The organism is Nitrospirillum guaranorum (assembly GCF_034653275.1).
Taxonomy (GTDB): Bacteria; Pseudomonadota; Alphaproteobacteria; order Azospirillales; family Azospirillaceae; genus Nitrospirillum.
In genome coordinates this window covers 393220-449849 of the sequence record NZ_JAYEES010000004.1, presented here as the reverse complement: position 1 = coordinate 449849, position 56630 = coordinate 393220, and the positions used below count along the sequence as shown (strand labels likewise).

General features: G+C 69.4%; 53 protein-coding genes (2 of these 53 only partly in view). 31 read left to right on the top strand and 22 right to left on the bottom strand.

Annotated elements, in window-relative coordinates; genetic code table 11:
• Window positions 1–328 carry the 3' end of a glycosyltransferase family 25 protein gene (locus UAJ10_RS23835; RefSeq protein ID WP_322917745.1) on the top strand. The gene continues 446 nt to the left of window position 1, outside the view, so 328 of the gene's 774 nt are visible here — the last part of the coding sequence; the start codon falls outside the window, past its left edge; its stop codon occupies window positions 326–328.
• 51 nt (window positions 329–379) lie between these two features.
• Here the strand turns inward: UAJ10_RS23835 and UAJ10_RS23830 are convergent, their stop codons facing one another.
• The 3 genes from UAJ10_RS23830 to UAJ10_RS23820 form a co-directional block, all read right to left on the bottom strand.
• Entirely contained in the window at window positions 380–1828 is a 1449-nt protein-coding gene (locus tag UAJ10_RS23830; protein ID WP_322917744.1) for a PleD family two-component system response regulator, read from the bottom strand.
• Between the two features lie 63 nt (window positions 1829–1891).
• A complete protein-coding gene (locus UAJ10_RS23825; RefSeq protein WP_040845322.1) occupies window positions 1892–2275 on the bottom strand; it encodes a response regulator in 384 nt (127 codons plus the stop codon).
• Window positions 2276–2552: 277 nt separating this feature from the next.
• Window positions 2553–4496 carry an FUSC family protein gene (locus UAJ10_RS23820; RefSeq protein ID WP_322917743.1) on the bottom strand — a complete coding sequence of 648 codons (1944 nt, stop codon included), beginning with the start codon at window positions 4494–4496 and terminating at the stop codon, window positions 2553–2555.
• 149 nt (window positions 4497–4645) lie between these two features.
• Between UAJ10_RS23820 and UAJ10_RS23815 the strand changes: the two genes are divergently transcribed.
• Together UAJ10_RS23815 and UAJ10_RS23810 are read left to right on the top strand one after the other, a co-directional pair.
• Window positions 4646–5554, top strand: a complete 909-nt coding sequence (locus UAJ10_RS23815) for a LysR family transcriptional regulator (RefSeq protein WP_322917742.1) — start codon at window positions 4646–4648, stop codon at window positions 5552–5554.
• 9 nt (window positions 5555–5563) lie between these two features.
• Window positions 5564–6460 carry a LysR family transcriptional regulator gene (locus tag UAJ10_RS23810; RefSeq protein ID WP_322917741.1) on the top strand — a complete coding sequence of 299 codons (897 nt, stop codon included), beginning with the start codon at window positions 5564–5566 and terminating at the stop codon, window positions 6458–6460.
• Here UAJ10_RS23810 and UAJ10_RS23805 read toward each other — a convergent pair.
• The 4 genes from UAJ10_RS23805 to UAJ10_RS23790 form a co-directional block, all read right to left on the bottom strand.
• The gene (locus UAJ10_RS23805) at window positions 6457–7890 is read right to left on the bottom strand and encodes an efflux transporter outer membrane subunit (protein WP_322917740.1); all 1434 of its coding nucleotides are present in this window, start codon (window positions 7888–7890) and stop codon (window positions 6457–6459) included. The two genes, UAJ10_RS23810 and UAJ10_RS23805, sit on opposite strands and share 4 nt — an antisense overlap.
• Before the next feature lie 3 nt (window positions 7891–7893).
• The gene (locus tag UAJ10_RS23800; protein WP_322917739.1) at window positions 7894–8814 is read right to left on the bottom strand and encodes an HlyD family secretion protein; all 921 of its coding nucleotides are present in this window, start codon (window positions 8812–8814) and stop codon (window positions 7894–7896) included.
• A gap of 11 nt (window positions 8815–8825) precedes the next feature.
• Window positions 8826–9014 (bottom strand): DUF1656 domain-containing protein, encoded by a 189-nt coding sequence (locus UAJ10_RS23795; RefSeq protein ID WP_322917737.1) that lies wholly within the window; start codon window positions 9012–9014, stop codon window positions 8826–8828.
• 223 nt (window positions 9015–9237) lie between these two features.
• Window positions 9238–9594: a hypothetical protein gene (locus UAJ10_RS23790; protein ID WP_322917736.1), complete on the bottom strand. Its 357-nt coding sequence runs from the start codon at window positions 9592–9594 to the stop codon at window positions 9238–9240.
• Window positions 9595–9911: 317 nt separating this feature from the next.
• Between UAJ10_RS23790 and UAJ10_RS23785 the strand changes: the two genes are divergently transcribed.
• Complete coding sequence (locus UAJ10_RS23785; protein WP_322917735.1) at window positions 9912–11429, top strand: acetyl-CoA hydrolase/transferase family protein; 1518 nt, start codon at window positions 9912–9914, stop codon at window positions 11427–11429.
• 16 nt (window positions 11430–11445) lie between these two features.
• On the opposite strand, the gene UAJ10_RS23780 is transcribed toward UAJ10_RS23785, so the two are convergent.
• A complete protein-coding gene (locus UAJ10_RS23780; RefSeq protein WP_322917734.1) occupies window positions 11446–13005 on the bottom strand; it encodes a tryptophan halogenase family protein in 1560 nt (519 codons plus the stop codon).
• 21 nt (window positions 13006–13026) lie between these two features.
• The gene (locus UAJ10_RS23775; RefSeq protein WP_322917733.1) at window positions 13027–14394 is read right to left on the bottom strand and encodes a cation:proton antiporter; all 1368 of its coding nucleotides are present in this window, start codon (window positions 14392–14394) and stop codon (window positions 13027–13029) included.
• Window positions 14395–14526: 132 nt separating this feature from the next.
• Between UAJ10_RS23775 and UAJ10_RS23770 the strand changes: the two genes are divergently transcribed.
• Window positions 14527–14748: a type II toxin-antitoxin system Phd/YefM family antitoxin gene (locus UAJ10_RS23770; protein ID WP_145750342.1), complete on the top strand. Its 222-nt coding sequence runs from the start codon at window positions 14527–14529 to the stop codon at window positions 14746–14748.
• Window positions 14748–15239, top strand: a complete 492-nt coding sequence (locus UAJ10_RS23765) for a type II toxin-antitoxin system VapC family toxin (protein ID WP_322917732.1) — start codon at window positions 14748–14750, stop codon at window positions 15237–15239. Before UAJ10_RS23770 ends, UAJ10_RS23765 begins: the two co-directional genes overlap by 1 nt.
• A gap of 36 nt (window positions 15240–15275) precedes the next feature.
• Here UAJ10_RS23765 and UAJ10_RS23760 read toward each other — a convergent pair whose 3' ends face one another.
• Window positions 15276–16196, bottom strand: coding sequence for a cell envelope integrity EipB family protein (locus tag UAJ10_RS23760; RefSeq protein ID WP_322917731.1), 921 nt, complete (start codon window positions 16194–16196; stop codon window positions 15276–15278).
• A 365-nt stretch (window positions 16197–16561) separates the two neighbouring features.
• Here UAJ10_RS23760 and UAJ10_RS23755 point away from each other — a divergent pair, with 365 nt between their 5' ends.
• Entirely contained in the window at window positions 16562–17239 is a 678-nt protein-coding gene (locus UAJ10_RS23755; RefSeq protein ID WP_322917730.1) for a GGDEF domain-containing protein, read from the top strand.
• A 22-nt stretch (window positions 17240–17261) separates the two neighbouring features.
• On the opposite strand, the gene UAJ10_RS23750 is transcribed toward UAJ10_RS23755, so the two are convergent.
• Together UAJ10_RS23750 and UAJ10_RS23745 are read right to left on the bottom strand one after the other, a co-directional pair.
• Window positions 17262–17759 carry a DUF1579 family protein gene (locus tag UAJ10_RS23750; protein WP_322917728.1) on the bottom strand — a complete coding sequence of 166 codons (498 nt, stop codon included), beginning with the start codon at window positions 17757–17759 and terminating at the stop codon, window positions 17262–17264.
• A 10-nt stretch (window positions 17760–17769) separates the two neighbouring features.
• Window positions 17770–20742, bottom strand: a complete 2973-nt coding sequence (locus UAJ10_RS23745) for a M16 family metallopeptidase (protein WP_322917727.1) — start codon at window positions 20740–20742, stop codon at window positions 17770–17772.
• Window positions 20743–21020: 278 nt separating this feature from the next.
• Between UAJ10_RS23745 and UAJ10_RS23740 the strand changes: the two genes are divergently transcribed.
• The 4 genes from UAJ10_RS23740 (at window position 21021) to UAJ10_RS23725 (ending at window position 25586) form a co-directional block, all read left to right on the top strand.
• Entirely contained in the window at window positions 21021–23264 is a 2244-nt protein-coding gene (locus UAJ10_RS23740; RefSeq protein WP_322917726.1) for a TonB-dependent siderophore receptor, read from the top strand.
• A gap of 194 nt (window positions 23265–23458) precedes the next feature.
• Window positions 23459–24595: a serine hydrolase domain-containing protein gene (locus UAJ10_RS23735; RefSeq protein ID WP_322917725.1), complete on the top strand. Its 1137-nt coding sequence runs from the start codon at window positions 23459–23461 to the stop codon at window positions 24593–24595.
• Window positions 24596–24726: 131 nt separating this feature from the next.
• Window positions 24727–25413, top strand: coding sequence for a sulfotransferase family 2 domain-containing protein (locus tag UAJ10_RS23730; protein WP_322917724.1), 687 nt, complete (start codon window positions 24727–24729; stop codon window positions 25411–25413).
• A complete protein-coding gene (locus UAJ10_RS23725; protein ID WP_322917723.1) occupies window positions 25410–25586 on the top strand; it encodes a PIN domain-containing protein in 177 nt (58 codons plus the stop codon). The genes UAJ10_RS23730 and UAJ10_RS23725 overlap by 4 nt, the downstream gene beginning before the upstream one ends.
• Before the next feature lie 75 nt (window positions 25587–25661).
• Here the strand turns inward: UAJ10_RS23725 and aspS are convergent, their stop codons facing one another.
• Window positions 25662–27482 carry an aspartate--tRNA ligase gene (aspS, locus tag UAJ10_RS23720; protein ID WP_322917722.1) on the bottom strand — a complete coding sequence of 607 codons (1821 nt, stop codon included), beginning with the start codon at window positions 27480–27482 and terminating at the stop codon, window positions 25662–25664.
• A 209-nt stretch (window positions 27483–27691) separates the two neighbouring features.
• Between aspS and rnd the strand changes: the two genes are divergently transcribed.
• Window positions 27692–28843 (top strand): ribonuclease D, encoded by a 1152-nt coding sequence (gene rnd / locus UAJ10_RS23715; RefSeq protein ID WP_322917721.1) that lies wholly within the window; start codon window positions 27692–27694, stop codon window positions 28841–28843.
• Between the two features lie 80 nt (window positions 28844–28923).
• Here rnd and UAJ10_RS23710 read toward each other — a convergent pair whose 3' ends face one another.
• The 3 genes from UAJ10_RS23710 to secD form a co-directional block, all read right to left on the bottom strand.
• On the bottom strand, window positions 28924–29766 hold the full coding sequence (locus tag UAJ10_RS23710) for an EF-hand domain-containing protein (protein WP_322917720.1): 843 nt from the start codon (window positions 29764–29766) through the stop codon (window positions 28924–28926).
• A gap of 245 nt (window positions 29767–30011) precedes the next feature.
• Window positions 30012–31013 carry an EF-hand domain-containing protein gene (locus UAJ10_RS23705; RefSeq protein WP_322917719.1) on the bottom strand — a complete coding sequence of 334 codons (1002 nt, stop codon included), beginning with the start codon at window positions 31011–31013 and terminating at the stop codon, window positions 30012–30014.
• A gap of 357 nt (window positions 31014–31370) precedes the next feature.
• On the bottom strand, window positions 31371–33896 hold the full coding sequence (gene secD, locus UAJ10_RS23700) for a protein translocase subunit SecD (RefSeq protein ID WP_322917717.1): 2526 nt from the start codon (window positions 33894–33896) through the stop codon (window positions 31371–31373).
• A gap of 238 nt (window positions 33897–34134) precedes the next feature.
• Between secD and UAJ10_RS23695 the strand changes: the two genes are divergently transcribed.
• Entirely contained in the window at window positions 34135–34431 is a 297-nt protein-coding gene (locus UAJ10_RS23695) for a type II toxin-antitoxin system HigB family toxin (RefSeq protein ID WP_322917715.1), read from the top strand.
• Between the two features lie 2 nt (window positions 34432–34433).
• Window positions 34434–34817 (top strand): helix-turn-helix domain-containing protein, encoded by a 384-nt coding sequence (locus UAJ10_RS23690; RefSeq protein ID WP_322917714.1) that lies wholly within the window; start codon window positions 34434–34436, stop codon window positions 34815–34817.
• Window positions 34818–34887: 70 nt separating this feature from the next.
• On the opposite strand, the gene UAJ10_RS23685 is transcribed toward UAJ10_RS23690, so the two are convergent.
• Both UAJ10_RS23685 and UAJ10_RS23680 read right to left on the bottom strand, forming a co-directional pair.
• The gene (locus tag UAJ10_RS23685; RefSeq protein ID WP_322917713.1) at window positions 34888–36510 is read right to left on the bottom strand and encodes a RimK family protein; all 1623 of its coding nucleotides are present in this window, start codon (window positions 36508–36510) and stop codon (window positions 34888–34890) included.
• Window positions 36511–36523: 13 nt separating this feature from the next.
• Entirely contained in the window at window positions 36524–36748 is a 225-nt protein-coding gene (locus UAJ10_RS23680) for a hypothetical protein (RefSeq protein ID WP_322917712.1), read from the bottom strand.
• Window positions 36749–36907: 159 nt separating this feature from the next.
• On the opposite strand from UAJ10_RS23680, the gene UAJ10_RS23675 reads away from it, so the two are divergent.
• Complete coding sequence (locus UAJ10_RS23675; protein ID WP_322917711.1) at window positions 36908–37411, top strand: GNAT family N-acetyltransferase; 504 nt, start codon at window positions 36908–36910, stop codon at window positions 37409–37411.
• Here the strand turns inward: UAJ10_RS23675 and UAJ10_RS23670 are convergent.
• The 3 genes from UAJ10_RS23670 to UAJ10_RS23660 all read right to left on the bottom strand — a co-directional run bounded on the left by UAJ10_RS23670 (window position 37408) and on the right by UAJ10_RS23660 (window position 40912).
• The gene (locus UAJ10_RS23670; RefSeq protein WP_322917710.1) at window positions 37408–38283 is read right to left on the bottom strand and encodes an alpha/beta hydrolase; all 876 of its coding nucleotides are present in this window, start codon (window positions 38281–38283) and stop codon (window positions 37408–37410) included. The two genes, UAJ10_RS23675 and UAJ10_RS23670, sit on opposite strands and share 4 nt — an antisense overlap.
• A gap of 17 nt (window positions 38284–38300) precedes the next feature.
• Window positions 38301–40136, bottom strand: a complete 1836-nt coding sequence (locus UAJ10_RS23665) for an ABC transporter ATP-binding protein (protein ID WP_322917709.1) — start codon at window positions 40134–40136, stop codon at window positions 38301–38303.
• Window positions 40137–40273: 137 nt separating this feature from the next.
• On the bottom strand, window positions 40274–40912 hold the full coding sequence (locus UAJ10_RS23660) for a fumarylacetoacetate hydrolase family protein (protein WP_322917708.1): 639 nt from the start codon (window positions 40910–40912) through the stop codon (window positions 40274–40276).
• A 285-nt stretch (window positions 40913–41197) separates the two neighbouring features.
• Here UAJ10_RS23660 and UAJ10_RS29955 point away from each other — a divergent pair, with 285 nt between their 5' ends.
• From UAJ10_RS29955 to UAJ10_RS23645, 4 genes are all read left to right on the top strand, one after another.
• Complete coding sequence (locus UAJ10_RS29955) at window positions 41198–41506, top strand: patatin-like phospholipase family protein (RefSeq protein WP_416235400.1); 309 nt, start codon at window positions 41198–41200, stop codon at window positions 41504–41506.
• Complete coding sequence (locus tag UAJ10_RS23655) at window positions 41404–42213, top strand: patatin-like phospholipase family protein (protein WP_416235417.1); 810 nt, start codon at window positions 41404–41406, stop codon at window positions 42211–42213. The genes UAJ10_RS29955 and UAJ10_RS23655 overlap by 103 nt, the downstream gene beginning before the upstream one ends.
• A 296-nt stretch (window positions 42214–42509) precedes the next feature.
• Window positions 42510–42719 (top strand): cold-shock protein, encoded by a 210-nt coding sequence (locus UAJ10_RS23650; protein WP_040849967.1) that lies wholly within the window; start codon window positions 42510–42512, stop codon window positions 42717–42719.
• Window positions 42720–42914: 195 nt separating this feature from the next.
• The gene (locus UAJ10_RS23645; RefSeq protein WP_322917707.1) at window positions 42915–43505 is read left to right on the top strand and encodes a MarR family winged helix-turn-helix transcriptional regulator; all 591 of its coding nucleotides are present in this window, start codon (window positions 42915–42917) and stop codon (window positions 43503–43505) included.
• Window positions 43506–43515: 10 nt separating this feature from the next.
• Here the strand turns inward: UAJ10_RS23645 and UAJ10_RS23640 are convergent, their stop codons facing one another.
• Window positions 43516–45207: a hypothetical protein gene (locus tag UAJ10_RS23640; RefSeq protein ID WP_322917706.1), complete on the bottom strand. Its 1692-nt coding sequence runs from the start codon at window positions 45205–45207 to the stop codon at window positions 43516–43518.
• A 455-nt stretch (window positions 45208–45662) separates the two neighbouring features.
• Between UAJ10_RS23640 and UAJ10_RS23635 the strand changes: the two genes are divergently transcribed.
• The 12 genes from UAJ10_RS23635 to UAJ10_RS23580 form a co-directional block, all read left to right on the top strand.
• Window positions 45663–46328 (top strand): flagellar hook assembly protein FlgD, encoded by a 666-nt coding sequence (locus UAJ10_RS23635; RefSeq protein ID WP_322917705.1) that lies wholly within the window; start codon window positions 45663–45665, stop codon window positions 46326–46328.
• Between the two features lie 61 nt (window positions 46329–46389).
• Window positions 46390–47661 (top strand): flagellar hook protein FlgE, encoded by a 1272-nt coding sequence (gene flgE / locus UAJ10_RS23630; protein ID WP_322917704.1) that lies wholly within the window; start codon window positions 46390–46392, stop codon window positions 47659–47661.
• A 12-nt stretch (window positions 47662–47673) separates the two neighbouring features.
• Window positions 47674–48033: a hypothetical protein gene (locus tag UAJ10_RS23625; RefSeq protein ID WP_322917703.1), complete on the top strand. Its 360-nt coding sequence runs from the start codon at window positions 47674–47676 to the stop codon at window positions 48031–48033.
• Window positions 48030–48557, top strand: coding sequence for a hypothetical protein (locus UAJ10_RS23620; RefSeq protein WP_322917702.1), 528 nt, complete (start codon window positions 48030–48032; stop codon window positions 48555–48557). Before UAJ10_RS23625 ends, UAJ10_RS23620 begins: the two co-directional genes overlap by 4 nt.
• Window positions 48558–48570: 13 nt before the next feature.
• Entirely contained in the window at window positions 48571–50307 is a 1737-nt protein-coding gene (gene flgK, locus UAJ10_RS23615; RefSeq protein ID WP_322917701.1) for a flagellar hook-associated protein FlgK, read from the top strand.
• 13 nt (window positions 50308–50320) lie between these two features.
• Window positions 50321–51241, top strand: a complete 921-nt coding sequence (locus UAJ10_RS23610) for a flagellin (protein WP_322917700.1) — start codon at window positions 50321–50323, stop codon at window positions 51239–51241.
• A gap of 141 nt (window positions 51242–51382) precedes the next feature.
• Window positions 51383–52210, top strand: a complete 828-nt coding sequence (locus UAJ10_RS23605) for a flagellin (protein ID WP_322917699.1) — start codon at window positions 51383–51385, stop codon at window positions 52208–52210.
• Between the two features lie 74 nt (window positions 52211–52284).
• Window positions 52285–54000 carry a flagellar filament capping protein FliD gene (fliD, locus tag UAJ10_RS23600; protein WP_322917698.1) on the top strand — a complete coding sequence of 572 codons (1716 nt, stop codon included), beginning with the start codon at window positions 52285–52287 and terminating at the stop codon, window positions 53998–54000.
• A gap of 82 nt (window positions 54001–54082) precedes the next feature.
• Window positions 54083–54463 carry a flagellar export chaperone FliS gene (locus UAJ10_RS23595; protein ID WP_322917697.1) on the top strand — a complete coding sequence of 127 codons (381 nt, stop codon included), beginning with the start codon at window positions 54083–54085 and terminating at the stop codon, window positions 54461–54463.
• Window positions 54464–54679: 216 nt separating this feature from the next.
• Window positions 54680–55375 carry a sigma-70 family RNA polymerase sigma factor gene (locus tag UAJ10_RS23590; protein WP_322917696.1) on the top strand — a complete coding sequence of 232 codons (696 nt, stop codon included), beginning with the start codon at window positions 54680–54682 and terminating at the stop codon, window positions 55373–55375.
• Window positions 55365–55775 carry a hypothetical protein gene (locus UAJ10_RS23585; RefSeq protein WP_322917695.1) on the top strand — a complete coding sequence of 137 codons (411 nt, stop codon included), beginning with the start codon at window positions 55365–55367 and terminating at the stop codon, window positions 55773–55775. The genes UAJ10_RS23590 and UAJ10_RS23585 overlap by 11 nt, the downstream gene beginning before the upstream one ends.
• 377 nt (window positions 55776–56152) lie before the next feature.
• On the top strand, window positions 56153–56630 hold the start of the coding sequence (locus UAJ10_RS23580) for a Xaa-Pro dipeptidase (protein ID WP_322917694.1). Its footprint extends 845 nt past the window's final position; the window shows 478 of its 1323 coding nt (coding positions 1–478); the start codon lies at window positions 56153–56155; its stop codon lies off the right edge, out of view.

The following is a 56630-nucleotide window of genomic DNA, read 5'->3' as shown; positions in this document are numbered from 1 at the left end:
GACCCTGCGCGATGGCGAGCTGGTGCGCTTGGGCACCCACGTCCTGGGCTTCGGCGCCTATCTCATCCGCCTGGAGGGGGCCCGGCGCATGCTGGACTACGGCCGGCGCATCTTCATGCCGGTGGACCAGACCATGGACCGCTATTGGGACAACGGCATCGCCCCCTACCTGGTGCGTCCCATCCCCGTGCGCCAGCGCACCGACATGGACTCACGCATCGGCGCCCGGCCCGCCGGCCGGCATGAGGGCCAGCCCCTGGCCATCCAGCTGGCCCGCCGCTGGCAGCGCCTGTCGGACAGCGTGCGCAAGCGCCTGTACCGGGGCTGATCCGACCTCGACACCGCAATAACAACCGCTAAAGCCCAAGGCCGGCGGGAACTAACGAGGAAGGGACAGGTCCGGCGCGTCCACGTGGCTCAGCGGCGCCGCGTCCAGGCTGCTGTCCGTCACGACGCGGTTGCGGCCGGAGCGTTTGGCCTCATAGAGGGCCATGTCGGCCCGGCGCAGCAGGCTGTCACCCGTCTCCATGCGCCCGTCCGGCCCTTGGGCACCGGCGGCCACGGCCACGCCGACGGAGATGGTGACCGTGATCTGCCCGCCGTCGGTGGTGACGTTGAACGGCGTCTCGCCGATGCGGCGGCGCAGGCGCTCGGCCACCAGCACGCCGGCGGCCAGGTCCGTGTCGGGCATGACGACGACGAATTCCTCACCGCCCAGCCGGGCCACCAGGTCGAAGTTGCGCAGATTGCGGCTGGCGCGCAGCGCCACTTCCTTCAGCACCTCGTCCCCCACGCCGTGGCCGTAGGTGTCGTTCACCACCTTGAAGTGGTCGATGTCGAACAGCAGGGCCGCCACCGGTTTGTGGTTGTCACCGCCGCGGTCCAGCAGGCGCGGCAGGTGCGCGCTCAGGTACCGGCGGTTGAACAGGCCGGTCAGGCTGTCGGTCAGGGCCAGCGACAGGCTTTGCTCGTAATTGGCGCGCAGCCGGTCCTGGTAGCGCTTGCGCCGGATCTGGGTCCGCGCGCGGGCCATCAGCTCATTCCGGTCGATGGGCTTGATCAGGTAATCGTTGGCGCCCAGCTCCAGACCCTTGGCCACGCGGTCGATGTCGGTCTCGTCCGCCACCAGCAGCACGGGCACCTGGCGCGTCTTCTCCTGCGAGCGCAGCTGGGAGCAGAGGCGCAAGCCATCCTCGCGCATCAGCGTCAGGCTGATGACGATGAAGTCGAAGTCGCCGGCCAACGCCTGCTCCAGCCCGGCGGCGCAGGTGTCGGCGGCCACCACGCGGCCCCGGTCGCGGCCCAGCGTCTCGGTGATCTTGTCCAGGTCGATGGAGCTGTCCTCCACCACCAGGACGTTGGCGCCCTCCGCCGACTGGTTGTGCATGCTGTCGGTGGAGACCAGCATGCCCAGCTGGCCCGAGGTGCTCTCGCGCAGGCGCCATTCGTCCATCATCATCTTGAGACGGACGAGGGAACGCACGCGGGCGAACAGCGCCACGTCGTTCACCGGCTTGGTCAGGAAATCGTCGGCGCCGGCCTCCAGCCCGCGCACGCGGTCGGCGATGTCGGACAGGGCCGTCACCATGACGACGGGGATGTGCATGATGGCGGGGTCGCTGCGGATGCGCTCACACACCTCGAAGCCATCCATGCCGGGCATCATGACGTCCAGCAGGACGATGTCGGGCGCCTGCGCCTTGATCTTCTCCAGCGCCTCGGGCCCACCGCTGGCGGTGATGACGTCGAAGTACTCGCGCGTCAGCTTCGCCGCAAGCAGCTTGACGTTGGGCAGGACATCATCAACGACCAGGACGCGAGCCGACATGACACCACTTATTCCGGCCGGGTCGGGTAAGACGCGGCTTATTCCAAGGTACTACTGCGCACCCTAATCCAGAAAGCGCCGAACTGTCCGGATGAAAGTGGCAACCGAGATGGGTTTGGCGATGTAGTCGTCACAACCGCCTTCCCGGATACGCTCCTCGTCACCCTTCATGGCGAAGGCCGTGACGGCGATGACGGGGATCGACCCAAGCTCTTGATCCTCCTTCAACCAGCGCGTCACGTCCAGACCGGAAAGCTCCGGAAGCTGTATGTCCATAAGTATAAGATCCGGACGGTGTGTCCGCGCCAGTTCCACGGCCATGCCGCCATCGCGGGTCTGCACCGTGCGATAGCCGTGCGCCTCCAGCAGGTCGTTGAAGAGCTTCATGTTCAGCTCGTTGTCCTCGACGATGAGGACACATTTTTTTGCGGCGGCAACCGTGGCCATGAGGCGGTCCGTGGCGATGTGGCGGCTACACTAAGGGACAAGCCGGGCGGGTACAACCGTCATCCGGCGCACTCGCGGGTTACGCTCCCGCTGTTCGATGTCGCGTCGCCATGGCGGCGCCATTCCCCTGTTCTAAGCGTTGTGGGTACCCCCGTGGCGCCCCTGCCTCTCCAACAGGTAATCCAGAAATTTGGTTAAACCAGGGAGAATCGGCAGCGCTGTCATTCACAGCGCCGGCGGATCCGTGAATCCGCCGTCCGGGCGCCCAACCTGGGCCTTAGCCGGCCAGCTGCCGGCACCAGGCGGCCAGGTCCAGCAGGCCGTGGCGCCGGGGGCCGGCCGCGTCGGCGGCCGCGACCTCCAGCCGCCGCCCGGCGCGCCGGGCGAACGAGGCCAGGCGCGCCGGTTCCTCGACCAACCGCCCCAGCGCCCGCATGATCGCGTCGACCCGACGGCGATCCTGGGGCGGCAGCGCGGGCAGCAGGGCCCGCATGGCGATCAGGCCGCGGCCCACGTCCATGCGGGCGCGGGCCGTGGCCAGGGCACGGTCGTCCCCCCGCCCACCCCACGCCGCCAGCCGCGCCAGCCGGTGATGGTGGCGGTATTCCCAGGCCGCGACGTCCGGCGTGGGCGCCGCGCCGCCGGCCAAGGCCCGCACGCTGGCGGTGAAGCTGCCCAGCAGGCGCCGTACCTCCCCCCGCCCGTCCACCGGCAGGATCAGACGGTAGGTCAGCAGTATCCACAGGGCGGCCAGCACGATGGCGGCGAAGGTGTTGAGGAAGCCCTGGAGGTCGTAGGTCATGGGGTTGGTGGGCGCGACCAGGGTCAGGAACAGCAGGGGCATGAAGGCGCCGAAGTCACCGCGCCCCGGCCGCTGGGACAACAGGGCGGCCACCAGGATGACCGGCGCCAGCACCAGGGACAGGCCCCAGAACTCCGGCAAGGCCGGCAGCGCCAGGAAGGTGACGGGCAGGGCCAGCAGTCCGGCCCAGAGGGCGGCGCGGAAAACCTGCACGCTGACCTGTTCGGGGTTGGCGCGGCTGGCCAGCAGGGCGCCGAAGGCGCTGGTCCAGCTGACCATGATGGTGCCGGCCGGCCATTCGGTGGCGATCCAGAAGCCCGCCGCCAGGCCGACGGAGATCAGGGTGCGCAGGGCGGCGATGACGGCGCTGCCCAGGGGGCCGTCCGCCGGCTCCGGCAGGGTGAAGGACAGGCGCCGCGCGGGATCGCGCGCCACCGCCACCTGCACCATGAGGTCCAGCACCTCCCCCAGCAGGTGCGCCGCCGCGATGGACGCCGGATCGCCCGCCCGGCGGGCCAGGCGCAAGGCGGCGCGCAAGCGGCGGCGGGCAGCGGCAGCGGCCAGGCGGAAGGCCGGCCCATCCCCCGCGCCCAGCGGCGTCAGGCAGGCCAGCAGCGGCCCGGCGGCCGGCAGCACGGCCAATGCCCGGCGGGCGGCGTCCACCCGGGCCAGCAGCCCGAACAGGGCGGCGGCCGCGATCCGGGCGCCATCGGCCTGGCGGCGGAAGGCGACCGATTCCACAGCGGCGTAGGTCGCCAAATCATCCAGGCCCTGCAGCTCCGCCAACAGATCCCGGTGCGGGCCGGGCGCGCCAAGGCCGGTCAGGTCCCGGGTCAGGTCGTGGATCAGCGCGCCGGTCACGGCGGCGGTGACCCGGCCCACCCGGCTGTCCAGCCGCTGGGCCGCCGTCACCGGCCAGAGGATGCCCGACACCGTCATCTTGGCCAGCATCCCCACGACGATGGCGGCGACGCGGGCGGCCGCGATGTCGAAGGTGCGCAAGGGGTCGTCCACCGCCCCCAGCGCCACCAGGGCCAGGGTGTATCCCGCCAGCACGGCGGCGTACGACCGGAAGCGGCGCAGGCGGGTGGCCAGCGCCACGCAGCCCGCCAGCCACAGGCTGTAGAGCAGCAGGAAGGCTTCCGGTGACTGGCCGAAGCCCGCCATCAGGGCCAGCGCCGCCGCCGCCCCCACCAGCGTGCCGGCAATGCGCCACACGCTTTTGGCGATGACGGCGCCGCTCATGGGATGGCTGACGATCAGCACCGTCACCGCCGCCGTCTGCGGACTTTCCAGCTGCAGGGCATAGGCGAGATAGAGGGCCAGCAGGGCCGCCACCGCCGTGCGCACGGCATGGCCCAGCGCCCCCCGGCTGGGAACCAGGGTGGTGACATACCGGATGGGGAAGGTGAGCGGCACGGGTGGAAACGCCAAAGGTCGGGTGCCGGCCGTCCCATGAGTGGAACGCCGGCCAGTTCATCGATTTGGATGATGCTCCCGGCCCCTGCCCACGGTCCAATATATGGCTGGATGATTTTCGATATCCAGAACCGACAGGACGCGCCGCCTTGGACATCCGCCACCTGCGCTATTTCACCGCCGTCGCCGAGGAACTGCATTTCACCCGCGCCGCGGAAAAGCTGGGCATCCGCCAGCCGCCGCTGAGCCAGCAGATCCAGCAGCTGGAGCGGGAGATCGGCAGCCCCCTGTTCCATCGCCTGTCGCGCGGCGTGGAGTTGACGGCCGTCGGCGCCACCTTCCTGGAAGACGCGAAGGCCATCCTGGCGCACGTCGACCAGGCGGTGGCCAACGCCCGCCAGGTGGCGCGGGGCGACAAGGGCCGCCTGCGCATGGGCCTCAGCATGTCGGTCACCGCCCATCCCTGGATCGCCCGGCTGATCCGGGACTATCGCGCCCAGCATCCGGGGGTACAACTGAGCCTGGAGCTGAACGACTTCGGCCAGTTGACCGACGCCGTGCGCGACGGCGCCCTGGACGTGGCCCTGGTGCGGGGCCGGGCGGCGGAAATACCCGGCCTGGCCACCTATGCCGTGGTCGAGGAAAGGCTGTTGGCCGCCCTGCCCATGGGCCATCGCCTGGCCGGGGCCGCCGCCCTGGACCTGGCGGACCTGGCGGACGAGGATTTCCTGATCATCCCGCGCACCGCCGGCCCCAACATCTATGACATCATCATCGCCGCCTGCCGCGAGGCGGGGTTCAGCCCCCGCATCGTGCAGGAGGTGCCGGCCTTCCCACCCCTGCTGAACCTGGTGGAGGCGGGCCTGGGCGTGGCGCTGGCACCCGACAGCATGCGCAACATGCGCCTGGAAGGCGTGCGGCTGCTGGACCTGAAGGGCGGCTATGACACCGCCCCCATCATGCTGGTCTACCGCGCCAACGAGGGGACGGCCGCCGTGCGGGCGCTGGTCACCCAGGCGCGGCGCGCCGCCGCCGTCCGCGCCACCCCCACGCCCTGAGGCACGGCCATGCTGGAATTGAAACTCCTGCGCTCCTTCGTCCTGCTGGCCGAAGAACTGCACTTCGGCCGGGCGGCCGAGCGCCTGCACATCGTGCAGCCGGCCCTGACCCAGCAGATCCAATCCCTGGAGCGGCAGATCGGCACACCTCTGCTGAACCGCGGGCGCGGCCGCATCAGCCTGACCGACGCCGGCGTCCTGGTGCTGGCGGAGGCGCGCAAGACCCTGGAGCAGGCGGCGCGGACGGAAGCCATCGGCCGCCTGGCCGGCCGGGGCGAGGTCGGCAAGCTGGAGGTGGGCTTCGTCGGCTCCGCCGGCCTCAGCGCCCTGATGCCGGCCATCGTGCGTGACTACCGGCAAAGCCATCCGGCGGTGGATGTGAATCTGGTGGAGATGGCGGTGGGCCCGCAGCTGGCCGCGATCGCGGCCGGCACCCTGGATGTCGGTTTCGTCCGCCTGCCGCCGCTGAGCCTGCCCGCCGGGGTAACGGTACTGCCCTTGCGGCCGGACGGTCTGGTGGTGGCGCTGCCGGCGGGCCATCCGCTGGCGGGTTTGGAGGCCATCCCCGTCGCCGCGCTGGCGGCGGAACCCATGGTGCTGCACCATCGCGCCGGGGCGGCGGAGCTGCGCAGCCTGATCGACGACCTGTGCGGCCGCCACGGCTTCGCGCCCCAAGTGGTGCAGTCGGTGCCGCAGATGTCGCTCACCGTCCGGCTGGTGGCCGCCGGCCTGGGCCTGTCGCTGCTGCCCGGATCCATCGCCTGGCTGGCGGCGGAGGGCGTGGTCTATCGCCCCCTGGCCGACGCCAACATCCAGTACACCCTGGCCTTGGCCCACCGCCCCCAGGATCCGGCGCCGGCGGTGCGGGCCTTCGTCAGCCTGGCCGGCGCGGCGGCGGAAGCCTAGTCGCCAGCGTCCAGATCCACACCCTGCCAGCCGCCCCCCAGGGCCTTATAGAGCGTGATGACGTGTTCCACCCGGGCCAGGCGGCTTTCCGCCTCCCGGTCTTCCGCCTGGTAGGCTTGGCGCTCGCCATCCAGCACCTTCAGGAAGTCGGTCAGGCCGGCGCCGTACAGGCGGGTGGCGTGGTCCAGGGCCTGGGCCGCGTCGGTGCGGGCGGCAACCAGCGTTTGCTGCCGCCGGGTTTCCGTCTGGTAGTTCACCAGCGCATCCTCCACATCGCGCAGCGCCTCCTTCACCGTGCGCTCATAATGGATGCGCGCGGCCTCGGCCTCCGCCTTGGCCAGGGTGATGCGGGCGTCGTCGCGGCCGCCGTTGTAGACGGGGCCCGTCACCTGGGCGCCCAGGGAATAGGTCAGGCTGGCCAGGCTGAACAGCTTGCCCAGGTCCGCCGCCTGGGGCAGCAGGGTCAGCGGAATGGCGAAATGCGGCAGGCTGGCGGCGGTGGCGACGCCGATGCGGGCGTTGGCCGCCGCATAGCGCCGGTCGGCCTGGCGGATGTCCGGCCGGTTGGCCACCACCTCGGACGGCAGGGACACCGGCAGGCTGTCCGGCACGGACAGCAGGGGCGCCGGCTGGCTCAACTCCGCCTCCAGCTCCCCCGGATAGCGGCCCAGCAGCACGGCGATGGCGTGGCTCATGCGCGCCACCGCCGCCTCCAGCGGCGGGGTCGCGGCCTGCACCGTCTCCAGCTGGGTCCTGGCTTGCGCCACGTCCAGCACGGTGCCCAGGCCGCGCTGGTAGGCGCGCTGCGCCAGGTCCAGCGCCTTGGCCGCGACCGCGATGTTGTCGCGGGCGATGGTCAGGCGCAGCTGGGCGGCGCGCAGGCGGGCGTAGTCCGTCGCCACCTCCGCCAGCAGGCTGACCAGGATGGCGCGCCGCCCCTCCTCCGTCGCGGCGATGTCGGCGTCGGCCGCCTCCACCGCCCGGCGGGTGCCGCCGAAGACGTCGATCTCCCACGTCGCGTCCAGCTCCGCCTGCCAGGTGTGGTAGCTGCCGATGCCGGGCGGCCAATCCACATTTTCGCTGGATCGTTGCAGGGCCGGATCGATGCCCAGCCGCACGTCCGGCAGATCGGCGGACTTGGCGATGACACGGGCGGCGCGGGCCTGCACCAGGCGCTGGCGCGCGATCTTCAGATCCTCATTATCCGAGATGGCCGCCCGCACCAGGCGGCTGAGGGTGGGGTCCTGGAAACTGTCCCACCAGGCGCGCATGGCGTCCACATCGTGCACACCGGCCGCGGGCGGCAGGTGTTCCGTCCAGCCTTGGGGCAGGCCGTCCAGGGGGATGGGCTTGTAGTCGGGGCCGACCACGGTACAGGCGGACACCATGCCGCCCAGTACCAGGGCGGCCAGGGCCTTACGGCGGATCATGGCTCAGATCCTCGATTCCAGGCGGGCCAGCACCCGGCCCACAACGCCTTGCGGGCGGTCCGCCTCATCCCCCACCGACACGGTGCAGGTCATGCCGGCGGCGAGCACCACCCCGGGCGGCACGGCGTCGATGCCGATGCGGACGGGGATGCGCTGCGCCAGCCGCACCCAGGTGAAGACCGGGTTCACGTCCTGCAGGCCATAGGCGTTGGGCGCGCTGTTGCGGTCGTTGATGCCCCGCGCGATGGTCTCGACATGGCCGGCCAGGGGGGCGGCATAGCCCATGAGCTTCATGCGGGCCGCGTCGCCCTCGTGGATGCGCGCCAGCTTGGTTTCCTCGAAATATCCCGACACCCAGAAGCTGTCGGTGTCGATGACCGCCACCCGGGGCTGACCCACCGTGGCGTAGTCGCCCACCCGCAGGCGCAGGTTGGTGACGTAGCCGTTGACCGGCGCCCGGACGACGGACCGTTCCAGGTTCAAGGTGGCCAGGTCCAGCGCCGCCTGCGCCGCGTCCAGCTGGGCCGTGGCCACGCTGGCGGTGCTGCGGAAACGGTCCTGCTCCGCCTCGGATACCACGCCGGCCAGGCCCTGGCGGCGCTGCGCGTCGCTGAGCTTCAGGGCCCGGTCGTCGCGCGCGGCGGCGACGGCGGCGCGGGCTTGGTCCTGAGCGATGCGGAACCGCACGGGATCGATGACGAACAGCACGTCGCCCTTATGAACCAGTTGGTTGTCGTGCACGGGGATGTCGACGATGGTGCCGGCCACCTCCGGCGCCACGTCCACCACCTCCGCCCGCACGCGGCCGTCGCGCGTCCAGGGCGCCAGCATGTAGCGCTGCCACAGGGCGCCGATCAGCAGGATGGCCAGCGCCACCGTGGCCAGGGTGGCGGCCCCGCGCCCCAGGGCGCGCGCCAGGGTCATGAGGCGTGCGTTCACAGCAGCACCAGACCGGACAGGAGAATCGAGAACAGGGCCGCCTCGACCAGGGCGGGGTGCCAGACGGCGCGCCAGAAGCCCAGATGGGCCAGCAGACCGCGCAGCAGCAGGAAAAGCACCAGGGCGGCGGCGACATAGCCGACAATGGGGGCCATGAAGATGCCGGCGACATCCAATTCGGCCATGACGGAAAGAACCTCGTTGCCAGTGGGGGAAAAGAAAAGGACGCGGCCCGGGTACTCCCCTTGCCGCGTCCTTTCCCTGAGCGTGAGGTGCCCGGCAACCCGATGGGAGGGGGGCCGGCGGGCACCGTCACGAAGGGGGCGGTGGGGGGCGGAACCGGATCAACCGCCCCTGGGCCATGTGGCCTTCCCCGCCCCGTAAACAGTCGCTTGGGCAGAGACCCTGTCAGTTGGCCGACAGGGCCTGCGCCGTCAGCGCCGCGTCCAGATTGTCGACACAGGCGTTGAAATCGGCGGAGCCGGGGGTGGCGCCGGCGGCGGCGCAGGCCTGCTGCTCACGGCCGACCTGGGCCGACACCTGGGCATGCGCGCCCTTCACATGGGTCAGCACGTTGGTGCAGGCGGCGAAGTCGGAATTGGCCGGGTGCAGGCCCATGGCCTGGCAGGCCTGGCTGACCGCCGGGGTCACCACCACCTCGGTGCCGGCGGCGTTCGCGCCCAGCGGCGTGGACAGCGCCAGGAAAGACAGGGCGGCGGCGGCGACGGCAACCTTGCGGGACGAATTCTTCAGCGGGGCGAACATTCAAGCATCTCCATCAATCAACCGGGCCGCGTCCTGTCAGGTACAGCGCCTTCAGTCGGCGCGGTCGTTGGTGAGACGAACTATGCGCCCGGCTGCTGCGGTGCGTCTAATATATCGAAGTGGCGTCTTCGATATCTAACCGATATGGATTCAGTCCAAGCCCACGATCAGAATCCGTGATCGTTGCGCCCTTGAGAAACTATTGGAGGGGCAGCGGCGCAGGGCCCCAAATATTCGGTGCCCGCACGCCGCAGGGACCGCAATGACCAAGGGTCCTTGGCCACCCGGGCGGCCGGTGACGAACAACGGACAAGAACATGGTTAGAGAGCGAATTCGTCTGAGCAGCCTGCACGACCGCGTCATGAGCGCGGAACAAGCGGCGGCCCTGATCCAGGACGGCATGACGGTGGGCATGAGCGGCTTCACCCGCGCCGGCGACGCCAAGGCCGTGCCCCTGGCCCTGATCAATCGCGGCCGGACCGCCCCCCTGCACATCAACCTGCTGACCGGCGCCTCGCTGGGCAATGACCTGGACGGCATGCTGGCCGACGCCGGCATGCTGAAGCGCCGCCTGCCCTTCCAGGCCGACGCCCGCCTGCGCGCCGCCATCAACCGGGGTGAGGTCATGTTCATCGACCAGCACCTGTCGGAAATGGTGGAACAGTTGCGGTCCGGCGCCCTAGGGCATCTCGACTGCGCCATCATCGAGGCCACCGCCATCACCGAGACGGGCGCCATCGTCCCCACCACCAGCGTGGGCAATTCCGCCAGCTTCGCCATCCTGGCCGACAAGGTGATCGTCGAGATCAACCTGGCCCAGCCGGCGGACCTGGAGGGCCTGCACGACATCTACATCCCCAAGCGCCGCCCGGCGCGCGAACCCATCGAACTGACCAAGGCGTCGGACCGCGTGGGCACGCCGGCCATCCCGGTGGACCCGGCCAAAATCGCCGCCATCGTGGTGACCAACCAGCCGGACAGCGCCACCACCCTGCAGCCGGCCGACGCCGACACCGCCGCCATCTCGCGCCACCTGATCACCTTCCTGGAGCAGGAGGTGCTGGCCGGCCGCCTGCCCCGGCACCTGCCGCCGTTGCAGGCCGGCATCGGCGCCATCGCCAACGCCGTGCTGGCCGGCCTGAAGGACAGCCCCTTCACCGACCTGGAGCTGTACAGCGAGGTGTTGCAGGACAGCGCCTTCGACCTGTTCGACGCGGGCAAGCTAGCCTTCGCCTCCGCCTCCAGCATCGTGCTGACGGCGCCGGTCATGGCCCGCGTCATGCCCGCCATCGCCAGCTACCGCGACCGCATCGTCCTGCGCCCGCAGGAGGTCAGCAACCATCCCGAGGTGGTGCGCCGCCTGGGCCTGATCGCCATCAACACCGCCATCGAGTGCGACATCTACGGCAACGTGAACTCCACCCACGTCAACGGCACGCACATGATGAACGGCATCGGCGGGTCCGGCGACTTCGCCCGCAACGCCCAGCTGTCGGTCTTCGTCACCAAGTCGCTGGCCAAGGACGGCCGCATCTCCAGCATCGTGCCCATGGTCACCCACGTCGACCATACCGAGCATGACGTGGACGTGATCGTCACGGAACGCGGCCTGGCCGACCTGCGCGGCCTGGCCCCGCGGGAGCGGGCGCGGGTGATCATGGAGAACTGCCTGCACCCCAGCTATCGCGGGCAGATGGCCGACTATGTGCGCCGGGCCGTGGCCCGGGGCGGCCAGACCCCGCATGTCCTGGAAGAAGCGTTCAGCTGGCACATCCGCGCGCGCGAGACCGGCAGCATGCTGGCCGAAACCGCGCCGGAGGCCCTGTCGGCGTAAAATCCGGCGCGGGACCTCAGGTACCGACCTTGCCGAGCGCGCTGATCTGGTTCATGCGCCGGATCAGCGCCCGGTGGGCAGGCAAATCCCGGGTGGCGTGGTCGCCATAGGCCCGGATGCGGGCGAAGGTCTTCTGCGCCGCCTCCGCCTGGGGAAAGGCGGCGCGGGCCGCCGACAGGTCGGTCTCGAACCCCATGCCGTACAGGATGTACTGGTAGTTGAAGAAGGCGAAGGCCTCCAGGTCCAGCGCGAAGTCGAAGCGGCTGGGCGGCCGGGTGCGCCACTGCGCCAGCAGGTCGCGCAGGGCCGGCGGGATGGAGGCGGGGTCGCGGTTGTCGCGCCAGAACGGCTCTTCCCGCCGGCTCAGGCAGTAATGCAGCTTCAGGAAGTTGACGATGTTCTCGAAGCGCCGGGTCATCAGCTCGTTGAAGCGGGCGGCCGGCGCGCCCCAGTTGCCGTCATGGGGGAACAGCTCCGCCAGCATGCCCACCGCCACCTCGATCAGCACCACGCTGGTCGATTCCAGCGGCTCCAGGAAGCCACCGGACAGGCCTATGGCGACGCAGTTCTTGATCCAGGGCGTCTCGCGATAGCCGGCGTCGAAGGCGGTCTTGCGTGGGGCCGGCGGCTCCACACCAGGCGGCAAATGGGGGGCGACATAGGCGCGCAGAACCCCTTCGGCCTCGTCATCCGACATGTGGTCGCTGGAATAGACGCAGCCCACGCCGCGCGCGCCCTCCAGCCCGATCTCCCAGGTCCAGCCCGCCGCGTGCGCCGTGGCCAGGGTGCAGCTCTCCAAGGGGCCGTCCGCCGCCCCGTAGGGCACTTTGCAGGACAGCGCGCGGTCGGTGAACAGGATGGACTTCACCGATTTCTGCGGCACGCCCAGGGCGCGGCCGATCAGTTCGGCCCGGAAGCCGCTGCAATCCACGTAGAAGTCGGCGGTGATCGCCCCGTATTCCCGCGTGACCAGGTGGGCGATGGCGCCGTCGTCCGTCAGTGCCACGTCCGTCACCGTGCCTCGCAGGTGACGGACGCCCAGCTCCCGCGCGCGGGCGGCCAGGGCCTGGGCGGCCTTGGCCGCGTCGAAGTGGTAGGCGTAGTTCAGCGGCGCCTCGAAATCACCCTCCGGCCCGCGCTTGGGCGCCCGTTGGGCATCGGTCACCTGCTGCTGGAAGGTCATGGCCTGGGCGAAGGGCGGGCGGCGGTCGCCATCCTGCAGCAGCCAGTAGGGCACCAGGCCGGCGCCATCGGTGGGGAAGGGCGCCTCGAAGGGATGAAAGAAGCTGTCGTCCTCACCCCCGTCCACCCAGCGGGCGAAGCGGATGCCCTGCTTGAAGGTGGCGGAGGTGTCGCGCATGAACTGGGCCTCGTTCAGGCCCAGGAACCTCAGGGTGCCGCGGATGGTGGGGAAGGTCCCCTCCCCCACCCCGACGATGCCGATGTCCGGCGCCTCCAGCAGGGTGATGCCGAGCGGCCCCCCCTCCCGCACGCCCAGGTATCGGGCGAGGTAGGCGGCGGCCAGCCATCCGGCCGTGCCGCCACCGACGATCAGGATGGTTCGCTCGACTGTCATCAACTCTGCTCGGTCGTCCACTCAGCTCAGGGCTTGCTCCGGCACGGCCCCCAGCTCGCCACTCAGCCGGGCCTTGCGGCCGTAGACCAGTTCGAACAGCGGGGACGCCATCATAGTCGTGACGATGGCCATCAGCACCAACATAGAGAACAGCGTGGGGCCGATGATGCCCTTTTGCAGGCCGATGTTGATGATGATCAGTTCCATCAGCCCGCGCGAGTTCATCAGGGCGCCGATGCCCAGCGCCGTGCGGTTGTCCTCGCCGCACAGCCGGGCGGCGGCGTAGCAGGCCACACCCTTGGCGGCGATGGAGGCCACCAGCACACCCAGCGCGATCAGCAGCAGCGAGGCGGAGTTCACCATGTCCATGCGGGTGTTGAGGCCGGAGTAGGTGAAGAACATGGGCAGCAGCAGGACCACGGTCAGCGGCTCCACCTTCTTCTTCAGCTCCGCCACGAACTTGCCGCGCGGCATGGCGGTGCCGATGATGAAGCCGCCGAAGATGGCGTGGATGCCCACCGCGTCCATGACGAAGGCGGACAGGCAGAACACCATCAGGGTGATGGCCAGCACGGTGTGCGTCATCTCCCCCCGCGCCTCCACCGCGCGGCCCAGGGGCGCCAGCAGGCGGCGCCCGAACAGGATGACCAGCAGGGCGAAGCTGACGCCGCCGCCGATGGCCAGCACGGCGACGCCGGGGCCGGCGCCGAAGATGGCCAGCACGATAGCCAGCACGCACCAGGACGCGGCGTCGTCGAAGGCGCCGGCCGTCAAGGACAGGGTGCCCAAGGCCGAGTTGCTGAGGCCGCGTTCATTGATGATGCGGGCCAGCATGGGGAAGGCGGTCAGGGCGATGCAGGCGCCCATGAACAGGGTGGCCTGGCTCTGCGGCAGGCCCTCGGCGAACAGGCCGGGCACCTTCAGCAGCATGGGCGTGATCAGCACGGCGATCAGGAAGGGGGCCGCGATGCCGGAGAGGGAGACGGCGAAGGCGCTCTTGCCGTTGGTGCGGAAATGGTCGCCCCGGAAGGTCGTGCCCACCAGGAACATGTAGAGGCCGACGCCGAACTGGGCGCCGACATACAGCACGCTCTTGGTCTCCTTCGGGAACAGCTCGGCGGCGAAGCCGGGGAACAGCAGGCCCAGCAGGGACGGCCCCAGCACCACACCGGCGATCATCTCACCCACCACCTGGGGTTGGGCCAGCAGCTTCTGCCCCAGCCAGCCGACGACGCGGCACGCCAGGATGATGGCGGTGATCTGCAGGAAGAAATGGACGCTGAAATCCGTCGGCGTCAGGGCCCCGTTGGGACCGTGCGGCGACAGCATGTGGGTCGCCGTGTCGACGATGTTTTGCACCGTGTCGGCGGAAAATAAATCCGAAGCCATGACGCGATTCCACCCCGTTCTTAGCTTTTGTGCTTGTTACCGATACCAGGGTTAGGGTGGGTTCTCGGGCGTTGTCAAAGGATAAAAGATGTAGGAATGTAGCAACATTCTGGACACGGGAAATGTAGCAACATGGCCACAATGAGCAGCCGGGATTTCAACCAGGACGTGGGCGGCGCCAAGCGCGCGGCGCTGAGCGAGCCGGTGTTCATCACCGACCGCGGCACCCCCACCCACGTGCTGATGAATTTCGAGACTTTCCTGCGGCTTACCGGCGACGGGCAGAGCATCGTCGACCTGCTGGCCATGCCGGAGGACGTCCCCCTGGCCCCCACCCGCCTGGACATCGCCTGATGTTCCTGCTGGACACCCCGGTCATCCTGGAACTGCGCGGGGCCAAGGCCGACGCCGGCGTGCGCGCCTGGGTCGCCGACGTCCCCCGCCAGCAGCTGTTCCTGTCGGCCCTCAGCCTGATGGAGCTGGCGGAGTCGGTCGCCAAGGCGGAGCGGACGGACAAGGCCGCCGGCACGGCGTTGCGCGCCTGGTTGGATGACCGGGTGATGGTGGCGTTCGAGGGGCGCGTCCTGCCCGTGGACGCGGCCGTGGCCCTGCGCCGCGCCAGCGTCGCCCTGCCCAACAACCGTGACGCCCTGCTGGCCGCCACCGCCCTGGTGCACGGCCTGACGGTGGTCACGCCCACCGTGGCGGCCTACCGCACCGGCCGGCTGAGGGTGTTCAACCCTTGGGGCTATGCCGCCGGCGAGGCGGAGGAGGACATCGCCGACTGGCGCCAGGCGGCCAAGGCCAGCCCGGTGTGGCTGAAGAGCCTGTTCCTGCGCTTCTGAGGGCGGCGGGTGGGCCCAGCGGGCGGCCCCCGGTTTTCAGCAGGCGGGCTTGGGCAGGGGTTCCAACGCCACCAACTCGGCCCGCACCTTGAAGTCGCCGTAATCGATCAGCATGGACTGCACGATGCCGTTGTCCATCAGCATCATGGCGGTGTCGTAGTCGGGCAGCGCCTGCTGGTCGTCGTTGGCGAAGAAGGCCAGGTGCACGGGCCAGGCCTTGTCCTTGTGCAGGGCGGCCACGACGATGGCGTCCTTGGCCAGGGGCTTGGCCTTGCCGATGACGGCGGAGACGGGGCCCGCCTCCTCCGCCTCCGACCCGTCGAACACGGGCCGGACGTAGACCGGCGTGTCGCCGTGGCGGGCCTGGTTGATCAGCAGCAGGGTGTGGGCGGTGGGGAAGACGGTGCCGGGCGCCAGTTCGATATCCTGGGGCTTGGGCTTCTCGAAATGGGCGACGCCGCCATCCTCGCCGTTCAGGGTGGCCACCCCCTTCATCTCCTCATCCGGCTGGCCGGTGACCTGCTTGCGGACGTTGAAGCGGTAGACGCTGCCGTCCTTGGCCTCCCACGTCGTGTAGCTGGTGGTCATCTCCTGGTCGTCCGCCTCGGAATAGAGGAAACGGATCTGGAAGCGCTGTTCCGTGGTCCAGCCACGGCAGACGTCGTTCCAGGCGAAGTTCATGGCGCCGACCACGCCGGTGACGCGGCTGCCCTCGCGCGAGGAGGCCAGGGTCAGGCGATAGGCGGCGCGGTGGGGCGACATCTGGGCGCCCAGGGCCATGACCGTGCCGGCCATGGGACCACCGTTGGAGGTCGGGCCGACCGTGGGTGGGGCGGCGGGCGGAGCGGCGGGGGCGGGGGCCGCCGCCGACGGGGGCGTGGCGCCGATGGCCACCGCCACCGGCAGCGCCAGAACGGCCAGGGACGCCAAACCCATGCTCACCAGACGTGCGCGCATTCTTCTCGTCACTCTCGCTACCTCGACCCGGGCCAGGCCCGAACCCCCAGCATGCCGTGTCCCGGGGGGCGGCGCCAAGCTTTCTTGTCGTCACAGGGGCCGCACACCCTGGGGTCCCGGATGACGCCTGGGATGATACGGAGGGTGACACGGGGACCCGCCGCCCCTGTCGTCGCCCCTTTGGGATATGGGGCAGACATTGCCGGTGGAACCTGCCGAAAGGGGGTCGGCAAAAACTGCCGTGGACTGGCCCCGGCCTATCCCTGCAAAACGCAAATCCAGCAATTTCAACACGCTAACCAGCGGCACGGCCCTTGCGATCTCCAGTTCGCGTCATCCCCGACGCCCCAAACGGAGTAGCGCCCATGACCCCGCCGGACACCGCCCTGCCCCTGATGCCCGCCATCAACCTGACCCTGCCCCGGGGCCAGATGCCGGTGGGCCTGCGCGGTCCCGAGGCGGCGGCCAGCCTGAACCAGCTGCTGGTGCAGGAACTGGCCATGCGCCTGGCGGACGCGGAGCGCATCATCACCGAACAGCGCGACCGCATCGATTACCTGGAAACGCTGAGCACCACGGATGAGCTGACCGGCCTGCTGAACCGGCGTGGCTTCCAAGTCGCCTTCCGGCGCGAACTGGCCGGCGCGCGGCGCGGCGGCCGGGGCGGCGTGCTGGTGATGGTCGATCTCGACGGCTTCAAGCGCATCAACGACATGCACGGTCATCAGGCCGGCGACGCCTACCTGCGCATGGTGGCCCGCACCCTGGCCGATCATGTGCGCGCCCAGGACATCGTGGCCCGCCTGGGCGGTGACGAGTTCGCCGTGCTGCTGACCCGCGTGGCGCCCGACCAGGGCATGCAGCGCGCCGAGGCCCTGTCCGCCACCCTGCACCAGATGGCGCTGGACTGGCAGACCCACAGCTTGCCCCTGAAGGCCAGCTTCGGCTGCCAGGCCTACGGCGCCGACGACCGCGAGGACGAGGTGCTGCACCGCGCCGACGTGCTGATGTACCAGACCAAGGCGGCGTCCAAGGCGGCCTGAGTTAAACGGCCCCCTGCGTTTCTTATGCCTGCCGCCGGTAGCTGCCCTTGAGGAAGGGCGTCCAGGTCAGGCCGCCGTCGGTGGAGCGGTCGATGGCGGTTTCCATGTGGTCCGGCACCGGCCACCAATAGCGGTGGCGGGCGCGGCCGCGCGGGGAGGTGCGGATGAAGGTGTAGCCTTCGGCGCCCGCCTCCTCCGCCCCCTCCACCGGTCCCCACAGGCCGGGGGCCGGCGTGGCCGGCACATAGCCCATGTCGTCGAACCAGAACAGCAGGTGCACCGCCACGTCCGGGTCCCAGGTCAGGACGCCGTGTGCGGTGAAGGCGCCGGCCTCCCCCCGGTCGAGGACGTAGTCCAGCACCAGGTGGTGACCGTTCAGCGCGGGGCGCACGATCATGCGCGCCACCCCCACACTGTTTGGGCCAGGGCCGCCGGGGTTGAAGGGGCTGGGCAGCACCGCGTCCGTGCCCGCCCAGTCGCCGGCGAAGGCGGCGGTCAGCCGCCGCATCTCCTCATGCATGGCCGTCGCCTCAGGGCTTCTTGGCGTTCGGCGCCGGGGCGTCCTTCTTGCCCTCATCCTTTTTGGGCGCCGCCTTCAGGCTGCCGCTGTCCAGGTTCAGCTGGGCGGCGGGGATGACCTGCACCTTGGGGTACTTCTGCTTCAGGGCGGGCAGGAACTGGGCGCTGTCGCCCACCACCACCAGGCTGCTTTGGGCGGGCGACAGGGTGCGCGCGGCGGCGGCCTGCACCTGGGCCGGGGTCACGGCCTGGACGCTGGCGATGTAGCGGCCGATTTCGCCCAAGTCGACGCCCTGCAGGGCCAGGCTGCCGACCAGGCTGGCCACCCCGTGCGTGGTTTCCACCGTGCGGCCGAAATTGCCGATCAGCACCGCCTTGCGGCCGGCCAGTTCCGTCTCCGCCGGCGCCTGGGTGCCGAGCTTGCCCATCTCCGCCATGATCAGGCCGGCGACCTCGGGGGCGGAGGGGTTCTTGGTCTGGGTGCTGGCCACGAAGGGCCCCGGCACGCGGCGGAAATCCAGCGCGGAACCGGCGCCGTAGCTCAGGCCCCGCTTGATGCGGATCTCCTCGTTCAGGCGCGAGGAATAGCCCACACCCAGCACGGCGTTGGCGACGCTGGCCGGATAATAATCCTTGTCCGACCGCGCCAAGCCCGGCCGCACGACCAGCACCGCCGCCTGGCCGGCCTTGGGCAGGTCCACCACCACGGCGCGCCCGGCCGGTTGGGCCGGGGAGGACGGCAGCGCCGGCAGGGCCGCCGCGGGCTTGGCCCAATCGCCGAACAGCTTTTCCGCGATGCCGAAGCCCTGCTCCGCCGTCAGCGGGCCGGCCAGCACCAGTGTGGCGTTATCGGGGCGCCACCAGGTGTGGTGATAGGCGGAGAGGTCCGCCGGCTTCAGCGCCGCCAGCGACCTGGGCGTGCCGGTCAGCGGGTGGCCGTAGGCGGCGTCGGCATAGAGCACGCGCGGACCCACCAGCTTGGCCAGGCCGGCCGGGTCCTTCAGGGTGACGGACAGGCCGTCCAGCGCCTGGTGCCGCTCCCGCTCCAGCTCTTCCTTCTGGAAAGCCGGGTTGCGGGCGACATCGGCGAAGATCTCCATGGCCGGGGCCAGCACGTCGCCCTTCACCAGCAGCGACAGTTCCGACCCGTCCCAGCCGGCGGCGGCGTTCAGGGTGCCGCCCAGCGCCTCGACATCGCGGGCGATCTCAGGCGCGGAGCGCTTGGCCGTGCCCTTGGTCAGCACGCTGGCCGTCATGGCCGCCGTGCCGGGCAGGCGCGCCGGGTCCACCGCCCCGCCGCCGCCGATGCGCAGGCTGGCCTGGATCAGCGGCACGCCGTGGGTGGGTGCCACGATGACGCGCAGGCCGTTGGCCAGGCGCTTTTCCACCGGCTGCGGCAAGGCGGCGTCCACGGCGGGGCCGGCGGTGGGCGGGGCCTGGCGCTGATCCGCCGGCGCCGGCTGCACCACCTTCAGGTCGGCCGGCACCACCAGGGGGGCGGCGTCGATGGTGGGGGCCGTGGCCACCGTGTCCGTCCCCTTCTCGGGCCCGTCCGCCGGGACGTAGCGCACGGAAATCTTGGTCTCGGGCTTCAGCCAGGTGGCGGCCACCCGCTTCACGTCGTCGGCCGTCACCGCCTGCACGTCGGCCAGCAGGGTGTCGGCGCGCTTGGGGTCACCGAAGATGACGGCGGCGCGGGCCAGCAGGCTGGCGCGGCCGTTGGCCGTCTCCCGCTCCTCCAGCTCATCGGTCACCAGCTGGTTGCGAGCGGCGGCCAGCTCGGCCTCCGTCACGCCGTCCTTGGCCACCTTGTCCAGTTCCTCCAGCAGGGCCTTCTCCCCCGCCTCGGCCGTGGCGCCCCCGGCCAGGATGGCGCCGATGGCGTAGGCGCCCGGCTGCTGGTTCACCTCCTGGAAGGTGAAGACCTGGCTGGCCACCTGCTTCTCATAGACCAGGGACTGGTTCAGGCGGCTGCTGTCGCCATGGCCCAGGATGCTGTCCAGCACCAGCAGGGCCGGCAGGTCCTTGTCCGTCGCCTTGGGGAAGGGATAGCTGAGCAGCACGGCCGGCAACGGGGCGTTGGCCTCCGTCACCGTCAGGGTCTGCGGGGCCGTCCGCGCCGGCTCCACCGCGGTCACGCGCGGGATGGGGGTGGCCGGGTGGGTCAGCGGGCCGAAATACTTGTCGACCCAGGCGTTCAGCTCCTCCGGCTTGAAGTTGCCCACCACCACCAGGGTGGCGTTGTCCGGCCGGTAATAGGTGGCGTGGAACGCCTGCACGTCCTGCAGGGTGGCGGCGTCCAGATCCTCGATGCTGCCGATGCCGGGGCGGCCGTAGGGGTGCACCTTGAAGCTGACCTGCGGGAACATGAGGTAGAACAGCTTGCCGTAGGGCTGGGCCAGCACCCGCTGCCGCAATTCCTCCTTCACCACGTCGCGCTCGGACTTGAAGTTCTCCTCATCCACGACGAGGGAGCCCATGCGCTGCGCCTCCGCCCACAGGATGCGCTCCAGGTGGTTGGCGGGCACGGTCTCGAAGTAATCGGTGTAATCGGCGTTGGTGGAGGCGTTGTTGTAGCCGCCCACATCCTCCGTCAGGCGGTCGAACTGCTCGGCGGCCATGTCGCGCGTGCTCTTGAACATCATGTGCTCAAAGAGGTGGGCGAAGCCGCTGCGCCCCTTGGGATCGTCCTTGGAGCCGACGCTGTACCACACCTGCACCGACACGGTGGGGGTGGTGGTGTCCGGCAGGGCGATGACCTTCAGGCCGTTGGCCAGCGTGCGCTCGGTGATGGCCAGCGGCGGCACCGACACCTTGCCTCCCGGCACCTCCGCCCCCGGCACGATGGCCGTGTCCGCCGCACCGGCTCCCCCGCCACCTCTCCCACCGCCGCCACCCCCACCACCGCCCGCGAAGGCCGGCAGGCTGGAGCAAAGGGCCGTGGTCAGCGCCAGGGCCGTGAGCGTGCGGGTGAAGCGCATCATGGGTGCCGTCTTCCTTCTTCTTGGGCGACCGGTGGCCCTCCGCTTCCGGACGGGGCCGCCCTCTACATAGCCCAAAACCGCGCCGCTGCGGCGGGGCATTTGGTTAATTCGTTGTAACAAAACGACCCTGGTCGATCACACCCGCCCATGCGCGGGGCCGGATACCGGGCCGGCGGGATGCTGTCATGCGTGAATGAAAGTCACTTGCATTCACAACGCGCCCGCCGTAACCATCCCGTTAGCAAATGATAATAATTATTAGTTTCGGAGCCCTCACCGTGAGCAACCTTCGGCAGTTCCTCTCTGTGCACCCCCGCGCGCTGCGTCGCCTCGGGCGTCCCTTGGGGCGTCCCCTGGGGCGCTCCCTTGCCCTGGCCTCGGCCGTCTCCATCGTCGCCCTGACCGCTGGTGCTGCCTGGGCGGCCAACTTGGCCGACGCCCCAGCGGGCGATATGGCGGGTGATGCGGCCGGCGACGCCGCCGCCCCGTTGAGCGACGTGCTGGTGATTGGCGAGCGCGCGGCCACCGACGCGGCCAGCGCGCTGAAGACCGCCGCCCCCTTGGTGGAGACGCCGCAGTCGGTCAGCGTGATCACCCGGGATGAGCTGAACCTGCGCGTGGCGGAGAACCTGAACGACGCCCTGAACTACACCGCCGGTGTCGCCACCGACACGCGCGGCAACACCGCCGGCCGCTATGATTTGATGACGGTGCGCGGCTTCAACGCCGACCAGTACCTGGACGGCCTGCACCTCATCAGCTCGCTCAACGGCTACGCCATCCCGCAGATCGACCTGGCCTTCCTGGAGCGGGTGGAGGTGGTGAAGGGCCCCGCCTCCGTCCTCTACGGCAACGCCAACCCCGGCGGCATCGCCGCCCTGACCAGCAAGCTGCCCACGGGGACCACCTTCGGTGAGGTCGGCGTGACCGCCGGCAGCTATGGCACCGTGCGCGAAACGGCCGACATCGGCGGCACCCTGGATGCCAACGGCGTGCTGAGCTATCGCCTGGTGGGGGTCAACGACCGATCCGACACCCAGATCAGCCATACCGAATCCCAGCGCTTCGGCATCAGCCCCAGCCTGACCTACCGCCCGGACGACAAGACCAGCTGGACCGTGCTGTACGTCCACCAGCAGGACCCCAAGAGCGGCGGCTATGGCGCGGTGCCGGTCCAGGGCTCGCTGCTGCCCAACCCGAACGGCCAGATCGCCCGCGACTTCTATGATGGCGAGCCGGATTTCGAGCGGTTCAACCGCACCGAAAACATGGTCACCTCGCTGTTCACCCACAAATTCGACGACGACTGGGCGGTGCACCAGAACACCCGCTACATGCACCTGACGACGCTGTACAACAGTGTCTACAACGCCGGTTACTTCACCGACGCCAATGAGACCAAGCTGGCCCGCGCCCTGGCCGTGGCGCGGGAGGAGCTGAACAACGTCACGCTGGACAACAACGTGACCGGCGTGGTGCGCACCGGCGCCCTGACCCACAACCTGATCTTCGGCGTGGACTTCCAGAACACCGTACAGACGGAGGCCTCGGGCTTCGGCGGCAGCGTCGCCGACATCGACGTCTTCAACCCCGTCTACGGCTCCGCCCTCACCCTGCCGGCCACCAGCTTCGACGTGCGCCTGCACATGAGCCAGACGGGCGTCTACGCCCAGGACCAGATCGCCCTCGGCGGCTTCCGCCTGGTGCTGAGCGGCCGCAACGACTGGCTGGACATCAGCCAGCTGGACCATCTCAGCAACGGCACCACCTCGAAGGACGAGAGCAAGTTCACCGGCCGCGCCGGCCTCTTGTACCTGTTCGACAACGGCGTGGCGCCCTACGTCTCCTACGCCACGTCCTTCCTGCCGCAGACCACGGTGGACCGGAACGGCAACGTGCTGGCCCCCACCGAGGGCAAGCAGGTCGAGGTGGGCGTGAAGTACCAGCCCAAGGTGTGGAACGCCCTGCTGACCGCCAGCCTGTATGAACTGCGCGAGACCAACGTCGCCACCACCGACCCCAGCTTCCCCACCGCCTCCATCGCGGCGGGCGAGGTGCGGTCGCGCGGCGTGGAGCTGGAGGGCTCCGCCCGCCCCATCCAGGGCCTGCAGCTGCACGCCAGCTACACCTACATCGACAACCAGGTGACCAAGGACAATGCGGGGCTTGAGGGCTCCCGCCCCTACGCCGTGCCCCAGACAACGGCCAACGCCTACGCCAACTACACCCTGCAGGACGGCCCCCTGGCCGGCCTGGGCTTTGGCGGCGGCGTGCGCTACATCGGCCGCAGCTTCAACGGGGCGGCTGGCGACGCCGCCCTGCCCATCCCCGGCGCCACCCTGTTCGACCTCATGGGCAGCTACGACTTCAAGCACCTGGCCCCGCAGCTGGACGGCCTGACCCTGAACATCGACGCCACCAACCTGCTGGACCGCCGGTATATTTCGTCCTGCTACAGCAGCATCTGGTGCTGGTACGGCCCGGGGCGGGACGTGAAGGCGAACGTAAGCTATCGGTGGTGAGGGGTTGAGGTAAGAGTGCTGAGCGCGTCAGCCCGGGGCGGGGAAGCCTGGGCGCGCGTCCCGCGGCTTGTTCAAAGTCGAAGCCAAATGCCTCCCGCCCAAACTGGCTCCCCCCGCGCCGGCGGGGCCGGCCCCTCCCTCTTGGCCCGGCGCGTGGTAGGCGTGATCCTTTGGACATAACGCGGGGCGGCGGCATGGACAGGCGGAGATTCCTGGGCAACGCGGTGCTGGGCGGGGCCATGGTGGGCGGTCCGCTCAGGGCATGGGCCGATGCGCCGGCACCGGCCGCTGTGGCGGCGCCGGCCGGCGACGGTCTGGCGGCCTACGTCGCCAGCCAGGTGGCGGAGACGGGGTTCAGCGGCACGGTGCTGGTGGAGCATCAGGGCGCCGTGGCGCTGCATGAGGCGTACGGCCTGGCCGAACGGTCCTTCCAGGTGCCCTGCCGACGGGACGGCCTGTACCGCGTCGCCTCCATCACCAAGCTGTTCACGGCCACGCTGGTGATGCGCCTGGCGGCCCGGGGCCGGCTGTCGCTGGATGCCGTTATCCGCACCCATCTGCCGGCCTACAAGGGACCGGCGGCGGACAAAGTGACCCTGCGCCAGTTGTTGACCCATACGTCCGGCATCGAGAACTTCGACAAGGGCCTGACCAGCTACGCCGACGCCGCGCGCATCGGCATGCCGGCCTACCAGCTGCCCCACGACAGCACCGAACTGATGGATCGCTACGCCAGCGGCCCCCTGGTGACGGCGCCGGGCAGCGCGTTCGACTACAACAACGCCGACTACGTCATCCTGGGCAAGGTCATCGAGGCGGTGACGGGGCAGCCCTATGAACAGGCGCTGCGCCAGGACATCCTGGACCCGCTGGGCCTGGCGCGGACCGGCCTGCTGCGCCAGGATCTGATCCTGCCCAACCTGGCCGCGACCTATTACAAGGACGGCGACCGGGACCTGGCCCACGACATGCCGGTCTATATGCAGAACTGGTACGCCGCCGGCGGCCTCTATTCCACCGCCCCTGATCTGGCCGCCTTCGCCCGCGCGCTGTATGGCGGCGACCTGCTGGCCCCCGCCCAGCGCGCCCAGCTGCTGACCCCGGTGCTGGAGGAATACGGCTTCGGCCTCTGGGTTTCCGACCTTCAGGCGCGCGGCCGGCCCCATCGCTACGCCCAACGCCCCGGCCGCATCATGGGCGCCAACACCCTGTTGCTGCGTTTCCTGGATGATGACCTGACCATCATCATCCTGGGCAACACCAACCTGGCCGACACCGACCGCCTCGGCTTCCGCATCGCGCGGCAATTCCTGGGGCCCAAGGAGGGATAACGCGGCACGCCGTCCGCGACGGCGGCCCCCACGGGCGATCCGGCGGCCGCGGCGCGCCCTGGCCTTGCCGCCGATTTCAGTTACTCTCGCCCTCGCCCCCATCCCTGGACCCCGATGCCGCCTGCCTGCCCATGCCGCCCTATGACCCCACCGCGCCGCTGATCTCCCTGCACATCCCGAAGACCGGCGGCTCCAGCCTGCGCGAGGTGCTGGCGGCCTGGTTCCCGGGGGACAGCCTGCTGTTCCATTACCGCGACCGCGCGGAGCCGCCGACGCGGCACGACCTGCGCGGCGGAACCTGCATCCACGGCCATTTCAACGGAGCGCGGGGCATCGGCGCCTGGCAGTACTATCCCGGGGTGATGCAGCACATCACCTTCCTGCGCGATCCCTTCGACCGCTTCCTGTCGCAGTGGTTCTATCTGAACAAGCGCAAGCGCGCCGGCTATCCCGAGCCGGACCTGACCGACGATCCCGCCTTCGATGTCTGGCTGCATCGTCGGGCCGAGGCGCAGGCCCAGGGCAACAACCCCTATTCCTTCATCTGGCAGATGCCGCTGCCGCCCGGCGCGGTGGACCTGGACACGCTCTTCGACCGGCATTTCGTGTTCGTCGGCATCATGGAACGCTATGCCGCCTCCCTCGACGCCCTCGCCACGGCGCTGGGCAAGCCCCCCTTGCCCCCGCCCCACAGCAACGCCACCGAACGGGACAGCGACCTCACGCACTGGCGGCCGGTTTATGAAAAGCTGTTCCCGGATGAGTATGAGCTTTACGGGAAGGCCTGCCTCCGCAACGCGGCCACCATCGCGGGGTGACACGCCGGCGGGCGGGGCTGATCCGGGCGCGTCTGGCCGCCGCCTGCACACCCATCGGCCCCTATGACGTGCCGGTCGCCGGCCACGCGCTGGCGCGCGCCCTGGTCCTGGTCACGCACAACACCCGGGAATTCCCGCGCGCGCCTGGGCTGCGCCTGGAAGACTGGCGGTAGCCTTCAGCCCAAAACAAAACGGGCGGCGCCCCTTCGAACGCCACCCGCTTCATGTCAACCCTGAGAGCCTGAGCCTCAGCCTTCCTTGGCCTCGGTGGTGATCTTGGGCTTGGGCAGGTCGAGCTTGATGTGCAGTTCCTTCAGCCGCGCGGTGTCGACGGCGTTGGGGGCCTGCATCAGCAGGTCTTCGGCGCGCTGGTTCAGCGGGAAGACGATGACCTCGCGGATGTTGGGTTCATCGGCCAGCAGCATGACGATGCGGTCGATGCCAGGGGCGGAGCCGCCGTGCGGCGGGGCGCCCAGCTTGAAGGCCGAGAGCATGCCGCCGAAGCGGGTTTCGAGATCCTCGGCGGAATAGCCGGCGATCTCAAACGCCTTGTACATGATCTCGGGCTTGTGGTTGCGGATGGCGCCCGAGGACAGCTCGATGCCGTTGCAGACGATGTCGTACTGGAAGGCCTTGATGTCCAGCGGGTTCATGCCGGTCAGGGCCTCCAGGCCGCCCTGCGGCATGGAGAAGGGGTTGTGGGAGAAGTCGATCTTCCCCGTCTCCTCATCCTTCTCGTACATCGGGAAGTCGACGATCCAGCAGAAGCGGAAGGCGTCCTTCTCGATCAGGTCCAACTCTTCGCCGATGCGGGTGCGGGCCTGGCCGGCCAGCTTGGCGGCAGGGCCTTCCAGGTCGCAGACGAAGAACACGGCGTCGCCGTCCACGGCACCGGTCAGCTCACGCAGCACCACCTGCGCCGCCTCGGGCACGAACTTGGCGATGGGGCCCTTGCCGGCGCCGTTCTCGAACAGGATGTAGCCCAGGCCGGGCGCGCCCAGGCCACGGGCCCAGTCGTTCAGCTTGTCGAAGAAGCTGCGGGGCTTGTCGCCCACGGCCGGGGCCTTGACGCAGCGGACCACGCCGCCCTTGTCCAGCACGCCGCGGAAGGCCTTGAACTCCACGTCATCGCGGCGGAACACGGCCGACACGTCGGTGATCACCAGCGGGTTGCGCAGGTCCGGCTTGTCGTTGCCGTACTTCAGCATGCTCTCGGCATAGGGGATGCGCGGGAACGGATAGGGGCTGACGCTCTTGGCGACGCCGGTGAAGTCGCGGAACTCGGTGAAGATGCCGTGGATGACGGGCTCGATGGCGGCGAACACGTCGTCCTGCGTGACGTAGCTCATCTCGAAGTCGAGCTGGTAGAACTCGCCGGGCGAGCGGTCGGCGCGGCTGTCCTCGTCACGGAAGCAGGGGGCGATCTGGAAATAGCGGTCGAAGCCCGCCACCATCAGCAGCTGCTTGAACTGCTGCGGCGCCTGCGGCAGGGCGTAGAACTTGCCCGGGTGGTTGCGCGCCGGGACCAGGAAGTCGCGGGCGCCCTCGGGCGAGGACGAGGTCAGGATGGGCGTCTGGAACTCGGTGAAGCCGGCCTCGATCATGCGGCGGCGGGCCGAGGCGATGACGTTGGACCGCAAGTGGATGTTGCGGTGCATCTTGGTGCGCCGCAGATCCAGGAAGCGGTAGCGCAGGCGGATGTCCTCGCCCGCGTCCTGGTCGGAGTTCACCTGCAGGGGCAGCTGGTCGGCCAGACTCTGCACCACGATCTCATCCGCCTTCACCTCGATGTGGCCGGTGGGCAGCTTGTCGTTGATGGTGTCGGCGGTGCGCGCCACCACGCGGCCGGTCACGGTGATGACCGATTCCAGGCGGGCGGATTCCAGCACCTTGAAGCCCGGATTGTCGATATCGATCACGCACTGGGTCAGGCCGTAATTGTCGCGCAGGTCGACGAACAGCAGTTGGCCGTGGTCACGCTTGCGGTGGATCCAGCCGGAGAGGCGGACGGTCTGGCCGGCGTCTTCCTGACGCAGGGCGCCGCAGGTGTGGGTACGATAGGGATGCATGGGGCCGGGCCTTGACGAGTGCGGGTTGGGCAATAGCGCCGCCGATCCGCGAAAACGCGGACTGACGGACCGGCGGACACTAGGGCCGGACGGGGGCGGATTGTCAAGACGGGCGGGCGCCTTCGCCCGCCGGACCATGCGGGTTTTCCATACCGGCCCGGCCTTGGGCCCTATGCACGCGCGCTTAGCTATAGTATGTGAAGTGCCCCATGACGCTGATCACCAATACCGCCGACCTCGCCGCCTTCTGTGACCGCCTGGCCTCCGCCGCGTACGTCACCGTCGATACCGAATTCATGCGGGAGAAGACCTACTACCCGCAGCTCTGCCTGGTGCAGGTGGCCGGCCCCGACGAGGCCGCCGCCATCGACCCGCTGGCCGACGGCATCGACCTGTCGCCGCTGTTCGCGCTGCTGGCCAACCCCGCCGTGCTGAAGGTCTTCCACGCCGCCCGCCAGGACCTGGAGATTTTCTTCAACCTGACCGGCGCCGTCCCCACCCCCCTGTTCGACACCCAGGTCGCGGCCATGGTCTGCGGCTTCGGCGACAGCGTGGGCTATGAGACGCTGATCACCAAGCTGACCAACGCCCGCATCGACAAGTCCAGTCGCTTCACCGACTGGTCCAACCGGCCGCTGACCGACCGGCAGCTGACCTACGCCCTGTCGGACGTGACCCACCTGCGCCCGGCGTACGAGAAGATCCGCCGCCGCCTGGACAAGACGGGCCGCGAGGAATGGCTGGCCGATGAGATGGCCATCCTGACCAGCCCTGACACCTACCGCCAGGACCCCGACGAGTCCTGGCGCCGGCTTAAGCCCCGCACCGACAAGCCGCGCTTCATCGCCGTGCTGAAGGAGTTGTGCGCCTGGCGCGAGCGCGAGGCGCAGCGCAAGGACATCCCGCGCAACCGCGTGGTGCGCGACGAGACGCTGATGGAGATCGCCGCCCACACCCCCAGCACGGTGGACGACCTGGGCCGCACGCGCGGCCTGGGCCCCAGCATGGCCGCGGGTCGTTATGGCACCGAAATCCTGGCGGCCATCGAGAAGGCGCGCGGCCTGCCCGACAGCGCCCTGCCCCGGACGGAGCCGCGCGCCGAGTTGCCGGCCGGCATCGCGCCCACGGTGGAACTGCTGCGCGTGCTGCTGAAGCTGGTGTGCGATGACGAGGACGTGGCCAGCCGCCTGGTGGCCAACGCCGCCGACCTGGAGGCCATCGCCGCCGATGACAACGCCAAGGTCCCGGCCATGACCGGCTGGCGCTTCGACCTGTTCGGCAGCCAGGCCCTGGCGCTGAAGCATGGCAAGCTGGCCCTGGCCATGGAGAACCGCAAGGTCAAGCTGGTGAAGCTGGGCTGATGCCGGTCTGACGTGCCGGTTTGACGACAAGGCCAAACGCCGCCCCGGGGCAACCCGTCGGGCGGCGTTTGTTTTTGGGCCTATGCCGCCATCGAGCCCTGCAACTGCGCCATGAAGGCCAGGGCGGAGCCGCTGAGCATCGTGCTGGTGTCGATGGTGACACCATCGATGGTGATGCTGCTGGTGCCACTGCTGGATGTACCGCTGGTGGACGTACCGGAGTCGCTGGCGGTGGCGGTCGAGGACGTGCCCGACGTCGAGGATGAGGTCGAGGGCGTGCCATCGCTGAACGACGATGGGTCGCCCATATCGAACCCACCCGGCGGCGGCGGGCCCATGCCGTCGGCGCCCTGGCCGCCCGATAGCGATTTCAGCGCCGACTGCGCCTCAGACTGGCTCAGCGTTCCGTCGCCATCGGTATCGAGGCTGGAGAAGACCTTGTCCGCCAACTCCTTGCTGCCCGTTCCGCTGCCGAAGGCGGATTCGAAATCGCTTTCGCTGATGCCGCTGCCGGACGACGTGGTGGTGCTGGACGAGGAACTGGCGGAAGACGTGGAGTCCGTGCTGGTGGAACCGCTGGAGGAGGACGTGCCGCTGGCGGTCTGCAGCAGTAGGTTCAGCAGGGCATCACCCGAGCCGCCGCTGCTGGAGGAGGAGGCCGTGGTGGCGGTGCCATCAGTGCCGTCACCATCGCTGTCGCCGCCGATGCCCTGCAGCATGCTTAACAGGCCGCCATCCATCTGGAAGCCACCCATCTGAAAGCTGGGCGTGCTGGAGGCGGCGGCGGTGCCGCTGGTCGTCGTATCAGTGTCATCGGTATATGTGGCGTCGGCCGATGTGCTGGTGGACGCCGTCTGTATTTGGGCGAGCCAGGCGCTGTAAAGCGACTGGGACGAACCCGATGAAGAGATGGAGGAGGTCATGGGGGTGCGCTCCCGTGAGGGTAGGCCTCGGGCGCGATTCCCCCAACCGGTCCCCGCGTTCCCAAGGGCGCGGTCGATGACGCGCGCCGCCGCCCCGGAGCAAGCGCCGTTCCAGGCAATCGCGCGACGATCGCGCCCGCGACAGAACGGCAAGGACATGCGGCGGGGCATGGTTTCATGCCGCCGCTGCAGGTCCGGACCATGGTCTTGGACGCCCCCCTGTTTCAGGGGCCGGCGTCCCCGGCTCAGGCGGCCGCCAGTTGGCCCTGAAGCTGCGCCATGAAGGCCAGGGCCGAACCGCTGAGCATCGTGCTGCTGTCGATGGTGACCCCATCGAAGGTGAAGCTGGTGCCGGCGGCGCCGCTGGTGGACGAGGCCGTGGCGGTGGTGCCGCCGGTCGTCGCCGTGCCCGGGGCGGCGCCGGCGGCCGTGGTGCTGGCCGTGGCCGTCGTGGCGGTGGAGGACGAGGTCTCATCCATGGCGCCCAGGATGCTGGCGGCCGAGGTCGGGTCGGTGTCGTCCGTGCTGGTGTCGCTGAGCAGGGTGGAGGCCGGCTGGCTGGAGGACGCGCCGACGCCGCCGCCGCCCCCGCCGTGGTGGTGATGACCGCCGCCATGGTGGCCGCCGCCCGCCGATTTCAGCGCGGTCTGCGCCTCGGACTGGCTGATCGTGCCGTTGCCGTCGGTGTCCAGTTGCGAGAACACCTTGTCCGCCAGCTCCGTGGCGCCCGTGCCGCTGCCGAAGGCGGATTCGAAGGCCTGCTTGGAGATGCCGTCCGTCGTGGTGCCATCAGTGGACGCGGTGGTGGTGCCGTCGGTCGAGGTCGTGCCGCCGGAGGTGCCGGTGGTGCCCGACGTGCCGAAGGCCGTCTGCATCATCAGGCTCATCAGCGGGTCGATGCCGTTGGCGCCGGTGCCGGCGCTGGTGCCGTCATCGCCGGGCGGCGGGCCGGGTGGTGGCCCCGGCGGCGGGCCGCCGGCGATGCCCGCGCCGCCACCGTCGGCGCTGTCGCCGATGCCTTGCAGCAGGGACAGCATCTGCAGGCTGAAGGGGCTGCCGGAAATGCCGCTGGCGACGCCGCCGCCCAGCAAGGCGGAGGCATCGTCGGCGGACGATCCCGTGGCGGTGGCGGTGGTCGAGGAACTGGCGTCGTCGGTGCCGGCCGAGGCCTGCGTCCGCGACGCCCATTGGGCCTGCCAGGCCGCGTACTGCGACTGGCTGGACCCCGAGGCGGCGATGGAGCTCATGGGTAAAGGTCTCCCCCGATGAAGAAACCTTGGATGGGGCCGCCTTGGACTTTCCCCCGGCCCCCTCCAAAGGGTGCGCGCACGCGCATCGGCCGCCAACGCAACCGGGGGACCAATCTTTACCGAGCTGTAATCATTGATTCTTTACAGAATTGGCCGTCATCGCGGAACAACCGTGCAAATGAATCGGCAAATTCGCCCCGGCATTTCCTGCCCAGGGCCCGGCCGTTATTGCCGGTTTTGTTGCAAAATTGTTTGATGCGATTTTGCAATCATTTGTTTTTATTGTGTTTTTGTTTTGGCATGCCGGTTGCCCAAGGGCGACGCCCCGAGACAACCGGCGTACCAAGCAGCCCCTTACTCCGCCGGGGCGGGCGGGGCGGCGGAGCCGTCGGCCGGCGTGGGCCGGCGCAGGCTCTTCTCACCCAGGAACAGCAGGATGGGGGCGGCGATGAAGATGGACGACGAGGTCGCCAGCACCACGCCGAACAGCAGCACCCAGGCGAACTCGCGCAACTGCTCACCCGCAAGCAGGGCCAGGGGCACGGTCACCAGGAAGATGGCCAGCGAGGTGCCGATGGTCCGGCTCAGCGTCTCATTGATGCTGCGGTCGATCAGCTCGCGCAGGGGCATCTTGCGGTACAGGCGCAGGTTCTCACGCACACGGTCATAGACCACGACCTTGTCGTTGATCGAATAGCCCATGATGGTGAGGATGGCGGCGATGGAGGTCAGGTTGAACTGCATGCCGGTGATGGCGAAGAAGCCCACGGTCTTCGTCACGTCCAGCAGCATGGTGACCACGGCGCCGATGCCGAACTGCCATTCGAAGCGGAAGGTGATGTAGCCCAGCATGGCGATGGCCGCCAGACCCAGGGCCAGCATGCCGTCGTGGAACAGCTCGGCGCTGACCGACGCGCCCACGGCTTCCTGGCGGCGGATGACGGCGCCAGGGAAGTCCTTGTTCAGTTCCTCCTGCACCGCCTTCACGGCCCCCTGCTGGGCGGCGTCGCCGCCGGCCTGCTGCTCCAGCCGCATCAGCACGTCGGAGGGGGAACCGAACTGCTGCAGCTGGACGGGCCCCAGGTGCAGGGTTTCCATCTTGGACCGCAGCTTGGCAAAGTCGGCCGGGCCGTCGGTGCGGATCTCGATGACCACGCCGCCGGCGAAATCCACGCCGTAGTTCAGGCCGGGCTTGAAGAACAGCACGATGGAGGCCACCGACAGGAACACCGACAGGCCGATGCCCATGTGCCGGCCGCGCATGAACTGGAAGTTCGTGTGGTCGGGCGCCGGGCGCAGGCGGGTGCCCACGGTCAGCGTCTTGGGCCGGAAACGGCGGAACCAGCTGGCGGTGATGGCGCGCGCCACCACGGTGGCCGTGAACATCGAGGTCAGGATGCCCAGGCTGATGGTGACGGCGAAGCCCTTGATGGTCCCGGTGCCGACCGAAAACAGGATGGCCATCTTGATCAGCGTGGTCAGGTTGCTGTCGGTGATGGTGGCGTAGGCCTTGGAGAAGCCGGCCTCCAGCGCCGCCAGCGGCGTGGCGCCCTTCCTCAGTTCCTCGCGGATGCGTTCGTTGATCAGGATGTTGGCGTCGACGGCCATGCCCAGGGTCAGCAGGGCGCCGGCGATGCCGGGCAGGGTCAGCGTGGCCTGCAGGATGCCCAGCAGGGCCAGGGTCAGGAACAGGTTGCACAGCAGGGCGATGTTGGCGAACACGCCGAAGATGCCGTAGCTGATCAGCATATAGGCCACGACCAGGACGAAGCCCACGGCCACGGCGGTCAGGCCGGCATGGATGCTGTCCGCGCCCAGCTCCGGCCCGATGGTCCGTTCTTCCACCACGGTCAGCGGCACCGGCAGGGCGCCGGCGCGCAGCAGCACGGCCAGGTCGTTGGCCGTCTGGGCGGTATAGCTGCCGCTGATCTGGCCCCGGCCGCCGGTGATGGGTTCCTGGATGACGGGGTCGCTGATGACCTTGTCGTCCAGCACGATGGCGAAGGGCTTGCCCACGTTGTTCGTGGTCGTCTCGGCGAAGCGGCGGGCGCCGATGCTGTCGAAACGGAAGGCGACGACCCAGCGGCCGTTCTGGTCGGTGGTGGGGCTGGCGTCGGTCAGGTTGGCGCCGTCGACCTCCACCTTCTTGCGCACCAGGATCTTGCGCTCGCCCCGGCCGTCGGCGACGGTCAGGACCTGGGTGCCGGGAGGGGCGGCGCCGTCGGCGCGGGGGGCCTCGTCCGTCACCACCAGGCGGAAGGTCATCTTGGCGGTCTGGCCGATCAGGCGCTTGATGCGGCCGGGATCTTCCACGCCGGGCAGCTGCACCAGGATGCGGTCGCCGCCCTGGCGGGCCACCACCGGCTCGTTCACGCCCGTCTCGTCGATGCGGCGGCGGACGATTTCCTGGGACTGCGCCATCGCCTTGTCGATGCGGTCCTTGAAGCCGGCGTCGGTCAGGGTCAGCACGATGGCCTGGCCGTCGGTGCGCAGGTCCACCTCGGGCACGCCGCCGCCGGTGGTGGCGGTGGCGATGGGCCCCAGCGCCTTTCGCGCCGCGTCCACGTCGCCCCCATCGGCCACGGTGATGGTCACGGACCGGCCGGCGGGGGTGACGCCGCTGGTCTGGATCTTGGCGGCGCGAAGCGCGGTGCGCGCCTCATCGATCAGGCTTTCCACCCGTTCCTTCGCCACCGCGTCGCTATCCACCTGCAGCAGCAGGTAGGAGCCGCCCTTCAGGTCCAGGCCCAGGTTGACGTGCCGGTCGGCCATCCAGCCGGGCAGGTAATCCTTGGATATCAGGCTGGGCAGGGAGAAGACCACGCCCAGGAAACAGACCAGGGCGATCAACGCGGACTTGAGCGGTGAAAAGCGCAGCATTGGGTACGACGTCCTTGGAACCTGGCGCGGGGCCCCCTCATGTGGGAACGTCCGCCGCAGGGAACAGGCGGCCCCGGCGGAAACACCCACCACGGGCCGGTTAAACCAAGCGCCTTGAATACCCGCACCCCCGCACGCTTCCAACCAAAAAAGCATACGATGGGCGTCACCGCCACGGCCGCTCCCGCCATGGGAGTTTTCGTTTGCTCCCGTGGTGGGAGCAAGCTATCCTTTGGCCATGCGGATCATCGCCCACAAAACCCTGCAGGCCCACTGGGCCAAACGTGGACGGGAAGACAGCCGCGGGCCTTTGGAAACCTGGTACGCTGAAACGGCCAAAGCCCAATGGACCGGTCCGGCGGACATCAAGGCCCGTTACGCCACCGCCAGCTTTGTCGGCCAGCGCGTCATCTTCAACATCGGCGGCAACAAGTACCGCCTTGTCGTTTGGGTGAACTACGACTTCAAGACCGTCTACATACGCTTCGTCGGCAGCCACGCTGAATATGACGCCATCGACGTGGAGACCATTTGACCATGGATATCAAGCCCATCCGCACCGACGACGACCTTGCGGCCGCCCACATGGAAATCGAGACGCTGTGGAACGCCCAGCCGGGCACCCCGGAAGGCGACCGGCTGGACGTGCTGATCACCCTGGCGGAGGCTTATGAACGGGCGACCAGCCCCATGACGCCGCCGGATCCCATCGAGGCCATCCTGTTCCGCCTGGACCAGATGGGATCGGGAAGGGCCGCCCTGAAAGGTCTGATCGGAGGCAGCGGCCGGGTGGCGGAGGTGCTGAACCGCGTGCGCCCGCTGACCCTGCCCATGATCCGGACATTGAGCGAGCACCTCGGCATCTCGGCCGACATCCTGGTCCGTCCCTACCCTTTGCGCGAACAGATCGGCGCCGAATAAAAAAGCGCCGCGCCCGGAATCGCTTTCGGGCGCGGCTTTTTCACATGATGGAACTGGGCGCTCCCGAGCCTCACGCCACCGCCGCCCGCACGGCAGCGGCGCGGGCCAGGGCCGCGCGTTCGGCGGTGGGCAGGTCAATGGCGAAGACGGCGGTGCTGCCGGGCATGGGCGCGCGGCCGGCGGCCGTCAGGAAGTGGCCGATGACGCGGCGCCACAGCAGGGGGCCGGCGGCGCGATCCTCCGCCCCCACATCCAGGTTGGGATTGTCGTTCACCTCGATCACCACGACCTCGCCCGAGGGCAGTTGCTTCAGATCCACGCCGTAGAGGCCATTGCCCATCAGGCGGGCGGCGGCCAACGCCGCGGCCAGGACGGCGGGCGGGGTGTCGGCCACGGCCACCGCGCGGGTGGCGCCCTCGTCATGGCTGCCGTCGGCGGCGTGGCGCACGATCTGCCAATGCCGGGGGCACATGTAATATTGCGCCACGAACAGCACCTCGCCCCCCAGCACGCCTACCCGCCAGTCGAAGGCGGTGGGCAGGTAGTCCTGCGCCAGGATGATCTGCGACCGCGCCAGCAGGGCCGCCGCCACGCGGTGGAAGGCGTCGATGTCCATCACCCGCTCCACCCCCCGGCTGAAGGCGCCGTCCGGCACCTTGAGCACGGCGGGGAAAGTCAGCGCGGCCGCCACGTCCGCCAGGGTGGCGCGCGTCACCAGGCGGGTGCGCGGGGTGGCCACGCCATGACCCGCCAGCATTTCCGCCAGGTAGACCTTGTTGGTGCACCGCAGGATGCTGGTGGTGTCGTCCACCACGGGGATGCCCAGCGCCTCTGCCTTGCGGGCGAAGCGGAAGGTGTGGTGGGGCACCGCCGTCGTCTCGCGGATGAACAGGCCGTCGAACCGCGCCAGGTGGCGGTAGTCGCGCCGGCCGATGACCTCCACCCGCACGCCCAAATCGTCGCCCACCCGCGCCAGGTGGGCCAGCGTGCCGGCCGTGCTGGGCGGAAGGGGGTCGGCCGGGTCGTGCAGCACCGCCAGGGTGAAGGACGCCGCCGCCGGCCCCCGGGGCCGCTGCCAGCGCCGGCGGGCGTGCGCCTCCAGCGCGTTCAGGAAGAAGACGTCGTGCATGCGGGGCACGGCGTCGGTGCCCAGGGGGGCCAGGCCGGCGATGCGCCACCCGCCCTCACCATACGCCAGGGTCAGGCGCATCAGCGGACAGTCCAGGCGCTGGAACAGGCGGGCGGCGACATCGGTGAGCCCGGTATCGGGCGTGCGGCCGAAATAGATGTTGGCGGTGTGCCGGGAGACCCCCGCCGGCGGGGGTGGCAGATGGACCAGGCGGGGGTTCAGGTCCGCAAGGCTGTCGGCCAGGTCGGTCTGGCCCGTTCCCGCCCCCACCAGGTCGGCCAGCGTGCGCAGCGCCGGCGTCACCCGGTCGCCGCGCGCCTCCGCCAACAGCGAGGCGTAGTAGCCGGCGGAGAGATAGTCGGCGTGGCGGCACAGGTTGATGACGCGGCGCGGGCGGCCCGGCTGGGCGGCGACATAGGCGCCGGCGGTCATGACCCGGCCCTCGGCGTCGGGCCAGCGGAAGTCGCCCCGCCGCTCCACCACCACGATCAGATCGGATGCGGCCCGCGCCAGGGGGCGCACGGGGGCCAGAGGGGAATGGGCGGCTGTGGCAAAGTCCGGCATGGAGGCCCTCCCCTCAAAAGCGGGTACTGGGAAGGGGCGCGGCGAGCGCGCGGCCCCTGCCGTCCGCGCCCGGCCCGCCCGCGCCGGCCCGCAGCAGCACGGTGGGATGGTCGGGCTGGAAGGTGGCGAAGGTCACGGCGGCGCGGCGCTCGGTGAAGACGCCGCCGATGAGGCCGGCGCTGTCATGGGCGGCCCACAGGCCGCCGGGGCCGCGTTCGATGACGATGATGCGTGCCATGGTGCAATCCTCTGGAAGGCCCCACGGCACCCAAGGCCGCCGTGGTGCCCCCAGTGTCCGGGCGGCGCGCATTAAATCTCCATGCCAATGCCGGGGCGGGAAGATAAAGGGTTTTTGATTTGGCGGCCGCGCGCGCGCGCCCTTACCCTCAGCCGCATCATGACATCCCCCGCTCCTGCCCCCGCCCCTGCCCCCGCCCCTGCCCCCGCCAGCGCGCCCGCCCCCCGCCCCGCCACCCCGGCCGACCTGGAGGCGTTGCTGGCGCTGGAAAGGATCTGCTTCGCGTTCAACCGCATGGGACGACGCAGCTTCCGCCGCCTGCTGGAGCGGCCGTCCGCCCACATCCTTGTGATCGATGGTGCCGACGGCACGCTGGCGGCCAGCGCCGTGCTGCTGTCCCGCCAGGGCACCCGGGGCCTGCGCCTCTATTCCCTGGCGACCCATCCCGACCAGCGCGGCCGGGGCTTGGCCAAGGCCATGATGCGGGCCGCCCTGGACCGGGTCCGCGCCACCGGCCACCAGTGGCTGTCGCTGGAGGTGCATCCGGAGAACGAGGCCGCCCGCGCGCTGTACGAGCGCCTGGGCTTCCACCAGACCTCGGTGGAGGAGGACTACTACGCCGATGGCTCCCCCGCCTTCCGGCTGCGGCGGTATGTCGACTAGGGCCTGACGGCGGGCAAGCCCGGCGCCCGCCACGGCGCCTCCTGATCCAGGGTCGGCGCCGGGCCCCGGCGGCCGGCCAAGAAGTCCAGCAGCGCGTCGGTGCCGCCCTTGTCCCACAGGTCGGCGTGGCCCGCCCCCTTGATCCAGGCGGCGTGCTTGGGCTCCGGCGCCGCCTTGAACACCGCCTGGCCCATGGCCGGCGGCACCGTCCGGTCCGCCAGGCCGTGCAGCACCAGCAGCGGGCAGGCGGGGGCCGCCGCCCGCAGCCGCTCCACCACCTTCAGCGGATGGGCCGCCAGGCTGGACAACAGGGGCAGGCGCCAGCGGGCTGCCAGCAGATCGGCGCCGGCGGTGGGCGGTGCGGCCAGCACCACCGCCGCCGGCCGCCGTTCCCAGGCCATGTGCACGGCCAGGGCCGCCGCCGCCGACACACCCAGGATGACCAGGCGGGAGCCGGAGACGCCGTGGGCCGTCAGCTGGTCCAGGGCGGCGCGGGCATCAGCCAGCAGGCCCACCTCCCCCAAACCACCCTTGGGGATCAGGGACGCCGGGCGGCGGGCCGCCAGGAAGACGCCATAGCCCGCTTGGACCAGGGCAATGGCGGGGGCGAGCAGGTCGGCCTTGCCCTGCCCGGGGCCCGCCAGCATCAGCACGGTGGGGCGCAGCGTGCTGGCCGGTTCCGCTGCCCAGCCTTCCAGCAAAATACCATCGGCGGCCTTATAGGCCACGGCGCGCAGGGGCACGCCGTCCGGCGGGGCGCCGGGGTCGGCCCGGCGGGGCGTGGTGAATAGGGCGGCCCCACCGCCGCGCGCCAAGGCGCCGACCGCCGCCGCGAAGCAGAGCACCAGGACGACGGCCAGCAAAAGGATCATGCCGGCCCCCGCATCGCTCAGCCGGCCGCCGAGAGGGCGCCGGCCGCCGTCACGGTCGACACATCCAGTTCCGCCACCGCCCCGTGGCCGCCGCCGGCCTGCAGGGCGTGGAAGCGGGCGTAGGCGCCGTCCAGGGCCAGCAATTCGTCGTGCGTGCCGGATTCCACCACCCGGCCGCCATCGATGACATAGATGCGGTCGGCGTCGACGATGGTGGACAGGCGGTGGGCGATGACCAGGGTGGTGCGGCCCTGCTGCAAGCGGCGCAGGGCGTCCTGCACCAGGCGCTCGGACTCGCTGTCCAGGGCGGAGGTCGCCTCGTCCAGCAGCAGCACGGGGGCGTTCTTCAGCATGGCGCGGGCGATGGCGATGCGCTGGCGCTGGCCGCCGGACAGCTTCACGCCGTTCTCGCCCACCCGGGTGTCGTAGCCCTGCGGCAGGCCCAGGATGAAGTCGTGCGCCGCCGCCGCCTTGGCCGCCGCCTCGATCTCCTCCTGCGTGGCGCCGACGCGGCCGTAGGCGATGTTGCCGCGCACGGTGTCGTCGAACAGCCCCGTCTCCTGGCTGACCAGGCCGATGGCGCTGCGCAGCGAGGCCAGCGTCACGTCGCGGATGTCCTGGCCGCCCAGGGTGACGGCGCCGCCGGTCACGTCGTAGAAACGGGGGATGAGGTTCAGGATGGTGGTCTTGCCCGACCCGCTGGACCCCACCAGGGCCACGGTCTTGCCCGCCGGCACCTCCAGCGACACGCCGTCCAGCGCCACCGTGCCGTCCTGGTAGGCGAAGCGCACGCCGTCGAACTTGATGGCGTGGGAGGCGACCGCCAAGTCGGCGGCGCCCGGCCGGTCGACGATGCGCGGCGGCGTGTCCAGCAGTTCGAACACCCGCTCCGCCGAGGCCAGGCTGACCTGCAGCTGGGTCTGCAGCTTGGACAGGCGCTTCAGCGGCTCGAACGCCAGCAGGAAGGCGCCGGTGAAGCTGGTCAGCGTGCCGGCGGTGCTGTGCCCGGCCGCCGCCTCCAGCCCGCCATAGATGATGACGCCGACGAAGATGACGCCGCTCAGCACCTCATTGATGGGGATGAGGGAGGAGGAGACGCGGAAGGACTTGTTGGTCAGCTTGCGCAGATCGTCGGCGATGCCGGCCACGCGCCGCATCTCATACTCTTCCATGCCATAGGCCTTCACATGGCGGGCACCCTGGAAGGTCTGGGTCAGGATGCTGGCGAAGGTGCCCAGCGCCGCCTGCGTGCGCCCCGCCACCCGCCGCAGCCGCCCGGTCATGCGGCTGAGCATCACGGTGGTGAAGGGCACCACGGTCAGCGAGATGGTGGCCAGCAGCCAGTCCTGCTGGAACATCACCCCCACCAGGAAAATGAGCGTCAGCACGCTCTGGCCGTAGTTGGTCAGCACCTCCGCCGTGCCCTGGCGCACCTGGTTCACGTCGTTCACCAGGCTGGAGACCAGTTGGCCCGACGGCAGGGAGTGCAAATAGGCGAGGTCGGCCTTGATCAGGTGGTTGTAGAGCTGCTTCTGCAGCGCCGCCACCAGCCGTTGGCCCACGTTGTTCATCAGCACGGCCGAGAAATATCCCGAGAAGCCGCGCACCACGAAGGTGGCGAAGACGATGACCGCGAAGGTGCGCAGATAGCCGGGATTCTTGCCGCTCAGCACCTCATCGATCAGGGGCACCAGCTTCTGCGCCAGCACGGCGGAGCTGCCGGCGTTGATGGCGATGAGGACGCTGGCCAGCAGCACCATGCCGATATAGGGCCGCAGGTAGTTGCCGGCCAGGCGCCTCACGAGCGGCAGGGTGGCGGTGTGGCGCGGCTGGGGCTTAGGCTTCTTGGACAAGGGACCGGGGAACCTCGGACTGCGGGCAAGGCGCCCGGCGCGGAAAAAGACGGGGCCATGCTTAGCACGAAGCCGCCCCCGCCAGCCAGAACCGGCCGGCGCGACACCGCGCGGCGCCCCTGCCCGGCGCCCCGCCCTTACACCCGGTCGGTGATGCGCAGTGACAGGTCGGGCAGGCCGTCGACGTGGGCGGTGATGAGGTCGCCCGGCACCACCGGGCCCACGTTCTCCGGCGTGCCGGTGAAGATCAGGTCGCCGGGCAGCAGGGCGAAGGCCTGGGACAGGTTGGCGATCTGCTCCGCCACCTTCCAGGTCATCTGGTCCAGGGTGGAGGATTGCTTGACCTCGCCGTCCACCGCCAGGGTGATGGCACCGGCGGCCAGGTGCCCCACCCGCGACACGGGGTGCAGTGGGCCGATGGGGGCGCTGCGGTCGAAGGCCTTGCCGATCTCCCACGGTTTCTTGATGTCGCCCATGGCGCGCTGCAGGTCGCGCCGGGTCATGTCCAGGCCCACGGCGTAGCCGAAGACGTGGGTGAGCGCCTGGTCGACCGGGATGTCCCGGCCGCCCACGCCGATGGCGGCCACCAGCTCCACCTCATAATGATAGTTGCTGGTCAGCGTGGGATAGGGATGGTCGGCCACCGTGCCCGGCATCACCACCTGCACGGCGTCGGCCGGCTTCTGGAAGAAGAACGGCGGCTCCCGCGTGGGGTCGGAGCCCATTTCGCGGGCGTGCGCCGCATAGTTGCGCCCGATGCAATAGATGCGGTGCACGGGGAAGACGGCGCCATCCCCCCTGCCAGCCCAGCCACGGGCACGGTGGGCTGGGGAACGGGGAACAGAAGCCGGGGCGCGCTGGTCATGGGCCTGGTCATCCGGGCGGTGGGTGGGGGCCGCCACCATAGCAGACCGTCGCCGGGGCGCCAGCCCGGCCCATTTCGTCTCTCATTTCGGCCCACCCCGTGCCACTTTCACCGGCTAACAGAAGCCGGTACGCTGGGCGGCCCGGCCCCGCCCCCTAGTTCAGTGTCGTCCCCCGCCGACAGAGAGAAGACCGCCATGCCCGACCGCCATCCCGAGCGCCACCCCCCCCGCCCCACCCTAGGCCTGGCGCTGGGCGGTGGCGTCGCCCGGGGGTGGGCGCACATCGGCGTGCTGCAGGCCCTGGCCCAGCACGGCATCCACCCCGACGTGGTGGCGGGCTGTTCCATCGGCGCGCTGGTCGGCGGCGTCTACCTCGGCAACCATCTGGAGACGCTGGAGCACTGGGCGCGCAACCTGACCAAGATGCGCATCCTGGGCCTGCTGGACCTGCGCCTGCGCAGCGGCGGCGGCCTGATCGGGGGGAGAAGCTGCTGGCCGAGCTGAACCAGCACCTGGGCGACGCGACCTTCGACGATCTGGCCAGCCCCTTCATCACCGTGGCCACGGACCTGGCCACCGGCAAGGAGGTGTGGCTGCGCCGCGGCTCGGTGGTGGAGGCCATGCGCGCCTCCTACGCCATGCCGGGCATCTTCCCGCCATCCCATGTCGACGGTCGCTGGCTGGTGGACGGCGCCCTGGTCGACCCCGTGCCCGTGGCCGCCTGCCGCGCCATGGGCGCCGCCATGGTGGTGGCCGTCGACCTGAACGCCGACATCATCGGCCGCACCCGGGGCCGCCATGACGGCGAGGCGGGCGCCGCCGCCCCGCCCGACGCCGCCCCCGCGACCGAGGACATGGAGGCGCCGGCCGACCTGGGGGGCGAGGTGCCGCAGAAGCATAATTTCGAGTTCCTGTCCGCCTTCCTGCAATCCCGCCGCGCCCGGCCGCAGCCGCCCAAGTACGAGGGGCCCAGCATGTTCGGCGTCATGGCGACCTCGCTGGGCATCGCGCTGGACCGCATCACCCGGTCCCGCCTGGCGGGCGAGCCGCCGGATATCCACCTGAAGCCCCGCCTGGGCCACATCGGCCTGCTGGAATTCGACCGGGCGGAGGAGGCCATCGCCGAGGGCAAGGCCGTGGTGGAGCGGGCCCTGCCCGAGCTGCGCGAGGCCCTGCGCGTCTTCGGCATCCCGGTGCGAATGGCATCTTAATAACCGCCAATCATCCACCGGGTGAATGACGGCCTACCCCCCTCATCCGAAAGGCCAAAGGTCATATACGGACCCTGGTTTCCCTCATCCATCAGTACAGCTCGCCAATCACTTTAAGTATTGTTCAGATTTTCTTGCTTGTCCTCGGGCGAGTTGGATTCCATGACTATGGCATCGAATTTGTCGCGGAGCCCTGCCCGGTCCACCGGTTCGCTCCCGTCATGATTTGATGCCCGCCGCCGCATACCCGCGGCCGGGCGACATTGGACCGGGAACTACCCGTCTAAGGAGACACCATGTCTATCGGCACCGTTAAGTGGTTCAACAGCACCAAGGGTTACGGCTTCATCCAGCCGGAGGATGGCACCGCCGACGTGTTCGTGCACATCAGCGCCGTCGAACAGGCGGGCCTGCGCTCGCTGAACGAAGGCCAGAAGGTCAGCTTCGACCTGCAGCACGACCCCCGCAAGGGCAAGTCGGCCGCCGGTAACCTGCGCACGCTGTGATCCCCACGCGGGGGCCTTCGGGCCGCCGCGCACGGTTGATTTCAGAACGGGCGGCCACCCCTGGGATGGCCGCCCGTTTCGTTTTGAACCCCTCCCTTCGGATAAGGCGGCGCGCGATTGATCCTGGTCAATGCCGGGGTGGGTCGGAGGGATCATGGTGGGGGCGTGAAAACAGTTATGTGGGGGTTCCATTCCATGCCCGACGCCCTTGCCCATTTCCGCGCCGAAGACGCCATCGCGCTGTGCGTCATCGACGTGGCCAACGCCCTGGTGCGCCACAGCGAGCCCCTGCTGGAAGAGGCCGGACTGACGGCGCCGCAGTGGACCGTGCTGATGAACGTGGCGGGTGACCGCAACTTCAACGACGGCCCCACCCAGCCGGCCAACGACCCGCATGCCGACGCCTACGCCGGCGCCGACCTGGATCGCCAGGGGGGCCGCCCGGCCTGCATCTTCTCGTCCGAGATCGCCGCCGCCCGCGGCCTGTCCCGCCCGCACATCAGCGCCACGGTGACGGAACTGCTGCGCAAGGGCCTGATCCGGCAGGAGGACGACCCCAGCGACCGCCGCCGCAAGCTCCTGTCCGCCACGCCGGAAGGCTTGGCCGTGCTGCGCCGGCTGCAGCCGCTGCGTCAGGCGGTGAACGACCTGCTGCTGGCCGACCTGGACAGCCACCAGCGCCGCACCCTGCTGGAGGCCCTGCGCATCATCCGCGACCGGTCCCGCCGGGCGGAGCATGTGCGCCCCTACGCCGACCGGCCGCACGCCCTGCGCCACGCGTCCTGAGCGCACGCCGTCAAAACGCGCCCTCGCCATCACTGGCCTGGGCGCGTTTTGTCATGCCCGCGTTTTGGAATGCCGCCATCCCGTTCGCCATGTCGCGGATGACGTCCCGGCGGTCGCGGGGCCCGGCGCGGAAGACGCGCATGGTGGGAAACCAGGGCCGCGCGCCCGTGCCCAGGCAGGTGACGTCCAGTTCCCCCGCCAGGCGCCAGACGGGCACGCCCAAGGCGCCGGCCAGTTCACCCGTGGCGGTGGGTGCCGTGACCACCAGGTCCAGGCAGGAGAGCAGGGCCGCCAGCCCGTCCAGGTCGTCGCGCTGGTCCAGCTCGGGGAAATGGCGCGGCGCCATGGGGCCCAGGGCCGCCCGCTCGCCTTCGGTGTCACCGTACATCAGGGTGACGACGGTGACGCCCGGCAGGCTCAGCAGCGGCGCCCAATCCGCCAGGTCCGACTGCCGGCCGGCGCGGCTTTCGATCGCCAGGCCGCTGCGCCAGCACAGGCCCACCTTCAGGGTGCGCGCACCATCCCCGTCCAGATCCGCCAGGCGCCGCCGCCAGTGGGTCCCCAGATCGTCCCGCGCCCGCAGATAGCCCGCCGGCCCCATGAAATCCGCCAGGTGGCCGCGCAGCAGGCCGGGCAAGGAGCCCGCCGCCGCCTGGGCCACGGCACGGCCTTCCGCCGGGGCTGGCGCCGCATCCCGCGCCTCCGCCACCACCCGGGCGTCGGGAAAAGCCCGGCTGAACAGGCCCACCAGGCGCGGGTCGCAGCGCACCACCGCCGATCCGGCGGCCGTGATCGCGGCGGCGTAGCAGGTCGCGAACATCAGCTCATCCCCCAGGCCCTGTTCGCGCCAGATCAGCAGGGGCCCGTCCAGGCGCTGACCCCGCCAGGCCGGCAGCTTGGGAACGGCGCGGAAGCGCTGCGGCTCCGCGGCCAGGCGGGCGTCATAGCCGGCCCAGCCGGCGGTCAGATCGCCGCGCGCCAGGTCCAGGTTGGCCCGGCCAAAGGCCAGGCGGGCATCGGTGGGATGGGCCCGCACGCCGGCCGCCCAGGCCTGGGCGGCGCCGTTCAGGTCGCCCAGCGCCTGCAAGGCGGCGGCCCGGGTGTACAGCGCCTCCGCCTGTGTCGGCTCGGCCGCCAGGGCCCGGTGGCTGGCGTCCAGCGCCAGGCGGGGGCGGCCTTGGGCCATGAGGATGGAGGCCAGGTTGACGTGGCCGTTGACCAGGCCGGGGTCCAGGGCCAGCGCGGCGCGGGCGGCGTCCTCCGCCTCCGCCAGCCGGTCCAGCGCGCGCAGCACCGCCGCCAGGTTGCTGTGGCACACAGCGTCCCCGGGCGACAGGCGCAGGGCCATGCGCAGCACCGGCTCCGCCTGCGGCACGCGGCCCAGGCGGCGCAGCGCCACGCCCCACAGGGTGAACAGGCCCAGGTCCGCCGCCTCACCCGGCCGCGCGGTGCCGGCGGCCAGGGCCAGCACCGGTTCCGCCTCCGCCGGCCGGTCCAGCGCCAGCAGCACGCGGCCGGCCAGCGCCAGCCAGCGGGGCGTGCGCGCGCCCGCCGCCAGCGCCGGACGGCACAACACCCAGGCCGCGTCCGCCCGCCCCGCCCCCAGCAGGGACGCCGCCGCGGCCAGGGACGGGTCGTCCCCCATCGCTAGGGTGTCGCCGCCCCCCTCATCGGGGCGCGGTCGTGTCAGGTTTTCAGGCATGCCGCCCCCTCATCCTCCATGCCCCTCCCCTCACGCGCGGCGGCCGGCAAGCCGTCGCGGACCCTGGAAGTCGGGCGGGCCCCGGCACGGGTGGGCAAAATCTGCCGGGCGTCCCGACAAAAGCCGGATCCGAAAACCCCAGGATTTCCGCCATTTTTGCGAACGTCCGCCGTGAGAATGATGGCCCCGCTAGGAAGAAACTGCCGATCGGCAATACATGACCAGTAAAATTTTGCCCACTCAAATACTCGAAGTCTTCACGCTCGAGATTAAGCAAACGGCCTGGAAGCATATAAGCCGGGCGACGACTTCCCGGCTCGGAACTTTTTTTTGGAACCATCAAAAATAGTGCGCCCGCTTCTGTGAAGGCCGGCGTTGAACCGATCGAAAGCCAATTCCGGCCCGAGGTCCCATTCCAGGATCCGGGGAAGCGGCGAAGAGGGAAAGGTCGGATCATGACGACGGTCGGCAGCACCAGTTCCAGCAGCAGCGCCAGCACGACGGGGACCACCTCGTCCTCTTCGTCCACCAGCTCGCTGGGCGACTTCACCACCATGCTGACGCTGCTGCTGAAGGAGCTGCAGACGCAGGATCCGACCAGCCCCATGGATACCAGCACCTTCACCACCCAGCTGGTGCAGATGTCCAGCCTGGAGGCGCAGCAGGCGTCCAACACCCTGCTGGAAGGTATCAGCAGCTCGCTCAGCAGCTTCACCGGCAGCTATCCGGCCTACAGTTACCTGGGCCAGACGGTGTCGACCGACAGCGACCAGGCGCCCATGCAGGACGGCTCCGCCATCTGGAGCTACACCCTGCCGTCCGACGCCGACAGCGTCAGCTACACGGTCAGCGACAGCAGCGGCAACGTCGTCTACTCCGGCACGGGCGGCACCAGCGCCGGCACCAACTACATCACCTGGAAGGGCACCGAGACGGATGGCGGCACCGCCACCTCGGGCACCTACACCCTGTCCATCACCGCCACCACCGACAACGCCGCCAGCAGCGTCAGCGCCTATGGCGTCGGCAAGGTCACGGGCGTCGACACCTCCACCGGCACGGCCAAGCTGACACTGGGAAGTTACGAGATCGCCATGGACGACGTGACGTCAATCCTTTGATCCACAAGGACTTTCCCAGTCGCCGGCCGCACCGCCGCCTCGCCCGCAAGGAAACACGGCAATGAGCATCTTCAGCGCCCTGAACACCGCCACCTCGGCCCTGTACGCCCAGTCCAAGGCGTTCACCTCCATCTCCAGCAACATCTCCAACTCGTCCAGCACGGGCTACAAGGCGACCGACACCTCGTTCACCGCCCTGCTCACCGACAGCCAGACCAGCTCGGCCGACTATGGCGGCGTCATCGCCGGCACGACGCAGACGGTCAGCAGCCAGGGCGACATCACCTCCACCGACGTCACCACCAACCTGGCGCTGGATGGCGACGGCATGTTCGTGGTCAACGACGGCAGCAGCACCCAGGCCTACTACACCCGCGACGGCAGCTTCAGCGAGGACAACAGCGGTTATCTGGTGAACACCGAGGGCTTCTACCTGGAAGGCTGGGCCACGGACGACAGCGGCAACATCCTAGCCACCAACCGCAGCGACACGGCCAGCCTGGAAAAGATCAACCTGGACGACATCTCCGGCTCGCCCAAGGCGACCAGCAAGGTGACCAGCAGCCTGAACCTGCCGTCCGACGCCACGGTGGGCAGCAGCTACACCACCGACACCGAGGTGTACGACAGCCTGGGCAACAGCAGCACGGTCACCATGACCTGGACCAAGACCGGCACCAACACGTGGGAGCTGGACGCGTCCAACCCCGTGTCCAGCACCGACGGGTCCACGGTCACCGGCACCACCAGCGGCACGCCCGTCAGCCTGGTGTTCAACAGCGACGGCTCGCTGGCCTCCCCCACCACCGACATGCAGCTGAGCATCACGGGGTGGAGCAGCGGCGCCACCGACAGCACCATCACCCTGGACTATGGCGAGAACGGCGGCAGCGGGTCGATCACCCAGTACGCCAGCGGGTCCACCACCCCCGCCATCACCACCACCGGCACGCCCAAGCAGGACGGCTACGCCAAGGGCACGCTGACCAGCGTGGACATCGGCACGGACGGCAGCGTCGTCGCCAACTTCGACAACGGCCAGTCCAAGACGGTCTACAAGATCCCGGTGGCCACCTTCGCCAACGCCGACGGCCTGACCGCCGTGTCCGGCCAGACCTACGCCCAGTCCACGGCGTCGGGCACCTACTCCCTGAAGGAGGCGGGCAGCGACGGCGCCGGCACCATCGAGTCCAAGTCGCTGGAAAGCTCCAACGTCGACGTGTCGGACGAGCTGAGCCGCATGATCTACGCGCAGCAGGCCTACTCGGCTGCCGCCAAGGTGGTCTCCACCGCGCAGGACATGATGGACACCCTGCTTCAGGCCAAGCGGTAAGGGGGACGCGCCATGAACCAGCACCTCCCCCTCATCGTCCAGTCGGCCCAGTCGATAGAAGCGCCGGCCCCCGCCGGCCCCGCCGTCTTCGACCCCACGCGGCTGGACCGGCTGTTGCGCGAGGGCAAGCGGCTGAACGCCGCCGTGCGCTCCGCCCTCACGCCCGGCGTGCGGGTGGGCGGTCATATCCGCCGCGCCGCGCAGCTGGCCCTGATCGACGACCTGACCCGCTACCAGGAACGGCTGGAAACGGCCCTGGCCGAGCTGCGCCCCCTGATCGAAGTGCAACAGCAGCGGGCCCGGGCCCTGACGCTCTATTCGCGGGCGCTCAACAACGCCTACCTGCCTTCCTACCGCCGGGGTGCGCGATGACCAGCTTCCTCTCCCGCCTGTTCGCCACGCCGGCGCCCGAGCCCGTCATCACCGTGGCGGAACCGGCGCCGGAGGCCGTCCCCGTCCTGCCGGCGCCGCCGCCCGGCGGCACGCAGTTTCCGGTGGCGCTGATGGAGGCCTTCGCCGCCTTCCAGGCCGCGGCCAGCCAGCCGGAGGCCAGCCTGGAGCGGCGGCGCGCGATGTACATGGCGCTGAAGCACCTGCGCGAGGCGGAGGCCGTGGCCCGCGTGACCCTGTCCCAGGTGGCGGCCCAGAAGGGCGGCCCGGGCCGCGCCGCCACCGGCCGCCACTGGGCGCCGCAGCTGCAGGGCCTGATGGACGAGATGGCCGCCCTGCAGGCCGGCATGGCGGCGGAGCTGAAGGGCCGGCGCTCGCGCCTGCAGGGCTTGCTGCACGTGACGCGGGAACGGGCGCGGGACGTGCGCGGCTACTACCCGGCGCGGGGCCGCCAGGTGCGCGTCGACAGCCACCAGGCGCGCCACTGCGTGCAGCTGACCGCCTGAAAGGACGCTCCCCATGTCGCTTCGCACCGCGGGATCCATCGCCCAATCCGCCCTGACGGCGACGCAGACGGCCATCACCGTCACCAGCGCCAACACCGCCAACGTCAGCACCGACGGCTACACCAAGAAGACGGCCAACCAGACGGCCGTCACCGTCAACGGCCAGGCGTCCGGGGTCAGCGTCAGCAGCGTCACGCGCGATGTGGATCAATACCTGCTGCGCCAGGTGGTGTCCGCGACCTCGGCCGACAGCCAGGCCAACACGCTCAGCAGCTACATGGCGGACGTCGACGTCGCCTATGGCACCGTGTCGGGCAGCACGTCCATCGCCGATGTCATCGACAGCGTGACCAGCGACCTGTCCACGCTGGCGTCGGGCAACGGCACCGACACGGACAAGGCCTCGACCGTCACGGCGCTGGAAACCATGGCCAGCACCATCAGCGAGGCGTCCAGCACGGTGCAGGGCCTGCGCGCGCAGGCGGACGGCGACATCGCCAGCGATGTGGACGCGGCCAACAGCGCCATCACCACCATCGCCAGCCTGAACAAGCAGATCGTCGCCGCCAAGGCCGCCGGCCAGTCCACCGCCGACCTGGAGGATCAGCGCGACAGCCAGCTGAAGACCCTGTCCAGCTACCTGGGCGTCAGCTATTCGGTGGACGACACCGGCGCCATGCAGGTGTCCACCTCCTCCGGCCAGGTGCTGGTGGGCAGCACCGCCCACACCCTGAGCTACACCGCCGCTGCCAGCGTCGACGCCGGCACGACCTACCCCACGGGCTTCAGCGCGCTGAGCGTGGACGGCACCGACATCACCGGCAGCGTGAAGTCCGGCGCCATCGGCGCCCTGATCACCCTGCGCGACGACACGCTGGTGGACCAGCAAACCCGCCTGGACAACCTGGCCAGCACCGTCATCAGCACGGTCAACACCGTGTCCAACCAGGGCACCAGCTATCCGGCGGCCACCTCGCTGACCGGCACGGCCACGGTCAGCGCCGGCGACAGCCTGTCGGGGACGGGCACCCTGCGCCTGGTGGCGGTGGACAGCAACGACGACGCGGCCGCCGTCCTGGATGTCGACCTCAGCGGCGTGTCCACGGTGCAGGACCTGCTGGACACCATCAACGCCAGCGGCAATTTCACCGCCAGCATCACCAGCGACGGCCACCTGACCATCGCCGCCGCCGACAGCAGCGACGGCATCGCCGTGAACGAGATGGACAGCAGCGTGGGCGCCGACAAGGAAGGCGCCTCGCTCTATTTCGGGCTGAACGACGTGCTGACCGGCACCGGCGCCAGCGACATCGCCGTCAACAGCAGCCTTGCCGCCGACAGCTCGCTGCTGCCCACCGGCACCCTGTCGGACAGCGGCACCCTGGCGGTGGGCGACACGGCCATCACCTCGGGCGACGTCAGCACCATCACGGCGCTGGAAAACGCCTTCACCGGCACACGGAGCTTCGGCAGCGCCGGCGGCCTGGCCAAGGCCACCACCACCCTGTCGGGCTACGCCTCCACCATCATCAGTAGTGCCGCCACCGCCGCGGCCACGGCCAGCACCAAGGCCGACACCGCCAGTTCCAGCCTGGACGACGCCACCACGGCGCTGAGCTCGCAATCCGGCGTCAGCCTGGATGAGGAGACGGCCATGGTCTCGACCCTGGAGCAGGCCTACCAGGCGGCGGCCAAGATCATGTCGACGCTGCAGGAAATGTTCACCGCCACCATCGAGATGGTGAACTGAAAGGGGCCCGCCGATGAACCGGATATCGACCAGCGGCGCGCACGCCGCCCTTGTCCAATATATGCTGAAGAACGAATCCGCGTTGAACAGCGCGGAGGTGCAGGAGGCCACCAGCGCCAAGGCCACCACCTATGCCGGCCTGGCCGCCACCGGCGTGGGCGGCAACGTCAAGCTGCTGGTCAACCTGGAAAGCGAGGTCAGCTATTCCAGCACCCTGATCACCAACGCCGACACCGCCGTCACCAAGATCGACGCCATCGCGTCCGACATCACCAGCATCTCCAGCATCGCCACCAGCCTGAAGACGGCCATCAGCGAGGCCATGTCGACCGACCAGACCAGCCGGTCGACCTATCAGGAGGAGGCGTCGGGGTGGCTGACCGACGTGGCGTCCATCCTGAACGACACCTATGGCGGCCAGTACCTGTTCGGCGGCAGCGACACCAACCACGCCCCGGTGTCGGTGGACAGTGCCACCTACCCCGCGCAGACATCGTCCAGCAGCGCCGACACCAGCTATTACAGCGGCGACGACACCCTGGCGACCGTGCGCCTGTCCTCCACGCAAAGCGTCAGCTACGGCGTCACCGCCGGCGACCCGTCCATCGAGAAGCTGATGCGGGCGCTCAGCATGATCAGCAACACCAACCCGCTGGACGACACCACGCTGACCACCGCCCTGGACCTGGTGAACGACGCGTCCGACGGCTTGAGCGACATCGGCCAAACATTGTCCGACACATCCTCCAGAATACAGACGGCATCCAGCCATCTGTCCGATATAAATTCCTTCGCCACCACACAAAGCAGCGATTTGAAAAGTGTCGATCTGGCGGAGGTGTCAACAACGGTGACGACATTACAGACGTCATTAGAGGCGACGATGCAGGCTATTGCCGCGTCGCAGAAAATGAGTCTCGCGAACTACCTGTGACGACTCAAAACTTTTCGCAAAATAGCGAAAAAAAGTGCGCCCGCTTTCATCTGACCTGCCGTTGAACCGTGTGAGGGGGAGTACGGCCCGGCCGCAAAAGGCGGCCGCCCCACGAACCTCTCGCCAACCACATGGAGGTCCATGATGCCTGTCGTCACCACCAACACAGCGGCGAATTCCGCCCTGCGTTACCTGAACACCAACTCCGAGGCGGAATCGTCCTCGGTTTCCAAGATCGCGTCCGGTTCCCGCATCACCAAGGCGTCGGACGACGCCGCCGGCCTGGCGGTCGGCACCAAGATCCAGTCCGACGTCACCATGCTGAACCAGGCGTCGACCAACGCCTCGAACGGCGAGTCCATCCTGCAGGCGGCGGACGGCGGCATGGCCCGCATCTCCGACATCCTGCAGCGCATGGAATCGCTGGCCACCGAATCCGTCTCGGGCACCGTGACGGATACGGAGCGCGGCTACATCGACGCCGAATACCAGCAGCTGACGGACGAAGTGGACAGCATCTCCACGGGCACCCGCTTCAACAGCCAGAGCCTGCTGGACGGCACCGGCTCCTGGTCCTCGGGCGTCACCTTCCTGGTGGGCACGGCGACCACGGACACGATCACCATCACCCTGACCACGGTGGACAGCAGCGCCCTGGGCCTGACCGGCTCCAGCGTGGCCACCTCCGACGGCGCCACCTCGGCCATCACCACCATCAAGTCGGCGATCAGCGCGCTGTCGACCGCCCGCGCCAAGGTGGGCGCCCAGATCTCCCGCTTCGAATACCAGGGCGAGATGATCTCCACCTCGATCGAGAACCAGGAGGCGGCCCAGTCCGCCATCATGGACGTCGACGTGGCGTCGGAACAGACCAAGCTGTCCAACGAGGACACCCTGGTCCAGGCCGGCATCAACGCGCTGGCCAAGGCCAACCAGCTGCCGTCCGAACTGCTGAAGCTGCTGCAGTAAGGGGTGGACGGGGGCGCCCCTGATGGGGCGTCCCCCGTTTCTCGAGAGGGGGAAGAGAGGCCAGGGGTCCAGTCATGGCGGTGTCCACCATATCCGGCAGCACGTCGAGCACATCCGGCACGTCGACGGCCAGCACATCCTCATCCGCGTCGTCCGTCACCGGGCTGGACTATTCCGCCCTGGTCGCGGCGGCGGTGGCCGCGAAGGAAGCCAGGGCCGACACCATCGACAGCGAAATCACGGACAACGAGACCAAAATATCGGCGTACGAGAACTTCCAGACGCTGCTGAACACGCTGGCGACGGCGGCGGAGGCTCTCTCCAACCCGGTCGACAGCTCCACCACCAACCTGTTCTCGGAACGCACGGCCTATCTGTCGGGCGGAAGCTCCAGCGTTTCCGCCAGCGACATGCTGGGCGTGTCGGTGGACGACGGCACCGCCACCGGCACGCACACCGTCGTCATCAAGCAGTTGGCGACGGCGGAGAAGCTGGGCAGCGCCACCCAGACCAGCCAGACCGGCGCCCTGAACCTGTCGGGCACCTTCACCCTGGGCCTGGCCGATGGATCCACCGCCACCATCAGCGTGGCCAGCACGGACAGCCTCAAGGACATCGCCGCCGCCATCAACAAGCAGACCAGCAGCACCGACGTCTCCGCCAGCATCATCCAGGTGTCCGACGGTGCCTATGAGCTGGTGCTGACGGCCAACGACACCGGCAAGGCCATCGAGTTCACCAACGACAGCAGCGGCATCATGACCTCGCTGGGCGTCACCAACAGCGACGGCAGCTACGCCGACGAGCTGACGGCGGCGCAGGGGTCGGAGATCGAGGTCGACGGCATTGACATCCAGCGCACCAGCAACGTCATCAGCGACGTGCTGTCGGGCGTGACGCTGGACCTTTATTCCAGCGACTACGACAGCAGCACGGGCACCGGCTCCACCATCACCATGGAGCTGACGGCCAATTTGAGCGCCATCAAGAGCGGCATTTCCACCTTCGTCACGGCCTACAACGCCGTGCGCAACTTCATCTCCACCCAGCAGGCCACGGCCACCGACGGCAGCCCGGCCAGTTCCGCCGTGCTGTTCGCCGACAGCCAGGTGCGGTCCATCTCCACCGCCCTTCAGAACGCCCTGAACCTGACCGACGGCACCTATTCCATCTCGTCCCTGGGGCTTTCCTTCAACAGCGACAACACCTTGGCCATCGACAGCACCACGCTGGACAGCGCGCTCAGCGACAACCTGGACGATCTGGAGACCCTGCTGGGCTTCAACTACTCCACCTCCTCGACCGAGCTGTCGATGCTGCGTTCCCCCGACAGCACCGACAGCCTGAACTTCAATCTGGACATCACCATGAACGACGACGGCAGCATCGCGTCCGCCGGCGTCGGGGGCGACACCTCGCTGTTCACCATCAGCGGCACCCGCATCATCGGCAACGATGGCACGCCATATGCAGGGATGACGCTGGTCTATCTCGGCTCCCAGAGCCAGACGGTCAGCGTCAGCACCAACAGCGGGCTGGCCGACCTGATCTACAACACCTCGGACAGCGCGGGGGACACGGACAGCGGCACCCTACAGAACCAGATCGACACGCTAACGGACTACGACACGGATTTGACCAGCAAGGCCGACGACATCCGCAGCCAGGCGGAGGCCTACGGCACCCAGCTGGCCACCTACTACGCCCAGCTGGAAGCCCAGGCGCAGACGGCGGCCACTTTGCTGAAGACCCTGAAGGCGTATTCCGACGCCAGCAACAGCAGCAGTTGACGCGCCGGCGGTCCCGCCGGCGCCGGCCGGAGGAACCCCCAGCACCCCACCCTTCCCCCACAGAGACGTGAAAAGAGCGGCCATGAACCAAACCGCGTTCCAGCGAGCCTCCAGCGCCTACGGATCGGCCAAGCAGACCCTGCCCCCCCACAAGCTGGTGGAGGCGCTGCAGGACCGCGCGCTGCAGCTGTGCACCTCCGCCGAGCGCCACGCCGCCGATGGGCGGTTCGACCGCTTCCATGCCGACATCGTGCACGCGATCCGCATCTACACCGGCCTGCAGGTGGTCATGGTCAACCAGGTGGGCGGCCCCAGCGGCAAGGCGTTGAGCCAGCTCTACGGCGCCTTCATCCTGGCGTTGGGCCGGGCGGCCGGTGGCCGCGACGTGCCCGGCCGGGTCCGCCGCATCCAGGAACGCCTGGCGCTGCACCGGCGGCTGTGGGCGAAGCCGCCCAAGAATTGAAGGATACGCGGCCAGGGTATGCCATTTTGGGGAACGACCGACGGGCTTCCGCCCCGTTTAACGTACACCATCCGAAGGTCCCGCGACGGCGCGCGCGGGCCCTCGGACGGGCCCCGGGGACCAGGGGACCGCCTTCGGGCAAGGCGTGCTGATCAATGAAGACCCAGGGGCGGCGGCAGCGGCCCGGGGGGCCAAAAAGAAGAGATGGCGGTGACGATGACAAGCTCCCCTCACTCGCGCGGCGGCCCCGCCGGCGCGGTCCTGAACCCCGGGACCTTGGACGCCAGGGGCCGGGACGCCGGCGCCATGACCGTGCTGACGCCCATCCTGGACGGCGGCGACCTGGCCAACGCCACGGACGAGACGCTGATGGCCCTGTTGAAGACGGGGAATGTCGACGCCTACCGCCTGCTGATCCGCCGGTATTTCCGCCGCCTGTACGCCGTGGCCCGCCGCATCCTGCCCAACGACAGCGACGCCGAGGACGTGGTGCAGGACGCCTTTCTGCAAGTGTGGAACCACCGTGAGACCTGGCAGCCCATCAGCGCCAAGTTCACCACCTGGATCCACCGCATCGTCATCAACCGCTGTATCGATTACCGGCGGCGGCCAGCGGAAAACACGCTGGAACTGACCGAAGACATCATGGACGACAGTCAAAGCTTTGACGAAATCGTCCTTGAAAAGGAATTGGCGACAGTTTTGCACACAGCGCGGCAACGACTTCCAGCTAGTCAGCAGGTGGCGCTGGCCCTATATTACGACCAATCGATGTCCGCCGCCGAAGTGGCGGCGGCCATGAACACCACCGTCGTGGCGGCGGAAGCCCTGTTGAAACGCGCGCGCCAGCGCCTTCGCACCGCCTTCCGCAAGACCGCCATACGGCCCCGGGATGCTTTTGATGACGCCTGAGGAACTCGACGACCTGCTGTGCCAGTACGGGGCCCAGCTTCGCGCTTGGCCGGTCGAGCACCAGCGGGCCGTCACGGCCTTGCTGCGGGCATCCCCCCAGGCCAGGGCGCGCGTGCGCGAGATGCGCCGGCTTGAGGCGATGATCGCCGCCGACGCGCCGGAGCTGGAGCCGCCGCCCGGCATGCTGGAACGGGTGGAGCGGACGCTCATGGGCGCCGCGCTCAAGGACTGGACGCCGCCCGCCCCGGCATCGGCCCGGGGCGCGTCCGCGTCCGTTTTTTTTGGGTCTTCCGGGGCGGCACCCGCCCAACCGCCATCGTCCGCCGCCGCCAACAGCGACACGGATCAGATCCCACCCGCCCGAGGGCGGCGGCAGGTCCCCGAACCCCATCGCGACTGATCCCCGGCGCCCCAGGGCACCACCCGCCCGGCCCTCTCGCCACTGGCCGGTCGGTGGAATGCCCCGTCGCGCCCGGGTCGCCTGGGACGGCATCCGGACGGATATGGAACCCCAATTTGGGAGGAGGAAGGTGAGCCCGCGCCTTTGGCGCCGGGCTTTGCCGGGTGGTCGTTTTAAACGCCACGATCCCTTGCACGCGCGGACGTCGGCAACCTGTCGCCGCTTCCTGACATTTTTTTAATGCGAGGATTTCGTCAGCTTCGGCGCCGCCCGCCGGGACGCGGCACCCATGATTGTCACGTTGACGCGGCCGGGCGGCATGGGCACCTTCCCCGCCAACGCTGTATGCAAAATCCAAAGAACGGGGGCCCCGCACCATGTCCAGTCACGTAACCGCATCCATCCCCCCGCTGGCCTCCCTGGCCCGCCGCCTGCTGGCCGGCCTCAGCCTGGGCGCCCTGCTGGTGGCGGGGACCGCCCAGGCCGACACCGTGCTGGTGACGGCCGACCATCTGGTGGATGTGCTGGCCGGCAAGGTGGTGGACCGGCCGGCCGTGCTGATCGTCGACGGCCGCATCACGGCGGTGGGCACGCAAGGGGCAGTGACCGCGCCGGCCGACGCCCGCACGGTGGCGCTGCCGGGCCTGACCCTGCTGCCCGGCCTGATCGACATGCACACCCACATGACCAGCCAGCCCACCTGGAACGGCTATGAATCGCTGGGCGTCACCACCGCCGACAAGGCCATCGCCGGTGTCGCCAACGCCAAGGTCACGCTGATGGCCGGCTTCACCGCCGTGCGCAACGTGGGCGCCGACGCCTTCACCGACGTGGCCCTGCGCAACGCCATCGACA

Coding starts and splice junctions, on each gene's coding strand:
- UAJ10_RS23645 (WP_322917707.1), top strand. CDS start 42,915: ATGCCCGACGCCCTTGCCCATTTCCGCGCCGAAGACGCCATCGCGCTG.
- UAJ10_RS23685 (WP_322917713.1), bottom strand. CDS start 36,510: ATGCCGGACTTTGCCACAGCCGCCCATTCCCCTCTGGCCCCCGTGCGC.
- UAJ10_RS23595 (WP_322917697.1), top strand. CDS start 54,083: ATGAACCAAACCGCGTTCCAGCGAGCCTCCAGCGCCTACGGATCGGCC.
- fliD (WP_322917698.1), top strand. CDS start 52,285: ATGGCGGTGTCCACCATATCCGGCAGCACGTCGAGCACATCCGGCACG.
- UAJ10_RS23730 (WP_322917724.1), top strand. CDS start 24,727: ATGCCGCCCTATGACCCCACCGCGCCGCTGATCTCCCTGCACATCCCG.
- UAJ10_RS23680 (WP_322917712.1), bottom strand. CDS start 36,748: ATGGCACGCATCATCGTCATCGAACGCGGCCCCGGCGGCCTGTGGGCC.
- UAJ10_RS23635 (WP_322917705.1), top strand. CDS start 45,663: ATGACGACGGTCGGCAGCACCAGTTCCAGCAGCAGCGCCAGCACGACG.
- UAJ10_RS29955 (WP_416235400.1), top strand. CDS start 41,198: ATGCCCGACCGCCATCCCGAGCGCCACCCCCCCCGCCCCACCCTAGGC.
- UAJ10_RS23690 (WP_322917714.1), top strand. CDS start 34,434: ATGGATATCAAGCCCATCCGCACCGACGACGACCTTGCGGCCGCCCAC.
- UAJ10_RS23670 (WP_322917710.1), bottom strand. CDS start 38,283: ATGATCCTTTTGCTGGCCGTCGTCCTGGTGCTCTGCTTCGCGGCGGCG.
- UAJ10_RS23695 (WP_322917715.1), top strand. CDS start 34,135: ATGCGGATCATCGCCCACAAAACCCTGCAGGCCCACTGGGCCAAACGT.
- UAJ10_RS23805 (WP_322917740.1), bottom strand. CDS start 7,890: ATGATCCGCCGTAAGGCCCTGGCCGCCCTGGTACTGGGCGGCATGGTG.
- UAJ10_RS23775 (WP_322917733.1), bottom strand. CDS start 14,394: ATGGCTTCGGATTTATTTTCCGCCGACACGGTGCAAAACATCGTCGAC.
- UAJ10_RS23790 (WP_322917736.1), bottom strand. CDS start 9,594: ATGTTCGCCCCGCTGAAGAATTCGTCCCGCAAGGTTGCCGTCGCCGCC.
- UAJ10_RS23765 (WP_322917732.1), top strand. CDS start 14,748: ATGTTCCTGCTGGACACCCCGGTCATCCTGGAACTGCGCGGGGCCAAG.
- UAJ10_RS23745 (WP_322917727.1), bottom strand. CDS start 20,742: ATGATGCGCTTCACCCGCACGCTCACGGCCCTGGCGCTGACCACGGCC.
- UAJ10_RS23825 (WP_040845322.1), bottom strand. CDS start 2,275: ATGGCCACGGTTGCCGCCGCAAAAAAATGTGTCCTCATCGTCGAGGAC.
- UAJ10_RS23810 (WP_322917741.1), top strand. CDS start 5,564: ATGCTGGAATTGAAACTCCTGCGCTCCTTCGTCCTGCTGGCCGAAGAA.
- UAJ10_RS23620 (WP_322917702.1), top strand. CDS start 48,030: ATGACCAGCTTCCTCTCCCGCCTGTTCGCCACGCCGGCGCCCGAGCCC.
- UAJ10_RS23750 (WP_322917728.1), bottom strand. CDS start 17,759: ATGCATGAGGAGATGCGGCGGCTGACCGCCGCCTTCGCCGGCGACTGG.
- UAJ10_RS23785 (WP_322917735.1), top strand. CDS start 9,912: ATGGTTAGAGAGCGAATTCGTCTGAGCAGCCTGCACGACCGCGTCATG.
- UAJ10_RS23610 (WP_322917700.1), top strand. CDS start 50,321: ATGAACCGGATATCGACCAGCGGCGCGCACGCCGCCCTTGTCCAATAT.
- flgK (WP_322917701.1), top strand. CDS start 48,571: ATGTCGCTTCGCACCGCGGGATCCATCGCCCAATCCGCCCTGACGGCG.
- aspS (WP_322917722.1), bottom strand. CDS start 27,482: ATGCATCCCTATCGTACCCACACCTGCGGCGCCCTGCGTCAGGAAGAC.
- UAJ10_RS23735 (WP_322917725.1), top strand. CDS start 23,459: ATGGACAGGCGGAGATTCCTGGGCAACGCGGTGCTGGGCGGGGCCATG.
- UAJ10_RS23585 (WP_322917695.1), top strand. CDS start 55,365: ATGACGCCTGAGGAACTCGACGACCTGCTGTGCCAGTACGGGGCCCAG.
- UAJ10_RS23640 (WP_322917706.1), bottom strand. CDS start 45,207: ATGCCTGAAAACCTGACACGACCGCGCCCCGATGAGGGGGGCGGCGAC.
- UAJ10_RS23650 (WP_040849967.1), top strand. CDS start 42,510: ATGTCTATCGGCACCGTTAAGTGGTTCAACAGCACCAAGGGTTACGGC.
- secD (WP_322917717.1), bottom strand. CDS start 33,896: ATGCTGCGCTTTTCACCGCTCAAGTCCGCGTTGATCGCCCTGGTCTGT.
- UAJ10_RS23675 (WP_322917711.1), top strand. CDS start 36,908: ATGACATCCCCCGCTCCTGCCCCCGCCCCTGCCCCCGCCCCTGCCCCC.
- UAJ10_RS23800 (WP_322917739.1), bottom strand. CDS start 8,814: ATGACCCTGGCGCGCGCCCTGGGGCGCGGGGCCGCCACCCTGGCCACG.
- UAJ10_RS23760 (WP_322917731.1), bottom strand. CDS start 16,196: ATGCGCGCACGTCTGGTGAGCATGGGTTTGGCGTCCCTGGCCGTTCTG.
- UAJ10_RS23625 (WP_322917703.1), top strand. CDS start 47,674: ATGAACCAGCACCTCCCCCTCATCGTCCAGTCGGCCCAGTCGATAGAA.
- flgE (WP_322917704.1), top strand. CDS start 46,390: ATGAGCATCTTCAGCGCCCTGAACACCGCCACCTCGGCCCTGTACGCC.
- UAJ10_RS23770 (WP_145750342.1), top strand. CDS start 14,527: ATGGCCACAATGAGCAGCCGGGATTTCAACCAGGACGTGGGCGGCGCC.
- UAJ10_RS23705 (WP_322917719.1), bottom strand. CDS start 31,013: ATGAGCTCCATCGCCGCCTCGGGGTCCAGCCAGTCGCAGTACGCGGCC.
- UAJ10_RS23780 (WP_322917734.1), bottom strand. CDS start 13,005: ATGACAGTCGAGCGAACCATCCTGATCGTCGGTGGCGGCACGGCCGGA.
- UAJ10_RS23605 (WP_322917699.1), top strand. CDS start 51,383: ATGATGCCTGTCGTCACCACCAACACAGCGGCGAATTCCGCCCTGCGT.
- UAJ10_RS23755 (WP_322917730.1), top strand. CDS start 16,562: ATGACCCCGCCGGACACCGCCCTGCCCCTGATGCCCGCCATCAACCTG.
- UAJ10_RS23710 (WP_322917720.1), bottom strand. CDS start 29,766: ATGACCTCCTCCATCTCTTCATCGGGTTCGTCCCAGTCGCTTTACAGC.
- UAJ10_RS23830 (WP_322917744.1), bottom strand. CDS start 1,828: ATGTCGGCTCGCGTCCTGGTCGTTGATGATGTCCTGCCCAACGTCAAG.
- UAJ10_RS23590 (WP_322917696.1), top strand. CDS start 54,680: ATGACAAGCTCCCCTCACTCGCGCGGCGGCCCCGCCGGCGCGGTCCTG.
- UAJ10_RS23795 (WP_322917737.1), bottom strand. CDS start 9,014: ATGGCCGAATTGGATGTCGCCGGCATCTTCATGGCCCCCATTGTCGGC.
- rnd (WP_322917721.1), top strand. CDS start 27,692: ATGACGCTGATCACCAATACCGCCGACCTCGCCGCCTTCTGTGACCGC.